The sequence below is a fragment of the Sphaerisporangium cinnabarinum genome, from assembly GCF_055567015.1.
On record NZ_JBVHRG010000001.1, the window covers coordinates 455,034 to 511,604 of the forward strand.

50 protein-coding genes (2 of these 50 running past the window's edge) are annotated in these 56,571 nt (G+C 75.8%); 23 read left to right on the forward strand and 27 right to left on the reverse strand.

Going from position 1 to position 56,571, the window contains the following annotated elements:
• Positions 1 to 821 carry the 5' portion of an alpha/beta hydrolase gene (locus tag ACZ4MO_RS02010; RefSeq protein WP_209828164.1) on the reverse strand. The gene continues 157 nt to the left of window position 1, outside the view, so only the first 821 of its 978 coding nucleotides appear in the window; its start codon is at positions 819 to 821; its stop codon lies off the left edge, out of view.
• Between the two features lie 106 nt (positions 822 to 927).
• On the opposite strand from ACZ4MO_RS02010, the gene ACZ4MO_RS02015 reads away from it, so the two are divergent.
• Entirely contained in the window at positions 928 to 2,259 is a 1,332-nt protein-coding gene (locus ACZ4MO_RS02015; protein ID WP_222592328.1) for an enoyl-CoA hydratase/isomerase family protein, read from the forward strand.
• Between the two features lie 73 nt (positions 2,260 to 2,332).
• Here the strand turns inward: ACZ4MO_RS02015 and ACZ4MO_RS02020 are convergent, their stop codons facing one another.
• Positions 2,333 to 3,637 carry an LppM family (lipo)protein gene (locus tag ACZ4MO_RS02020; RefSeq protein WP_186810315.1) on the reverse strand — a complete coding sequence of 435 codons (1,305 nt, stop codon included), beginning with the start codon at positions 3,635 to 3,637 and terminating at the stop codon, positions 2,333 to 2,335.
• 295 nt (positions 3,638 to 3,932) lie between these two features.
• Between ACZ4MO_RS02020 and clpB the strand changes: the two genes are divergently transcribed.
• From clpB to ACZ4MO_RS02040, 4 genes are all read left to right on the forward strand, one after another.
• On the forward strand, positions 3,933 to 6,554 hold the full coding sequence (gene clpB / locus ACZ4MO_RS02025; RefSeq protein ID WP_085386655.1) for an ATP-dependent chaperone ClpB: 2,622 nt from the start codon (positions 3,933 to 3,935) through the stop codon (positions 6,552 to 6,554).
• Between the two features lie 124 nt (positions 6,555 to 6,678).
• Positions 6,679 to 7,662 carry a diacylglycerol kinase family protein gene (locus ACZ4MO_RS02030; protein WP_175007491.1) on the forward strand — a complete coding sequence of 328 codons (984 nt, stop codon included), beginning with the start codon at positions 6,679 to 6,681 and terminating at the stop codon, positions 7,660 to 7,662.
• 170 nt (positions 7,663 to 7,832) lie between these two features.
• The gene (locus tag ACZ4MO_RS02035) at positions 7,833 to 8,219 is read left to right on the forward strand and encodes a hypothetical protein (protein WP_175007492.1); all 387 of its coding nucleotides are present in this window, start codon (positions 7,833 to 7,835) and stop codon (positions 8,217 to 8,219) included.
• A gap of 63 nt (positions 8,220 to 8,282) precedes the next feature.
• Positions 8,283 to 9,080 carry a DUF2071 domain-containing protein gene (locus tag ACZ4MO_RS02040; protein ID WP_175007493.1) on the forward strand — a complete coding sequence of 266 codons (798 nt, stop codon included), beginning with the start codon at positions 8,283 to 8,285 and terminating at the stop codon, positions 9,078 to 9,080.
• A 2-nt stretch (positions 9,081 to 9,082) separates the two neighbouring features.
• On the opposite strand, the gene ACZ4MO_RS02045 is transcribed toward ACZ4MO_RS02040, so the two are convergent.
• From ACZ4MO_RS02045 to ACZ4MO_RS02060, 4 genes are all read right to left on the reverse strand, one after another.
• Positions 9,083 to 9,742, reverse strand: coding sequence for a response regulator (locus tag ACZ4MO_RS02045; RefSeq protein WP_108050948.1), 660 nt, complete (start codon positions 9,740 to 9,742; stop codon positions 9,083 to 9,085).
• Positions 9,739 to 11,046, reverse strand: a complete 1,308-nt coding sequence (locus ACZ4MO_RS02050; RefSeq protein ID WP_175007494.1) for a histidine kinase — start codon at positions 11,044 to 11,046, stop codon at positions 9,739 to 9,741. The genes ACZ4MO_RS02045 and ACZ4MO_RS02050 overlap by 4 nt, the downstream gene beginning before the upstream one ends.
• A gap of 145 nt (positions 11,047 to 11,191) precedes the next feature.
• Positions 11,192 to 12,085, reverse strand: coding sequence for a hypothetical protein (locus ACZ4MO_RS02055; RefSeq protein ID WP_175007495.1), 894 nt, complete (start codon positions 12,083 to 12,085; stop codon positions 11,192 to 11,194).
• Positions 12,085 to 12,798, reverse strand: coding sequence for an ATP-binding cassette domain-containing protein (locus ACZ4MO_RS02060; RefSeq protein WP_175007496.1), 714 nt, complete (start codon positions 12,796 to 12,798; stop codon positions 12,085 to 12,087). The genes ACZ4MO_RS02055 and ACZ4MO_RS02060 overlap by 1 nt, the downstream gene beginning before the upstream one ends.
• A gap of 292 nt (positions 12,799 to 13,090) precedes the next feature.
• Between ACZ4MO_RS02060 and ACZ4MO_RS02065 the strand changes: the two genes are divergently transcribed.
• Together ACZ4MO_RS02065 and ACZ4MO_RS02070 are read left to right on the forward strand one after the other, a co-directional pair.
• Positions 13,091 to 13,900, forward strand: a complete 810-nt coding sequence (locus ACZ4MO_RS02065; RefSeq protein WP_175007497.1) for a peptidoglycan-binding protein — start codon at positions 13,091 to 13,093, stop codon at positions 13,898 to 13,900.
• An 88-nt stretch (positions 13,901 to 13,988) separates the two neighbouring features.
• Positions 13,989 to 14,660 carry a TetR/AcrR family transcriptional regulator gene (locus tag ACZ4MO_RS02070; protein ID WP_074805324.1) on the forward strand — a complete coding sequence of 224 codons (672 nt, stop codon included), beginning with the start codon at positions 13,989 to 13,991 and terminating at the stop codon, positions 14,658 to 14,660.
• A 34-nt stretch (positions 14,661 to 14,694) separates the two neighbouring features.
• Here the strand turns inward: ACZ4MO_RS02070 and ACZ4MO_RS02075 are convergent, their stop codons facing one another.
• The 3 genes from ACZ4MO_RS02075 to ACZ4MO_RS02085 form a co-directional block, all read right to left on the reverse strand.
• Positions 14,695 to 15,531 (reverse strand): DUF4190 domain-containing protein, encoded by an 837-nt coding sequence (locus ACZ4MO_RS02075; RefSeq protein ID WP_255436929.1) that lies wholly within the window; start codon positions 15,529 to 15,531, stop codon positions 14,695 to 14,697.
• Positions 15,528 to 16,160, reverse strand: coding sequence for a DUF4190 domain-containing protein (locus tag ACZ4MO_RS02080; RefSeq protein ID WP_175007498.1), 633 nt, complete (start codon positions 16,158 to 16,160; stop codon positions 15,528 to 15,530). The genes ACZ4MO_RS02075 and ACZ4MO_RS02080 overlap by 4 nt, the downstream gene beginning before the upstream one ends.
• A 91-nt stretch (positions 16,161 to 16,251) precedes the next feature.
• Positions 16,252 to 17,037, reverse strand: coding sequence for an exodeoxyribonuclease III (locus ACZ4MO_RS02085; RefSeq protein WP_175007499.1), 786 nt, complete (start codon positions 17,035 to 17,037; stop codon positions 16,252 to 16,254).
• 157 nt (positions 17,038 to 17,194) lie between these two features.
• Here ACZ4MO_RS02085 and ACZ4MO_RS02090 point away from each other — a divergent pair, with 157 nt between their 5' ends.
• The 3 genes from ACZ4MO_RS02090 (at position 17,195) to ACZ4MO_RS02100 (ending at position 23,181) form a co-directional block, all read left to right on the forward strand.
• Positions 17,195 to 17,959: an SDR family NAD(P)-dependent oxidoreductase gene (locus ACZ4MO_RS02090; protein ID WP_061267145.1), complete on the forward strand. Its 765-nt coding sequence runs from the start codon at positions 17,195 to 17,197 to the stop codon at positions 17,957 to 17,959.
• Positions 17,960 to 17,989: 30 nt separating this feature from the next.
• Entirely contained in the window at positions 17,990 to 18,577 is a 588-nt protein-coding gene (gene pyrE, locus ACZ4MO_RS02095; RefSeq protein ID WP_021483023.1) for an orotate phosphoribosyltransferase, read from the forward strand.
• 227 nt (positions 18,578 to 18,804) lie between these two features.
• Positions 18,805 to 23,181, forward strand: coding sequence for an HtaA domain-containing protein (locus tag ACZ4MO_RS02100; protein WP_175007500.1), 4,377 nt, complete (start codon positions 18,805 to 18,807; stop codon positions 23,179 to 23,181).
• Positions 23,182 to 23,285: 104 nt separating this feature from the next.
• Here the strand turns inward: ACZ4MO_RS02100 and ACZ4MO_RS02105 are convergent, their stop codons facing one another.
• Together ACZ4MO_RS02105 and ACZ4MO_RS02110 are read right to left on the reverse strand one after the other, a co-directional pair.
• Positions 23,286 to 24,059: an HAD-IIA family hydrolase gene (locus tag ACZ4MO_RS02105; protein WP_021482670.1), complete on the reverse strand. Its 774-nt coding sequence runs from the start codon at positions 24,057 to 24,059 to the stop codon at positions 23,286 to 23,288.
• Between the two features lies 1 nt (position 24,060).
• Positions 24,061 to 24,864: a VTT domain-containing protein gene (locus ACZ4MO_RS02110; protein ID WP_499278583.1), complete on the reverse strand. Its 804-nt coding sequence runs from the start codon at positions 24,862 to 24,864 to the stop codon at positions 24,061 to 24,063.
• A gap of 105 nt (positions 24,865 to 24,969) precedes the next feature.
• Here ACZ4MO_RS02110 and ACZ4MO_RS02115 point away from each other — a divergent pair, with 105 nt between their 5' ends.
• Positions 24,970 to 25,686, forward strand: a complete 717-nt coding sequence (locus ACZ4MO_RS02115; RefSeq protein WP_499278584.1) for a TrmH family RNA methyltransferase — start codon at positions 24,970 to 24,972, stop codon at positions 25,684 to 25,686.
• A gap of 109 nt (positions 25,687 to 25,795) precedes the next feature.
• Positions 25,796 to 26,818, forward strand: coding sequence for a class II fructose-bisphosphate aldolase (gene fbaA / locus ACZ4MO_RS02120; protein WP_074805350.1), 1,023 nt, complete (start codon positions 25,796 to 25,798; stop codon positions 26,816 to 26,818).
• A gap of 109 nt (positions 26,819 to 26,927) precedes the next feature.
• Here fbaA and ACZ4MO_RS02125 read toward each other — a convergent pair whose 3' ends face one another.
• Positions 26,928 to 27,353, reverse strand: coding sequence for an STAS domain-containing protein (locus tag ACZ4MO_RS02125; RefSeq protein WP_425457988.1), 426 nt, complete (start codon positions 27,351 to 27,353; stop codon positions 26,928 to 26,930).
• A 139-nt stretch (positions 27,354 to 27,492) separates the two neighbouring features.
• Here ACZ4MO_RS02125 and ACZ4MO_RS02130 point away from each other — a divergent pair, with 139 nt between their 5' ends.
• Positions 27,493 to 29,712 (forward strand): SpoIIE family protein phosphatase, encoded by a 2,220-nt coding sequence (locus ACZ4MO_RS02130; protein ID WP_175007501.1) that lies wholly within the window; start codon positions 27,493 to 27,495, stop codon positions 29,710 to 29,712.
• A 15-nt stretch (positions 29,713 to 29,727) separates the two neighbouring features.
• Here the strand turns inward: ACZ4MO_RS02130 and ACZ4MO_RS02135 are convergent, their stop codons facing one another.
• Positions 29,728 to 30,090, reverse strand: coding sequence for an STAS domain-containing protein (locus tag ACZ4MO_RS02135; RefSeq protein ID WP_043653881.1), 363 nt, complete (start codon positions 30,088 to 30,090; stop codon positions 29,728 to 29,730).
• A gap of 72 nt (positions 30,091 to 30,162) precedes the next feature.
• Positions 30,163 to 30,597, reverse strand: coding sequence for a DUF3151 family protein (locus ACZ4MO_RS02140; protein ID WP_175007502.1), 435 nt, complete (start codon positions 30,595 to 30,597; stop codon positions 30,163 to 30,165).
• A 235-nt stretch (positions 30,598 to 30,832) separates the two neighbouring features.
• Between ACZ4MO_RS02140 and ACZ4MO_RS02145 the strand changes: the two genes are divergently transcribed.
• Positions 30,833 to 32,119, forward strand: a complete 1,287-nt coding sequence (locus ACZ4MO_RS02145) for an adenylosuccinate synthase (protein WP_021482868.1) — start codon at positions 30,833 to 30,835, stop codon at positions 32,117 to 32,119.
• A gap of 73 nt (positions 32,120 to 32,192) precedes the next feature.
• Entirely contained in the window at positions 32,193 to 33,515 is a 1,323-nt protein-coding gene (gene purD / locus ACZ4MO_RS02150; protein ID WP_175007503.1) for a phosphoribosylamine--glycine ligase, read from the forward strand.
• 21 nt (positions 33,516 to 33,536) lie between these two features.
• Here the strand turns inward: purD and ACZ4MO_RS02155 are convergent, their stop codons facing one another.
• Both ACZ4MO_RS02155 and ACZ4MO_RS02160 read right to left on the reverse strand, forming a co-directional pair.
• Positions 33,537 to 34,673 carry an alpha-lytic protease prodomain-containing protein gene (locus ACZ4MO_RS02155; RefSeq protein WP_175007504.1) on the reverse strand — a complete coding sequence of 379 codons (1,137 nt, stop codon included), beginning with the start codon at positions 34,671 to 34,673 and terminating at the stop codon, positions 33,537 to 33,539.
• A 346-nt stretch (positions 34,674 to 35,019) separates the two neighbouring features.
• On the reverse strand, positions 35,020 to 36,525 hold the full coding sequence (locus tag ACZ4MO_RS02160; protein ID WP_175007505.1) for an AAA family ATPase: 1,506 nt from the start codon (positions 36,523 to 36,525) through the stop codon (positions 35,020 to 35,022).
• Between the two features lie 18 nt (positions 36,526 to 36,543).
• Here ACZ4MO_RS02160 and ACZ4MO_RS02165 point away from each other — a divergent pair, with 18 nt between their 5' ends.
• The gene (locus tag ACZ4MO_RS02165; protein WP_175007506.1) at positions 36,544 to 37,536 is read left to right on the forward strand and encodes a phosphoribosylaminoimidazolesuccinocarboxamide synthase; all 993 of its coding nucleotides are present in this window, start codon (positions 36,544 to 36,546) and stop codon (positions 37,534 to 37,536) included.
• A gap of 18 nt (positions 37,537 to 37,554) precedes the next feature.
• Here the strand turns inward: ACZ4MO_RS02165 and ACZ4MO_RS02170 are convergent, their stop codons facing one another.
• Positions 37,555 to 37,914 carry an HNH endonuclease signature motif containing protein gene (locus ACZ4MO_RS02170; protein ID WP_222592330.1) on the reverse strand — a complete coding sequence of 120 codons (360 nt, stop codon included), beginning with the start codon at positions 37,912 to 37,914 and terminating at the stop codon, positions 37,555 to 37,557.
• 174 nt (positions 37,915 to 38,088) lie between these two features.
• Here ACZ4MO_RS02170 and ACZ4MO_RS02175 point away from each other — a divergent pair, with 174 nt between their 5' ends.
• The 5 genes from ACZ4MO_RS02175 to ACZ4MO_RS02195 all read left to right on the forward strand — a co-directional run bounded on the left by ACZ4MO_RS02175 (position 38,089) and on the right by ACZ4MO_RS02195 (position 41,365).
• Positions 38,089 to 38,460 (forward strand): PadR family transcriptional regulator, encoded by a 372-nt coding sequence (locus ACZ4MO_RS02175; RefSeq protein WP_255436932.1) that lies wholly within the window; start codon positions 38,089 to 38,091, stop codon positions 38,458 to 38,460.
• Positions 38,457 to 39,077 (forward strand): hypothetical protein, encoded by a 621-nt coding sequence (locus ACZ4MO_RS02180; protein ID WP_175007507.1) that lies wholly within the window; start codon positions 38,457 to 38,459, stop codon positions 39,075 to 39,077. Before ACZ4MO_RS02175 ends, ACZ4MO_RS02180 begins: the two co-directional genes overlap by 4 nt.
• Positions 39,078 to 39,255: 178 nt before the next feature.
• Positions 39,256 to 39,543, forward strand: a complete 288-nt coding sequence (purS, locus tag ACZ4MO_RS02185) for a phosphoribosylformylglycinamidine synthase subunit PurS (RefSeq protein WP_021483374.1) — start codon at positions 39,256 to 39,258, stop codon at positions 39,541 to 39,543.
• Positions 39,543 to 40,262, forward strand: coding sequence for a phosphoribosylformylglycinamidine synthase subunit PurQ (purQ, locus tag ACZ4MO_RS02190; protein WP_074805369.1), 720 nt, complete (start codon positions 39,543 to 39,545; stop codon positions 40,260 to 40,262). Before purS ends, purQ begins: the two co-directional genes overlap by 1 nt.
• Positions 40,259 to 41,365: a GNAT family N-acetyltransferase gene (locus tag ACZ4MO_RS02195; RefSeq protein WP_255436933.1), complete on the forward strand. Its 1,107-nt coding sequence runs from the start codon at positions 40,259 to 40,261 to the stop codon at positions 41,363 to 41,365. The genes purQ and ACZ4MO_RS02195 overlap by 4 nt, the downstream gene beginning before the upstream one ends.
• Positions 41,366 to 41,376: 11 nt before the next feature.
• Here ACZ4MO_RS02195 and ACZ4MO_RS02200 read toward each other — a convergent pair whose 3' ends face one another.
• On the reverse strand, positions 41,377 to 42,033 hold the full coding sequence (locus ACZ4MO_RS02200) for a DUF1345 domain-containing protein (protein ID WP_255436934.1): 657 nt from the start codon (positions 42,031 to 42,033) through the stop codon (positions 41,377 to 41,379).
• Between the two features lie 115 nt (positions 42,034 to 42,148).
• Between ACZ4MO_RS02200 and ACZ4MO_RS02205 the strand changes: the two genes are divergently transcribed.
• Positions 42,149 to 42,463, forward strand: a complete 315-nt coding sequence (locus ACZ4MO_RS02205; RefSeq protein WP_175007508.1) for a hypothetical protein — start codon at positions 42,149 to 42,151, stop codon at positions 42,461 to 42,463.
• Here ACZ4MO_RS02205 and ACZ4MO_RS02210 read toward each other — a convergent pair.
• From ACZ4MO_RS02210 to ACZ4MO_RS02225, 4 genes are all read right to left on the reverse strand, one after another.
• The gene (locus ACZ4MO_RS02210; protein ID WP_175007509.1) at positions 42,450 to 43,322 is read right to left on the reverse strand and encodes an LLM class flavin-dependent oxidoreductase; all 873 of its coding nucleotides are present in this window, start codon (positions 43,320 to 43,322) and stop codon (positions 42,450 to 42,452) included. The two genes, ACZ4MO_RS02205 and ACZ4MO_RS02210, sit on opposite strands and share 14 nt — an antisense overlap.
• Positions 43,323 to 43,351: 29 nt before the next feature.
• On the reverse strand, positions 43,352 to 44,272 hold the full coding sequence (locus ACZ4MO_RS02215) for an MBL fold metallo-hydrolase (protein WP_175007510.1): 921 nt from the start codon (positions 44,270 to 44,272) through the stop codon (positions 43,352 to 43,354).
• 1 nt (position 44,273) lies between these two features.
• Positions 44,274 to 44,753: a DUF7832 domain-containing protein gene (locus ACZ4MO_RS02220; protein WP_175007511.1), complete on the reverse strand. Its 480-nt coding sequence runs from the start codon at positions 44,751 to 44,753 to the stop codon at positions 44,274 to 44,276.
• 146 nt (positions 44,754 to 44,899) lie between these two features.
• On the reverse strand, positions 44,900 to 45,952 hold the full coding sequence (locus ACZ4MO_RS02225) for an MsnO8 family LLM class oxidoreductase (protein WP_175007512.1): 1,053 nt from the start codon (positions 45,950 to 45,952) through the stop codon (positions 44,900 to 44,902).
• Positions 45,953 to 46,023: 71 nt separating this feature from the next.
• Here ACZ4MO_RS02225 and ACZ4MO_RS02230 point away from each other — a divergent pair, with 71 nt between their 5' ends.
• The gene (locus ACZ4MO_RS02230; RefSeq protein ID WP_255436935.1) at positions 46,024 to 46,146 is read left to right on the forward strand and encodes a hypothetical protein; all 123 of its coding nucleotides are present in this window, start codon (positions 46,024 to 46,026) and stop codon (positions 46,144 to 46,146) included.
• Here the strand turns inward: ACZ4MO_RS02230 and recD are convergent.
• The 5 genes from recD to ACZ4MO_RS02255 form a co-directional block, all read right to left on the reverse strand.
• A complete protein-coding gene (gene recD, locus ACZ4MO_RS02235; protein ID WP_175007513.1) occupies positions 46,122 to 48,194 on the reverse strand; it encodes an exodeoxyribonuclease V subunit alpha in 2,073 nt (690 codons plus the stop codon). The genes ACZ4MO_RS02230 and recD overlap by 25 nt on opposite strands.
• Positions 48,191 to 51,739, reverse strand: coding sequence for a UvrD-helicase domain-containing protein (locus ACZ4MO_RS02240; protein WP_175007514.1), 3,549 nt, complete (start codon positions 51,737 to 51,739; stop codon positions 48,191 to 48,193). Before ACZ4MO_RS02240 ends, recD begins: the two co-directional genes overlap by 4 nt.
• A complete protein-coding gene (gene recC / locus ACZ4MO_RS02245) occupies positions 51,736 to 55,194 on the reverse strand; it encodes an exodeoxyribonuclease V subunit gamma (RefSeq protein ID WP_255436977.1) in 3,459 nt (1,152 codons plus the stop codon). Before recC ends, ACZ4MO_RS02240 begins: the two co-directional genes overlap by 4 nt.
• 173 nt (positions 55,195 to 55,367) lie before the next feature.
• On the reverse strand, positions 55,368 to 55,688 hold the full coding sequence (locus tag ACZ4MO_RS02250) for a hypothetical protein (protein WP_175007516.1): 321 nt from the start codon (positions 55,686 to 55,688) through the stop codon (positions 55,368 to 55,370).
• Positions 55,689 to 55,819: 131 nt separating this feature from the next.
• On the reverse strand, positions 55,820 to 56,571 hold the 3' portion of the coding sequence (locus tag ACZ4MO_RS02255) for an O-succinylhomoserine sulfhydrylase (RefSeq protein WP_186810316.1). 499 nt of this gene lie beyond the right edge of the window; the window shows 752 of its 1,251 coding nt (coding positions 500-1,251); its start codon lies beyond the right edge, outside the window — the gene reads right to left on this strand; it ends in the stop codon at positions 55,820 to 55,822.

A 56,571-nucleotide genomic window follows, 5' to 3' on the forward strand; every position in this document is an offset into this window, starting at 1 on the left:
AGCACGCTGTCGGTCGTGAGCAGGGCGTCGTGCCAGCCCGACGCCGGGCCGCTGCGCGCGGAGGCGAGCACGAGCACCGGGCAGTCGACGTGGAGCCCGCGCGCGACGCGGGCGTGGCCGCGGCGCACCGCCCGCAGGAACCCGGCGCGCACGGGGAACCCCTCGATCGGCTTCCACGCGAGGTCGAAGTCCCACTCGCCGCCGGTGCTCGCGTGCAGCGCCTCCGCCCAGTGCGGGTCGAGCGCGCCCACGACGAGCCGCGGCGCGACCCGCCCGACGACGTCGACCACCCACGTCACCGGGCCCCGGAACACCCACGGCTTGTTGAGGTCGAACCACGGGCTGTTGAGCACGAGCGCCGCGAGCCGGCCGGGCCGCGCGTCGGCCCACAGGCTCGCGAGGAGGCCCCCGGTCGAGTGCCCCAGCACCACGATCCGGTCGTGGCCCTCGGCGCGCACCGCGCGCGCCGCCGCGTCGAGGTCCTGCGCGTAGACGGCGAGGTCGGTGACGAAGTTCGGGTCGTCGTCGGGCCGCGACGGCGCGCCCGTGCCGCGGCCGATCGAGCGCCCGTAGCCGCGCAGGTCGACGGCGTAGAACCGGTATCCGCGCGCCTCGACGGCCTCCGCGACGTGCGTCTGGAAGAAGTAGTCGATGAACCCGTGCACGTACAGCACCGCGGGCCGGTCGCCCGCGGGCGCCGCGGCGTCGCGCCGCACCAGGGTCGCCACCGCACCGTCCGGGAGGTCGAGGTCGCGCGCGACCCAGTCCCCGCCCAGCACGTCGGGCCGCCAGGTCCCGTCCGTCCGCGTCGCCTCGTCCACCGCCGCCTCCTCGCTGCTCCCGGCACCGCCGGCCCGACCCCTCTGCCGTGCCAGGGTCCCACGTCGTGCGCACCCGCGGCCGCCGACGGGCGGTAGCGTGACGCGGATGACGAGCGAGATCCTCGCCCGCGTCGACGACGGCGTCGGGCACCTCACCCTGGACCGGCCCCGCGCGCTCAACGCGCTCGGGTACTCGATGCTCGGCGAGATCGCCGACGTGCTGGACGAGTGGCGCGTCGACCCGACCGTGCGTCTCGTGCTGCTCGACGGCGCGGGCGACCGCGGCCTGTGCGCGGGCGGCGACATCCGCGAGCTGCACGCGTCGGTCGTCGCCGGGCAGCAGGCCGACGCGCGCCGGTACTTCCGGCGCGAGTACGCGGTCGACGCGGCGCTCGCGGAGCTGCCCGTGCCCGTCGTGACGATCATGGACGGCATCACGATGGGCGGCGGCGTCGGCCTCGCGGCCCACGCGCCGGTCCGCGTCGTCACCGAGCGCTCGCGCGTCGCGATGCCCGAGACGCGGATCGGCTTCACGCCCGACGTCGGTGGGTCGTGGCTCCTCGCCCGCGCGCCCGGGCGGCTGGGGGAGATGCTCGCCCTCGGCGCGGTGACGATGGACGCCGCCGACGCGATCCACGCCGGGCTCGCCGACCACTACGTGCCGAGCGAGCGGCTGCCCGTGCTCGGCGCGGACCTCGCCGCGCTCGCGGGCGCGGGCGTCGACCCGCTCGACGTCGAGGCCGTGCGCGACGTCGTGCGGCGGCACGCCCTCCCGGCGCCGGTGTCCGGGCTCGTCGCGCGCCGCGCCGCGATCGACGCCGCGTACGCGGCGGACACGGCGCCGGAGATCGTGGCCCGCCTGCGCGCGGCCGCCGCGGACGGCGACGAGCGTGCGGGCGCCGAGGCGGACGAGCTCGAACGGCTCTCGCCCACGGCGGTCACCGTCGCGCTCGCGGCCGTCCGCAGCGCGCGCGGCCTGCCCGACCTCCGCGCGGCGCTCGCCCAGGAGTACGGGCTCGTCTGCTGGTTCGTCGACACGCAGCCCGACCTTGTCGAGGGGATCCGCGCGCAGGTGGTCGACAAGGACCGCGACCCGTCGTGGCGCCCCGCGACGCTCGAGGAGGTCGACCCCGCGCTCGGCGCCGAGGCGCTCGCCTACGTGCCCGCGGAGGCGCTGTGGGACGACGCCCTCAGCCCGCGGCTCGCGCGTCGCGCGGTCGAGGCCGTCGTGCGCCGGTTCGGCGAGGGGGAGCCGACGCCCGACGAGCTCGCCGAGGCGCACGACGACCTCGTCGTCGAGCTCGTGGAACGGCACGCGGACGGGAGCACCGTGGTGCACCTCGCCGACACGTGCGGCGAGCACTTCCTCGACGGCTACTGGCCCGCCGTGCGGCTCGACGCCGTCGGTGACGTCGTCGAGGTCACCGTCGAGTCCTGAGCGGTCCTGGACGCACGACGGCCCGCCCCGGTGCTCCGGGGCGGGCCGTCGTGTCGTGCGGGGTGCGGGCCGCTCAGTCGGTCGGCGGGCGCAGCCGCGTCGCGTCGTCGATCTCGTCGTCGGGACCGGCCTGCGTGCCCGAGCCGTCCTGGCCGGCGCCCGGCTGCGGCGGGAGCGGCTGGGTCGGTGCCGGCGGCTGGTGCGGCGGCAGCGGCTGGGTCGCGCCCGGCGCGACGGGCGGCTGCGCGGGCAGCGGCGTCGTCGGGGACGACTGCGGGTGCGGCGCGCCGGGGGGCGCGAACGGCGCGGCGCCCGGGTAGCCGCCCTGCTGCGGCGGTGCCGGCGGCTGGCCGCCGTACGGGCCACCCTGCTGGCCCGGGCCGGACGGCGTCCCGTAGCCCTGCGGCTGGCCGGGCTGACCCGGGTACTGGCCCTGCTGGCCGGGCTGACCCGGGTACTGACCCGGCTGGCCCGGGGCTCCGGGGTACTGGCCCTGCTGGCCGGGGTGCGCGCCGGGCTGGCCGTACTGACCCGGGTACTGGCCCTGCTGGCCCTGACCGGGGTACTGGCCCTGCTGGCCGGGCTGACCCGGGTACTGCCCCGGGGCGCCGTAGACGCCCTGCTGGCCGGGCTGGCCGGGGTACCCGCCCTGCGGGAAGCCGGTGCCCTGCCCGTCCTGCGTGCCGGGCTTGGAGCGGAGCACGAGCCACAGCACGAGGCCGATGATGCCGAGCAGCACGAGGCCGCCGACCAGGAACCAGATCCACGCCGACGAGCCGGACCCGTCGGAGCTGTCGGCGTCGGGCGCGGTCGCGCCGTCGTCGGTCCCCTCGTCCGTGCCCTCGTCCGTCCCCGAGCCCGCGGAGCCGCCGCGCACGGCCGAGCCGCGCGCCGTCATCTCGTTGACCTCGCCGACCACCGGGGTCCACGTCACGGTGTTGCCGTCGACCTCGCCGTTGGACTCGGCCACCTCGCCGGGGAACGTGATGGCGATCTTGATGTCGAGACCCTCCATCATCTGCCGCGACATCTCGTCGGTCGCCGCGTCCCCCGTGTCCGGGTTGAACTCCTCGCCCGTCATGTCCATCGAGCCGCTCACGACGTAGTCGTCGCCCTCGCGGGTGACGGAGATCGAGTCGGCGGCGCCGGTGTCGAGCTGCGCGATCGGCTGGTCGGCGTAGGTGATCTTGGTGCCGGTGTAGCCGTCCTGCGCGTACGGCTCCTGCGTCGCGCCCTCCGGCATCTCGGACTCCATCTCGGAGCCCATCTGGTCCCAGAGCTCCTGGGGGTCCGAGCCCATCGACTCGGCGACCTCGTCCGAGAACGCCATGACGACGCTGCCGTCGAACGTGTCGTCCTCGTTGAGGGTGATGGCCATGTCCATCCTCATGCACCCCGTGAGGAACAGTGCGAGGGTGGCGAGGAGGGCACCGAGGCCGAGTCGTCTGCGCAAGGGTGAGGAGTTCACCCGCCCAGCATGTCGCGGATCGTCGCCCGGGGCGAGGGTCGATGCCGTTTTGAGACGGAATGCGGCCGGACTTCATCCGCTCCGGGGACGCGGGCGGGCGAGGAGAGGCCGCACGGGGGTGCCGATCGAAGTTGAGCGGAATACACTCAACTTAGGAGTCGTTCCACTGGTCAGACCATCTTTTCGAGCAGCACACGGAGCACCTATGGAAACGAAGTTCACCACGATGTCGCAGCAGGCGATCGGCGAGGCGATCCAGACCGCGTCGGCCGCCGGCAACCCCCAGCTCGAGCCGACCCACCTCCTGGCCGCGCTGCTCACGCAGGAGGGCGGCGTCGCCGTCGGGCTCCTCGACGCCGTCGGCGCGGACAAGCAGGCCGTGGGGCAGAAGGTTCGCGCCGCGCTCGTCGCGCTGCCCACCGCGAGCGGCTCGGCCGTCGCGCAGCCGACGCCGTCGCGCGCCACGTCCGCGGCGCTCGACGCCGCCGCGAAGGAGGCCCAGGCGCTCGGCGACGAGTACGTCTCGACGGAGCACCTGCTCCTCGGCATCGCGGCCGGGTCGTCGCAGGCCGCGACGATCCTCCAGCAGGCCGGTGCGACCGCCGAGGCCCTGCGCTCCGCGCTGCCCGCCGTCCGCGGGAGCGCGCGCGTGACGAGCCCCAACCCCGAGGGCACGTACAAGGCGCTCGAGCAGTACGGGACCGACCTTACGGCGCGCGCCGCCGAGGGCAAGCTCGACCCCGTCATCGGGCGCGACTCCGAGATTCGGCGCGTCGTGCAGGTGCTCAGCCGCCGCACCAAGAACAACCCGGTGCTCATCGGCGAGCCGGGCGTCGGCAAGACCGCCGTCGTCGAGGGCCTCGCCCAGCGCATCGTCGCGGGCGACGTCCCGACCTCGCTCCAGGGCAAGCGCCTCGTGTCGCTCGACCTCGCGAGCATGGTCGCGGGCGCGAAGTACCGCGGCGAGTTCGAGGAGCGCCTCAAGGCCGTCCTGGAGGAGATCAAGTCCTCCGACGGCGAGGTCGTCACGTTCATCGACGAGCTGCACACGGTCGTCGGGGCGGGCGCGGGCGGCGAGGGCGCCATGGACGCGGGCAACATGCTCAAGCCGATGCTCGCGCGCGGCGAGCTGCGCCTCGTCGGCGCGACCACGCTCGACGAGTACCGCGAGTACATCGAGAAGGACCCGGCGCTCGAGCGCCGGTTCCAGCAGGTGTTCGTCGGCGAGCCCTCGGTGGAGGACACGGTCGCGATCCTGCGCGGGCTCAAGGAGCGGTACGAGGCGCACCACAAGGTGACCATCGCCGACTCCGCGCTCGTCGCGGCGGCCTCGCTCTCCGACCGGTACATCACCGGGCGCCAGCTCCCGGACAAGGCGATCGACCTCGTCGACGAGGCGGCGTCGCGCCTGCGCATGGAGCTCGACTCCTCGCCGATCGAGATCGACGAGCTGCAGCGCGCCGTCACGCGCCTCGAGATGGAGGAGGTCGTGCTGTCCGAGTCGACCGACCCCGCGTCGCTCGAACGCCTCGAGAAGCTGCGCGCCGACCTCGCGGACCGTCGCGAGGAGCTCGCGGCCCTCACCGCGCGGTGGGAGGCCGAGAAGGCGGGCCACAACCGCGTCGGCGACCTGCGCGCGAAGCTCGACGAGCTGCGCGTCCAGGTCGAGCGCGCGATCCGCGAGGGCGACCTCGAGACCGCGGGCCGCCTGCAGTACGGCGAGATCCCGCAGGTGCAGCGCGAGCTCGACGAGGCCGAGGCGGCCGAGCAGGCCGACGACGCGTTCGCCGCGTCCGGCCCCGAGGCCGCGCCGATGATCGCGGACAAGGTCGGCGCCGACGAGATCGCGGAGGTTGTGTCCGCGTGGACGGGCATCCCCGCCGGCCGCATGCTCCAGGGCGAGAGCGAGAAGCTCCTGCACATGGAGGAGGTCATCGGGGAGCGCCTCATCGGCCAGCAGGCCGCCGTCCGCTCGGTGTCCGACGCCGTCCGCCGCTCGCGCGCGGGCGTCGCCGACCCGGACCGCCCCACGGGCTCGTTCCTCTTCCTCGGCCCCACGGGCGTCGGCAAGACGGAGCTCGCGAAGTCGCTCGCCGACTTCCTCTTCGACGACGAGCGCGCCATGGTGCGCATCGACATGTCCGAGTACTCCGAGAAGCACTCGGTCGCCCGGCTCGTCGGGGCGCCCCCGGGGTACGTCGGCTACGAGGAGGGCGGCCAGCTCACCGAGGCCGTCCGGCGTCGGCCGTACTCGGTCGTGCTGCTCGACGAGGTCGAGAAGGCGCACCCCGAGGTCTTCGACATCCTGCTGCAGGTGCTCGACGACGGCCGTCTCACCGACGGCCAGGGCCGCACGGTCGACTTCCGCAACGTCATCCTCGTGCTGACGTCGAACCTCGGCTCGCAGTTCCTCGTGGACCCGATGCTCGACGACGCGGAGAAGCGCGAGGCCGTGATGAGCACGGTGCGGGCGTCCTTCAAGCCCGAGTTCCTCAACCGGCTCGACGACGTCATCGTGTTCGAGCCGCTGACGATCGAGGAGCTCGGCCGGATCGTCGACATCCAGGTCGCCGCGCTCGGCCGGCGCCTCGCGGACCGGCGCATCACGCTCGACGTGACGACGGCCGCCCGCGAGTGGCTCGCGCTCGAGGGCTTCGACCCGGCGTACGGGGCGCGCCCGCTGCGCCGCCTCGTGCAGCGCGAGATCGGCGACCGCCTCGCGCGGATGCTGCTCTCGGGCGACGTCGCCGACGGCGACGTCGTGCGGGTCGACCGCGACCCCGAGGGCGACGGCCTCGCACTCGGCACGGAGATCCTCACGGCCTGACCCGACCGCCGGCCCGTGCCACGTCCTGCCCCCGCGGGCAGGTGCGGCACGGGCCGCGGTGTCGTCCGGCACGGTCGGCCCTCCCGGCCGCGCGTCGTCGCGGCGACCGGGACATACTCGGTCCGTGCCGACCGACGAGACGACCTCTTCCGCGACCACCGCCCCGCAGCGGCGGCCCGACGACGTCCCGCGCCGCTCCGCGGTCATCGTCAACCCGAACCGTGTCGAAGGGCTGGACGCGCTGCGCGAGCTGATCGTCACGCGACTCACGGACGCCGGGTGGCCCGAGCCCGCGTGGCTCGAGACGACGGCCGAGGACCCGGGGACGGGGCAGGCGCGTCAGGCCGTCGAGGACGGCGCCGAGGTGGTCTTCGTGAGCGGCGGCGACGGCACGGTCCGCGCCGTCGTGGAGGGGCTCGCGGGCACCGACGCCGCGCTCGCGATCCTGCCCGGCGGCACGGGCAACCTGCTCGCGGTGAACCTCGGTGTCCCGTCGGACGCCGAGGAGGGCATCCGGCTCGTGCTGCGCGGCGGCAGGCGCACCATCGACGTCGGGGTGGCCGACGGCCAGACGTTCGCGATCATGGCCGGCATGGGCCTCGACGCCGCGATGATGCAGGACGCGCCGACGGCGCTCAAGGCCCGCGCCGGGTCGGTCGCGTACGTCTTCTCCGCGCTCAAGCACCTGGCCGACGACGAGATGCACGTCGAGGTCACCGTCGACGGGCGCACGCGCCGGCGCCGCGCGCGCACCGTCGTGGTCGGGAACGTCGGGCGGCTCCAGGCGGGGACGAACCTCCTCCCGGACGCCGAGCCCGACAACGGCCGGCTCGAGGTCGCGATCATCGCGCCGCGCAACGTGCGGCACTGGTTCCAGCTCCTGTGGGGCGTGGTGCGCGGCAAGAGCCGGGTGCCGAGCCGCGAGGTCGTGCGGGGGCGCGAGGTGTCCGTCGTGTCCGACCGGCCGCAGCCCCGCCAGCTCGACGGCGACGTCATCGAGCCGGACGAGCGCCTCGACATCAGCGTGCGGCCCCGAGCCCTGCACGTGTGCGTCTACCACCCGGAGGAGTCCCAGGACCTCCGGCGCGGCGCGCCGGGCCACCGCTGAGCGCCGGTTCCGGCGGCGCGGCCCCCGGACGACCCTGTCGCCGGTGCCGCTCCTCGGACACGATGTGCGCATGAGCGCTGGCGCGCCGGGCCACCGCTGAGCGCCGGTTCCGGCGGCGCGGCCCCCGGACGACCCTGTCGCCGGTGCCGCTCCTCGGGCACGATGTGCGCATGAGCGCTCCCCAGCCCGGCCCCGAGACGTGGTCGCCGACCGCCGCGTACGGCACCTCGTCCCCCGTCCCCGCGCGCCGCTCCCCGCTGACGGTCACGGCGTTCGTCGCCGGTGTCGTGACCGTGCTCGTCGGCGGGGTGGCGTCGCTGGCGCTCCCGCTCGTGCTGTCGTCGGGGTACGACCCCACGGCGGTCGGCCTGCTCCAGCTCGCGCGCGGCACGCTGACGGGCCTGCTCGCGCTCGTCGCGACCGTCACCGGCACCGTCGCGCTCGTGCGGCGTCAGCCGGGCACCGGGCTCGCGGCGGCCGGCACGGCGCTCGGCGCGTCGGCCCTGTTCGGCATCGTGAGCGGGCTCGTCCAGGGTGCGCTGTACCAGGTGTTCTGACCGGCGCGCCGACCGGTGAGCCGACCTCGTGCGAGGGTCCGCCCGGGGGAGCACCGTAGGGCCATGACCCCACGACCGCCCGAGCCTCCGGGCGCGCGCGCACCCGGCGCGTCGCCGCGCGGGCGGCCACGAGTCGTGGTGAACGCCCAGCGCTGGGAGGCCCTGACGTTCCTGCACTGGCCCGTCGACCCGGCCGTCGTGCAGGGCTGGCTCCCGCCCGGCCTCACCGTGCAGCAGGTGGACGGGACGACGTGGCTCGGGGTGGTCCCGTTCCGGATGGCCGGCGTCCGTGTCCCGCCGCTGCCCGCCCTGGGCGCGTGGTCGACGTTCCCCGAGCTCAACGTCCGCGTGTACGTGCGCGACCGCGCGGGCGTCGAGGGCGTGTGGTTCCTCGGCCTGTGGGCGACGTCGCGTGCGTTCGTCGCCGCGACGCGCGCGGCAGGCGTCCCGTACCACCCGGCCCGCGCGGCGGTGCACGCACGCGACGACCGGGCGGGGCCGCCGTCGGCAGTGCGCTATGGGTTCCGCTCCGTGGGCCGCGGGCCCCTGCGCGTGCCGCACGAGCACGCGGGCCTGCGCGGTCTCTCCCTGCACGCCGAGGTGCGCTCCCACGAGGAGGTGGACGCGGCGTCGGGCCTCGTGCGGTGGCTCACCGCTCGGTGGTCCGCGTACGGCGTGCGTGCCGGGCGGCTGTGGCGGTTCCCCGTGGTGCACGAGCCGTGGACCCTGCGGCGCGGCACGCTCGACGCCCTCGACACCGACCTGCTCGATCTCCTCGGGCTGCCGCCCGCGGCCCCGCCGCTCGTGCACGTCGCCGCGCCGGTGCACGCGCGGTTCGGCCTCCCGCGGCCCGTGCGCTGAGGTCAGGCCGCGGGGTCCACGATCCCGTGCCGGAACGCCCACACGACGAGCTGCACGCGGTCGCGCGCGCCCGTCTTCGTCATGGCCCGGCTGAGGTGCGACTTCACGGTGCTCGGCTCGAGGAACAGCGCCGTCGCGATCTCCGCGTTCGACGACCCCCGGCACAGCAGCGCCACGATGTCGAGCTCGCGGGGCGTGAGGAGCGCGGCCGCGTCGTCGTCCCGCGACACCGGGGCACGGCGCCGCGCGAACTCGCCGAGCACGCGCCGGGTGAGCGACTGGTCCACGAGGCCGTCGCCCGACGCGACGCGCCGGACGGCGTCCACGAGCACCTCCGGCTCGGCGTCCTTGAGCAGGAACCCGCTCGCCCCGGCCTCCAGCGCCCCGAACACGTAGTCGTCGAGGTCGAACGTGCTCACCACGAGCACCGGCACCGGGTCCGCGACGTCGGGCCCGGCGAGCGCGCGCGTCGCCGTGATGCCGTCGCCGCCGGGCATGCGCACGTCCATGCACACGACGTCGGGGCGCTCGCGGCGCGCGACCCGCACGGCGTCCGCGCCGTTCGACGCCTCGCCCACGACCTCCAGGCCCTCGCTCTCGAGGATGACGGTGAACCCGGCGCGGACGACCGCCTGGTCGTCCACCAGCACGACGCGTGTCACGAGGCCTCCTGGGCGGGGGTGCGAGGGTCGCGCGCGGGGGCGCGGGGGACGGTCAGCCGGACGAGCCACGCGCCGTCGGGCGTGCGCCGCGCGTCGAGCGTGCCGCCGAGCACGGCGGCGCGCTCGCGCATCCCCACGAGGCCGTGGCCCGGGCGGGCGTCCTGCGGGGGAGCGGTACGACCGGCGGGGTTGCGCGCGGTGACGACGACGGCCGTCGGGCTCCACGCGAGCCGCACCGCGACCGGCCGGCCGGGCGCGTGCCGCCGCGCGTTGGCCAGCGCCTCCTGCAGCACGCGGTAGACGGCGATCTGGGCGGTCGGTGCGGGGTCCCAGGGCTCACCCTCGGTCTCGACGGTGACCGTCGTGCCCGCGGCGCGGGCGGTCTCGAGGAGCGCGGGGAGGTCGGCGAGCGTGGGCTGCGGGGCCTCGCGCGCGTCGCCCTCGTCGTCGCGCCCGCGCAGGATGCCGACCACGAGGCGCAGGTCGTCGAGGGTCTCGCGACCCTGCGACCGGATCCAGCGGACCGACTCCTTGGCGCGCTCCGGGTCGGCGTCGACGAGCCGTTCCGCCGCGGACGCCTGCACGACGATGCCCGAGAGGTGGTGCGCCGCGACGTCGTGCAGCTCGCGGGCCATGCGGGCGCGCTCCTCGAGCACGGCCTGCGCGGCGAGCGCCTCGCGCTCCCGCTCGGCGCGCACCACGCGGTCGCGCAGCTCGGCGACGAGCTCGCGCCGCGTCGCGACGTAGGAGCCGACGAGCGCCGCGCCCACGAACGTGAGCACCGCCGAGAGGAGGGCGCCCCCCACCTGGAGGGTGTGCTGCGCGGGCCCGGCCCCGGCGGGGACGCCGAACCCGCCGAGCGCGAAGACGAGCAGGACCTGCGCGACCGCCGCGAGCGCCGGCGCCCCGAGCCGCGTGCGGCGGGGGGCGTAGGCCCCCGCGGAGTAGGCGGCGACGAGCGTCGCCGGGGCCTGGAACCCGACGTAGGGGGGCAGGAGCGCGGTGATCGCAACCTGCGCGACGACCGTCAGCGCGAGGCAGACGAGCGGTGCCCGACGGCGGAGCACGAGCGCCGCGGCCTGACCGACGACGAGCGCGAGCACGGCTGCGCGCACGCCCGGGCCGATCACGCTCTCGCCCGGTCCCGCGCCGAACGTGGCCCCGACCTCCGTCGCGAGGACGCGCTCGATGCCGAGGAACAGCGCGACCGTCGCGAGGGCGACGACACCGGCCAGCACGGCGTCGCGGCCGGTGTCGGTGCGGACGCCCGCCCGGTCGAGCGCGCGGCGCAGGGTCTCGGTCACGGTCCTCCTCCAACGGGCGACGGGTGCGGGGACGGGGTGCGCCGTCGGGCCCGCCCACCCTACGGGGCGGGCGGGCCGACGGCGCCGCGCGGCTCCCGGCCTGTGGACGACCGGGTCGTCGCGTCGGGAGCCGGACGGGCTGTGGTCAGACGAGGTCGCGTCGCCGCAGGCTGACGGCGCCCCCGCCGAGCAGGAGCGCGGCCCACGCCGCGAGCCCGGCGAGAGCGGCGAGCGCGCCGAGCGGTGCCGCGCCGCCGAGGAGCGTCGCGGCGGACCCGCCGGTCGACGCGAGCGCACCCAGCCCGAGCGGGAGCCACTCGGCCGCGGCCGAGTCACCGCCGGACAGGAGCGTCACCGCGCCGCGGACGATCGGCTCGGCGAGCGCGAGCGCCGCGACCGTGACGACGCCCGCCACCTGGCCGCGCACGAGCGTCCCGATGCCGAGCCCGAGCCACGCGAGCAGGACGAGCACCGCGAGCCCGCGGGCCCAGACGCCGAGGACGTCGCCGGGGCCGAGCGCGAGCCCGGCACCCGGCGTCGTGACGATCGCGACGAGCAGCCCCAGGGCGCCCAGGAGGGCGAGGACGACGCCGACGCCGAGCGCGACGGTCGCGGTCGCGCCCGCCTTCGCGCCGAGGATGCGCAGGCGCGACGGCTGGACGAGCGCCGTGGGCACGATGCCGCCCGTGCGGAAGTCGGTCGTCACGGCGAGCACGCCGAGCAGGAGCATGCACACGGTCGCGACGCCGACGGACCCGGAGCCGCCGAGACCGGTGCCGAGCAGGTCGAGCATCGAGCGCTGGAACGCGGGCTGCGAGACGTCGGCGAGCGCGCCGAGGTCCGGCGCGAGCTCGGCCACCACCTCGGGCGGGGCCTGGAGCCCGACGGTCGTGCCGCCGCCGACCGTGTCGACGCCGCGCAGGATCGTGGGGAGCAGCAGGGTGAAGGCCTGGACGACGAGCATCCCGGCGACGGCGACGGCCGCGACGACCCACGTCGCGCGGGTCGTGCGGAGCTTGAGCATCTCGGCGCGGTACATCAGCGCACCCCTTCGGTCGTGGCGGTCAGGTCGAGGTAGAAGTCCTCCAGGGACTCCCCGCGCAGCAGCTCGTCGAGCGGTCCCTCGGCGACGACGCGCCCCTGCCCCACGACGACGAGGTCGTCCGCGACCTGGCGCACCTCGGACAGCACGTGGCTCGCGAGGAGCACGGTGCCGCCGTCGTCGGCGAACGCGCGGACGAGGTCGCGCAGCCAGCGCATCCCGGCGGGGTCGAGACCGTTGGCGGGCTCGTCGAGGACGAGGACCTCCGGGTCGCCGAGCAGCGCCGCCGCGATCCCGACGCGCTGCCGCATCCCCAGCGAGTACGTCCGCACGCGGCGGTCGGCGGCGGGGGTCATGCCGACGAGCGCGAGCACCTCGTCGACGCGCCGCGCCGGGATCCGGCCGGCGGAGGCGAGCACGCGCAGGTGGTCGCGCCCCGTCCGCCCCGGGTGCAGGCCGCCCGCGTCGAGCAGCGCGCCGACGGTGCGGGCCGGGTGCGTCAGGTCCGCGAACGCGCGGCCGTCGAACGTCGCGGTGCCCGCGGTCGCCGCCGCGAGCCCGAGCAGGACGTGGAGCGTGGTCGTCTTGCCGGCGCCGTTCGGGCCGAGCAGCCCGACGACGCGGCCCGGCGCGGCGGTGAACGTCACGTCGTGCACGGCGTCGAACCCCCCGTACGCCTTGCGCAGCCCGGAGACGTGGATGGTGGTCATGCCGGTCCCTCCCTCGTGCGTGCCGCACGGGCCTCCCGTGCGGTGCCCCACCAGGCTGTCGCGCGGGCCCCCGCCGGGTCTTGCGGCGCAGGGCGGAACCTGCGTTGCGACCTCCGTCGGAGGCGCGGCGCCGCCCTGCTGGACCGGGGGAGCCGTGGCGGGTATCGCCGCAGGTGAGGGCGTCGGGCGTGACACACGAGCCGGGATGGGGCAGGGTGGACGTCCACCCGACCGCCCCGGCGGGCAGCGTGTCGCGCCGTCCGCCCCCTCGACAGCCCCGGAAGGAGGCGACGTGCGCCGACGCCACGACCGGTCCGGACCCGCCGAGCGGGACCGCACCGCCCCCCTCCCGCGGCCTGCGCGCCGCACCGCCACGCCGTGGGTCACGGTCGCCGCCGGCGCGGGCGCGGTGACGCTCGTCGTCGCCGTCGCGGGCATGGTCGGTGCCGCGACGGGCGGTGGCGAGGCGGTCGTCGTCGGCGGGGTCTCCGCCGAGGGCGGCCCGAACGGCGAGGACACGGTCCCCGCGGTCACGCCGCGCCCCGACACCCCGCGCCCCGAGGTGACCCGCATCCCTCCGCCCGACGCGTCGGACGAGACGTCCGACGACACGGGCTCGACGCCGGCCCCGCGCCCGTCTGCGAGCGGCACCGGGGAGCAGGCCGCGCCCAGCGCGCCCTCGCCCTCCGCCGAGCCCGCGCCCGGTCCCACCGCGTCCGAGCCGACACCGGCGCCGACCGCGCCCACCCCCACGCCGTCCCCGACGACCGACCCGGGCACGGCGTCCGTGTCCTGGGTCCAGGAGCGGCTGCGGGTGCACGGTGCCGACGTCGCCGTCACGGGGACGATGGACGACGCGACGCGCACCGCGCTGCGAGCGTTCCAGAAGGCGCACGGCCTCGCCCCTGACGGCACGGTCACCGCGGCGACCGCCGAGGCCCTGCGCGCCGCACCGCCCGAGGTCGAGGAGCCGACCGAGCCCGGCACCCCGCCCCCGACCGAGCCCGCGCCGACGCCCTCCACCGACCGGCCGTCGGTCGCCGTGCCCGGGCCGTCGTCGAGCACCGACGAGCCCGCCCCGACGCTCGCCCCCGCGTCCTGAACCGCGCCCGCCCGGGCGCGGGCACCCCGCGGGGCCGCAGCGCGGTCGGTAGGGTGTGCCCTCGTCGGACGACGGACGGAGCAGTGCCATGACGAGCGCGGCCATCGGCGCCGGGCAGGACCGGGCAGGCTCACGCCGCGCCACGGCGCCCGACCCCGCCCGCGGGTACGCCAAGGGGCGGGCCAAGCGCGAGGAGATCCTCCAGGCGGCCGTCGTGCTCTTCGGCGAGGTCGGCTTCCACGCCGCGTCCCTGCGCGAGCTCGCGTCCCGCGTGGGCATGTCCCACCCCGGGCTGCTCCACCACTTCCCGACGAAGGCGGCGCTCCTCGAGGCGGTGCTCGACCACCGGGAGACCGTCGACCGCGCCGACCTCGAGGAGGACCTCGCGCGGGGGACCGACTTCTTCGACGCGCTCGTGCGGCTCGTCGAGCGCAACGCGCTGCGCCGGCCGATCGTCGAGCTGTTCACGGCGCTCGCGGCCGAGGCGACGTCGCCCGACCACCCGGCGCACGCGTACTTCGTCGAGCGCTACGAGTCCACGGTCGCGCGCATCGGCGAGCAGCTCTCCCGGCGCGCCCGGGAGGGCGGCCTGCGCGACGGCGTCGAGCCGGACGTCGCGGCCCGCCAGCTCGTCGCGCTCATGGACGGCCTCCAGGTCCAGTGGCTGCTGTCCCTCGACCGTCCGCGGCCCGAGCGCGTCGACATGGCCGCCGACCTGCGCGCGTACCTGCGCCTCGTGCTGTCCGACGCCGCGCGCTGACGCCGCGCGCTGACGCCGCGCGGGGTCGACCTCGTCAGCCGATCAGGTCGGCCGGGAGCGGGTCCTCGCTGCTCGCCAGGCACAGCCCGGTGCGGTCGCCGTCGCGCCAGGACGTCTCGGTCGGTGCCCACACCACGAGCCGCACGTCCTCCGGGGCGTCCGGACCCAGGGCGTCGGGCGTGCACACGCGCGCGACGCGGCGGTCTGCGGCGTCCTGGCCGGGCCACACCTCGTCCGCGCCGAGGTCGGTGCGGCCGACGACCTGCGCGCGGTGCTCGTCCGCGCACGGGACGGCGCGCACGCGCGACACCTCGCCGTCGGGCGGCAGCTCGTCGAGGCACGTGCCGAGCACGAGCTGCACGGCGCTCACGGTGCGCGGTGCGTCCACGTCGCCCGCGAGGGGCGTGCGTGCCTGCTCGCCCTGCCACCACACGATCCCGCCCGCCACCCAGGCGAGCGTGGCGACCGCACCGAGCACCGTCCCGGCGACCGCGAGTCCGCGCCCGCGGGTGCCGCGCGAGCGGACGCGCGACAGGGCGGCGGCCCCGAGGCCCACGCCGACCGGCCCGAGCACGACCCCCGCCGGCACGCTCGCCACGGCGAGCGGCTCGACGCGGGGCGCCGCGGGCTGCCACCCGGGCGCGTAGTACGTGTCCGGGGCGAAGCCCGGCCGGTCGTCGGGCCCGGGCGGCGGCACGGGCGCCTGCGCACCGGAGGGGCCGTGCGGCGTCGGGCCGGGCGGGGGCGTGCCGACGTCCGCGCCGCGGGGCCCCGAGGCCCCGGGCACTCCGGCGGGAGGCGGGACGGGCGGTCTTCCCGCGGGCCCGGACGTGCTGCCGCCGGGCGGGGCGAAGAGGTCGTCGTCGGTCACGGTGCCGAGTCCCCGAGCGTCCCGGCGAGGACCACGAGCATCGCGAACGCCGTGCCGACCGCGCCGACGACGATCCCGGTCACGGCGAACCCGCGCCCGCGCGTGCCGTCGCGCATCACCTGGTTGAGCGCCACGATGCCCAGCACGAGGCCGACGAGGCCGGGGAAGCCCGCGCAGAGCACGAGGCTCGCGATCGACACGATCATCGAGGCGAGCGCGAGCCCGTTCGTCCGCGGCGGGGGCGCGTAGGGCGCGCCGTACGGCGGCGGGTAGCCGCCGTAGCCCGGTGCCGGGTACGCCGCGGGTCCGGGTGGCGCCGCGTACCCGGGCGCCGCGCCGTACGACGGCGTCGCTCCGGGGGCGTAGGGGGAGCCGGGGCCGTAGGGCGAGCCCGGCCCGGCGGGCGCCGCCGGCCCGCCGTACGGGGCGCCGACGCCCGGCGCGCTCCCGTACCCGCCCCCGCCCCCGGAGCCCGACGGCGCCACGAACCCGCCGTCGTCGGGCGCGGAGGGTGCGTCGTCAGTCGGGGGGTGGTACGGCGTGAGCGGCGGCTGGTGCGGCCGCCGCGGGGCGTACGGGTCGGCGGTCTCGTCGGGGGACCCGTACGGAGGGACGGGTGGCGTCGTCATGGACACACCGTAGCGAGGGGACGCGCCCCACCCGGCCCCGGACCCGCGGCGCGGACCCGGGGCCCGAGCCCGACGGCGGTCGTCCCGGAGGTCAGTCCGTCAGGTCGACGACGACCGGCACATGGTCCGACGCGCCCTTGCCCTTGCGCTCGTCGCGGTCGATCGTCACGCCCGTGACGCGCGCGCGGGCGGCGGGCGACAGGTACGCGAAGTCGATGCGCATGCCCTCGTTCCGTGGGAACCGCAGCCGCTGGTAGTCCCAGTACGTGTAGGTGCGCTCGGCCGGGATCGCCTCGCGCGTGACCTCGGTGTACCCGGCGGCGCCGAACGCGGCGAAGGCGTCCCGCTCGGCGGGCGTGACGTGCGTCTTCCCGGCGAAGTACGCGACGTCCCACACGTCGGCGTCGAGCGGTGCGACGTTCCAGTCCCCGACGAGCGCGACCTGCGCCGCCGGGTCGGCGGCGAGCCAGCCGGCGGCCTGCGCGCGCAGCTCGTCGAGCCAGCGCAGCTTGTAGGCGTAGTGCGGGTCGCCGACCTCGCGCCCGTGCGGCACGTAGAGGCTCCACACGCGCACGCCCCCGCACGTCGCGCCGAGCGCGCGCGCCTCGACCCGGTCGCCGAAGGCGGGCTGGCCGGGGAACGACGTCTCGACGTCGGCGAGGCCCACGCGCGAGACGACGGCGACGCCGTTCCACTGGTTCACGCCGACGTGCGCGACCTCGTACCCGGCCGCCTCGAACGGCGCGACGGGGAACTGCGCGTCCGTGCACTTGGTCTCCTGGAGCGCGAGGACGTCGGTCCCCGTCCGCTCGAGGAACGCGACCGCGCGGTCGACGCGGGCACGGACGGAGTTGATGTTCCAGGTCGCGAGGCGCACGGGCCCCACCGTACGGCGTCGGGGGTGCGACCGGCCCCGGGAACGGTCCTGCTGGGCGCCGCGTGCCCCGTGCTCGCCGTGAAGCCGTCGGCCCGGTGACACGACTCCACCCCGCCTGCGGGCGCCCGGGTCACCCGGGCGCCCGTAGGCTGTGACCATGGCGACAGCACTCATCACCGGCGCGAGCGCCGGCCTGGGTTTGGAGTTCGCGTGGCAGCTCGCCACGGCGCGGCACGACCTCGTCCTCGTGGCGCGCGACGAGGCGCGACTCGAGGAGACCGCGCGGCAGATCCGCGCCGCGGCCGGGGTGCGCGTCCAGGTGCTGCGCGCCGACCTCTCGGTGCCCGACGACGTCGCGCGCGTCGCGGAGCGCCTCGCCACGACCGGCGGGCCGGACGAGCGCCCGGTCGGGCTGCTCGTCAACAACGCGGGCTTCGCGACGCACCAGCACTTCGTCGGGGGCGACCTCGACGTCGAGCTCGAGGCGCTCGACGTCATGGTCCGCGCCGTCATGGTGCTGTCCCACGCGGCCGCGGGCCAGATGACCGAGCGCGGGCGCGGTGCGATCCTCAACGTCGCGTCGGTCGCGGCCCTCACCGCGGGCGGCACGTACGCGGCGGCGAAGGCGTGGGTGCGGTCCTTCACGGAAGGCCTCGCCGTCGAGCTGCACGGCACGGGCGTCACCGCGACCGTGCTGTGCCCCGGCTTCACGCACACCGAGTTCCACGACCGCGCGGGCATCGACAAGTCCGTGCTCCCCGACCTCGCGTGGCTCGACGCGGACCGGGTCGTCGCGGAGGCGCTCGCGGACGTGCGGCGGGGTGTCGTCATCTCCACGCCGTCGGTGCGGTACCGGGTCGCCTCGGCGGCCCTGCGCGCGATGCCGCGCTCGGCCGTCCGCGCGATCGGCAAGTACCGCTAGGCACGGGGCGGGCCCGATACCCTGGCGGTCGTGACTACCGACCCCGCCTCGACGCTCGCCTCGACCCCCCGCGAGCAGCTGCTCGGCCTCATCCGCGAGCTCGCCGTCGTGCACGGCCGCGTGACGCTCTCCTCGGGCAAGGAGGCGGACTACTACGTGGACCTGCGCCGCGTCACGCTGCACCACCGCGCCGCGCCGCTCATCGGCCACCAGCTCCTCGACCTCCTCGAGGAGCAGGGGCTCGGCACGGCGGAGATCGACGCGGTGGGCGGGCTGACGCTCGGCGCCGACCCCATCGCGACCGCCCTCCTGCACGCCGCCGCGTCCCGTGGCCAGGACCTCGACGCGTTCGTGGTGCGCAAGGCGGCCAAGGCGCACGGGATGCAGCGCCAGATCGAGGGCCCCGACGTCGCGGGCCGGCGGGTCGTCGTGGTCGAGGACACGACGACGACGGGCGGCTCGCCGATCACGGCGATCGAGGCCGTGCGCGCGGCCGGGGGCGAGGTCGCGGGCGTCGCGACGATCGTCGACCGGGCCACGGGTGCGGGCGCCAAGATCGAGGCGCTCGGCGTCCCGTACCACTACCTGTTCAGCCTGGAGGACCTGGGTCTCGCCTGAGCTCCTCCGCTCCGTCTCCCTCCGCTCGACGCGGCGCACCGCCCCGCGGCCTCCTGGGCCGCGGGGCGTCGTCGTGCGACGAGGCGCGCGTCACATCACGATAGGTCAGGCTTACCTTGCTTTGGTGAGGCGACCCTTATATGGTCCGTCACGACGGAGCGTGAGCACGCTCCCTTCTCGGTCCCGCTCCCCGCCGGGACCTCGCCCGGACCAGCACGGGAGACCTTGTGCGCACTTCATCGTCGAGACGCGTCCGACGCGCCCTCGCCTCGTTCCTTGCCGCGGCGCTCGCCGCCGGCCTCACCGTCGCCGGCACCGGCGCCCCGGCCCAGGCGGCCGCGGCCGACGTGACCGGCGGGTCGGCCACCTGGAACTTCGTCGACTCGTGGACGTCGTACGTCACGGGCGGCATCGCCCAGGGCACGATCACCCCGCCGCTCCAGGGCGGCCAGGCGTCCTACGGCCCCGCGTCCGGCAGCTACGACGACGCGTCCGGGACGGGCTCCGTCCGTCTCGGCGGCTCGACCCGGTACGAGGGCCACCACGGCGCGCTCGACGTGACGATCTCCGACGTGCGGCTCGACCTCACCGGCCCCACGACGGGCGCGGTCTACGCGGACTTCGCGGGCACCGTCAACCCTGGGGCGGGGGACGACGTGAAGGTCGCCGACGTCACCGTGTCCGCGACGCGTGCCGGTGACGAGGTCACGTTCGTGGCGGACGGGAGCGTCGTCGGGACGCTCGGGAACGTCTCGCCGTACTTCTCGTCGTACGCGGGCAAGCCCCTGTCGACCCTGACCGCCCGCGTCGTGTCGCCCGAGCCGGTGGCGCCCGCGCAGGCGACGACGACCACGCTCGTCGCAGCGCCCGCGGGCACGTCCGCGGCCGGGGCGTCGGTGACGCTCACCGCGACCGTCGCGCCCGCCGCCGCGGGCACGGTCGAGTTCCGCGACGGCGGCACCGCCCTCGGCACCGCTGCCGCGGCCGACGGCGTCGCGCGCCTCGAGACCACGGCCCTGGCCGCGGGCAGCCACCAGCTGAGCGCCGCCTTCACGCCCGCGGACCCGGCCGCGTTCGTCGCCTCGACCTCCGTGGCCGTCGCGCACACGGTGACCGCCAAGGAGCCCGAGCCGGAGCCCGCCGTCGACCCCGCCGTCACGGTGTCGCCGACGACGCCCGTCGACCCGGCGGTGGAGAACACCTTCACGATCTCGGGCACCGGGTTCGTCGGCGCGGGCGCCGCGAACGGCGCGTACGTGCTCCTCGGCGACGCCGCGATCTGGGACGGCAGCGGCCCGCTCGTCGCGAGCGGCTGGCTCGCCCAGGGCTGGGTCATGCCGCAGCAGGTGCGCGACGGCGCGTTCACCACGACGCTGACCGTCCCGGCCGGAAAGCTCGACCCGGCGAAGCAGTACGTGGTGGCGACCTCCGCCGCGCACGGCCTGTCGGTGACCGACCGCAGCCTCGACACGTTCACGCCCGTCGCGGTCCAGGGCAGCACGGCGCCCGAGCCGGTCTGGGAGCCGCAGATCACCCTCTACGCCGCCGACGGCACGACCCCGCTCGGGGACGCGCCCGTCCGCCCGGACGACAGGATCGTCGTCAAGGGCTCGGGCTTCGACCCGGCCGCGAACGTCGCACCGGCCGGCAACCGTCCGCCCATCTCCGGGGGCATCCCCGCGGGCACCTACGTGGTCTTCGGCAGCTTCGCGGCCGACTGGCGTCCGTCGGAGGGTGCCCCGTCGAGCGCGCGCACGGCCGGTTCGCAGCAGTGGGCCCTCTCGTCCGCAGCGCTCGACCAGGTGGACCCGCGCTACCAGCCCGCGATCCGCGGGCAGTGGGCCGAGCTCGCGCCGGACGGCACGTTCACCGCCGAGCTCGTCGCGGGCGAGCTCGAGCGCGAGGACGGCCGGTACGGCGTGTACACGTACGCCGCGGGCGGCACGGTCAACGCCGCGCAGGAGCTGTACGCGCCCGTCGCGTTCACGACCGAGCCCGAGGCGCCCGTCTGGGAGCCCGAGATCGCCGTGCTCGCCGCGGACGGCACGACGCCGCTCGGCGACACCCCGGTCGCGGTCGGGGACACGATCGTCGTCCGGGGCACCGGCTTCGACCCGGCGGCGAACGTCGGCGGCCGCGGCGTCCCGATCCTGGCGACGCTCCCGCAGGGCACCTACGTCGTGTTCGGGAGCTTCGCCGAGCAGTGGCGGCCGTCCGAGGGCGCCGCGTCGTCGACCCGCAAGGTCGGCTCGCAGGCGTGGGCCCTCGCCGAGCCCGTGCTCGACCAGGTCCCCGCGCAGTACCAGTCGGTGGTCCGGGCGCAGTGGACGGACATCACGCCGGACGGCACGTTCGAGGCGCGTCTCGTGGTGAAGAACCCCGCCGCGCTCGAGGGCGGGCGCTACGGCGTCTACACCTACGGCGCGGGCGGCGTGAGCAACGCCGCGCAGGAGCTCTTCGTCCCCGTCGCGTACGACGCGCCGGGCATGCTCACCGTCACGCCCGCGTCGACCACGGTGGAGGCCGGATCGACGGTCCGCGTCACGGTGCGCGGTCTCGGCGCGGACGACGCGGTCAAGGCCGTGACGTTCGGCGGCGCCCCGGCGTCGTACTCCCGCGACGGCGCGACGCTCGTGCTCACGGTCCCCGCCGGCACCCCCGCCGGGTCCGTCCCCGTGGTCGTCACGTCGGAGCTCGGCCTGACCGGTAGCACCACGCTGACCGTGACCGCCCCGGTCCCCGGCGGCGAGGCGAAGGCGACCACGACGACGCTCGCGTCGTCGGCGACGTCGGTCGTCGAGGGCACGGCGGTGACGCTGACCGCGACGGTCGCGCCGAAGGCGGCCGGCACGGTCCGGTTCGTCGCAGGCGGCACGACCCTGGGCACCGCGACCGTCACGGACGGTGCCGCGACGTTCCGGACGGCCCCGCTCGCCGTCGGCTCGCACGCCCTGAGCGCGACCTTCGTCCCCACGGACGCCACCGCCTACCGCGGTTCGACGTCCGCGCCGGTGACGGTCGCGGTGACCGCCACGCCGGTGACGCCGGCGCCGACGACGGCCGGCAGCCTCACGTGGGGCGTCAAGGAGTCGTTCCGCAGCTACATCGTGGGCCCGGTCGCGAAGGGCGGCGCGACGGCGACGAGCGGCGCGAGCGTCGTCGACGGCGTCTTCCGCTTCGGCCAGGCGGACGGCGGCACCTGGACCGCGGCGAGCGGTCGGGGGACGGCCCGGTACACCGGGACGGTCCGCTTCACCGGCCACGCGGGCGCGCTCGACCTCACCCTGTCGAACCCGGTGGTCGAGACCACCGGCCCCGGCACGGGTCGCCTGCTCGCGGACGCGCGCTCCACAGGGCTGGACGGCTCGACGTTCGACCGCAGGGGCGTCGCCGTCGCGACGCTCGTGCTCGGCACGCCGACGACGGGCGCGGACGGGGCCGTGACGTTCCGGGACGCGGCCGCGACGCTCACGGCGGACGGCTCGCTCGCGTTCGTCGGCTTCTACCCGGCCGGGACCGCGCTCGACCCCGTGACGTTCACGATCGGCGCGAAGGCGACCGCGCCCGGGGGCGGCGGCACCATCGGCGCCCCGGGTGACGGCTCGACGGGCGGGTCGGTGGACCCGGCGAGGGCGACGCTCTCGGTGTCGCAGGCACGGCCGGGCGACGAGGTGACGATCAGCGGCGTCGGGTTCGGCGCGCGCGAGTCCGGCATCCGTACGGAGCTCCGCTCGACGCCGCGCACGCTCGCGACGGGCACGACCGCGAACGCGGGCGGCGCCGCGACCTCGACCGTGACGATCCCGAAGGACGTCGCGCCGGGCGAGCACACGCTGCTCCTCATCGGTGCGGGCCACACGGCGTCCGCGCCCCTCACGATCGTCGGTGCCGGCACGACCGGCACCGGCACCGGGTCGGGCAGCGCGGCGGAGCAGTGCTTCGCCCAGGGCGTCCACGGCGCGACCCTCTCGTGGGGCGTGAGCGACCGGTTCCGGTCGTACGTCACCGGCCCGATCGCGAAGGGCTCGGTCTCGACGGACGGCGTGCGGGACGGCGGCTCGGCGTTCACGTGGAGCGGCGGCAAGGGCTCGTTCAACACGGACCTCGGCAAGGGCCGCGCGAGCTTCGGCGGGTCGGTGTCGTTCTCCGGGCACGAGGGCATCCTCGACCTGCGGATCAGCAACCCGCGGGTGGTCGTGGACGGGTCGTCGGGCACGCTCGTGGTCGACGTGCAGAGCAGCGACATGGAGGGCAACAAGTCGTCGTCGACCGGCGTCGCGTTCGCCAGCCTGGACCTGTCGGGGAAGAAGGCGACGTCGGGCTCCACGATCACGTGGAGCGGCGCCCCCGCGACCCTCACGGCCGCTGGCGCGAAGGCGTTCGCCGGGTTCTACGAGGCCGGCACCGCGCTCGCGCCGGTGACGGTCAGCTTCCCCGTCGGCGGCGACGTCGAGTGCGACGCCTACTCGGGTGCGCTCGCCACCACCGGCTCCGACGCCGGGAGCCTCGCGCTCCTGGCCGGGACGCTGCTGCTCACCGGTGCGGCCCTCCTGGCTGTCCGACGCCGCCGCGCAGGCCGCGCGGAGATGGCCGCGGCCGCCTGACCCGGCTCCCCGCACGACGACGCCCGGTCACCTCGTGGTGACCGGGCGTCGTCGTGCGTGCGGGGCTCCCGGGGGCGGACCGGTCGGACCGGCCCGGCGTGCCCTCAGACGAGGTCGACGAGGTCCGCGACGGAGTCGACGACCTTGCTCGGCCGGAACGGGTAGCGGTCGACGTCGGACATCGTGGTGGACCCGGTCATGACGAGGTAGGTGTACAGGCCCGCCTCGATGCCCGCGACGACGTCGGTGTCCATCCGGTCGCCGATCATCGCGGTCGTCTCGGAGTGGGCGTCGATGCGGTTGAGCGCCGAGCGGAACATCATCGGGTTCGGCTTGCCGACGAAGTACGGCTTGCGGCCCGTCGCGGAGGTGATCATCGCCGCGACGGCGCCCGTGGCGGGCAGCGGGCCCTCCTGCGAGGGCCCGGTCGTGTCGGGGTTGGTGCAGATGAACCGCGACCCGCCCAGCACGAGGCGGATCGCCTTGGTGATCGCCTCGAACGAGTACGTGCGGGTCTCGCCCAGCACCACGTAGTCCGGGTCGGACTCGGTGAGCGTGTAGCCGGCCTCGTAGAGCGCCGTCGTCAGCCCGGCCTCGCCCACGGCGTACGCGCTGCCCTGGGGGATCTGGTCGGTGAGGAACTGCGCGGTCGCGAGCGCCGACGTCCAGATCGACTCCTCCGGCACGTCGATGCCCGACGTCGCGAGGCGCGCCCGCAGGTCGCGCGCCGTGAAGATCGAGTTGTTCGTGAGGATGAGGAACGGTCGGCCCTTGTCGCGCAGCGCGCGCACGAACTCCGGGGCGCCGGGGATCGCGTGGCCCTCGTGGACGAGCACGCCGTCCATGTCGGTGAGCCAGCTCGTGATCTCTCGTGTCATGTCAGGCGTCCTTCCCGTCCGTGTCGGCCTGGCCGACGGCGGTCGCGTCCTCCGCGACCCCGTTCTGGTGGGCGTCGGCGGCGACCCGCGCCTCCAGCGCCGCCGCCCGCTTCTCCGCCCGCCGACCGCGCCAGACCTCGATGACCATGGGCAGCACGGACAGGAGGACGATGAGGAGGACGAGCGCCTCGATGTTCTCCTTGACGAACGTGATGTTCCCCAGGAGGTAGCCGAGCCACGTGAGGCCGACGGCCCAGAGCAGGGCGCCGAGCGCGTTGAACCCGACGAAGTGCCGGTAGTGCATCTTGCCGACGCCCGCGGCGACGGGGGCGTACGTGCGCACGATGGGCACGAACCGCGCGATGACGATCGTCCGGCCGCCGTACTTCTCGAAGTAGGCGTTCGTCTGGTCGATGTACTTGCGCTTGAAGAACCGGGAGTCGGGCCGGTCGAACACCTTGGGCCCGACGGTGCGTCCGATGAGGTACGCCGTCTGGTCGCCGAGGAACGCCGCGGCGAACAGCAGGACGAGCAGGACCGGCAGGCTGATCTGCAGCGACTCCTGCGCGACGAGCGCGCCCGCGGTGAAGAGCAACGAGTCGCCGGGCAGGATCGGGAAGAGCAGGCCCGTCTCGATGAAGATGACGACGACGATCCCGACGAGCGCGGCGTCGCCGAAACGCTCGATGAGCGTCATCGGGTCCATCCAGTCCGGACCCAGGGCGGCGACCGGTCCGGCGGCGCCGAGGCTCGCGGCGTGCGCGGCCCCCGGGAGGGCGGAGGCGAGCTCGGCGAGGGTGTTCACGGGTCACCAGCGTAGCCGGGTGGGACCGCGCGGCCCGGCCGTCGTGTGCACCCGCCGTGGAGGTCCGGCGACGGCGGACCGGCAGGTCCCGGCAGAATGTGCGCCATGGCGAGCAGCGCGGGCATGGCGGATCCGGGCGCGACGGGCGAGCGCGAGGTCGGCGTCGGCCCGTGGACCGGGGGGCCGGAGGCGTGGCCCCGCGTCCCGGACCCCGCCGGACCGCCCGGGGCGACGCGCCTCGACCCCCGGTACGACCCTGAGCTGCTCGCGCACGGCGACCGCCGCAACGTCGTCGACGCCTACCGCTACTGGACGGTCGAGGCCGTCGTCGCCGACCTCGACGCGCGCCGCGACCCGGCCCGTCGGCTCCACGTCGCGATCGAGAACTGGGCGCACGACCTCAACATCGGCTCCGTCGTCCGCACCGCCAACGCGTTCAACGCGGCCGGGGTGCACGTCGTGGGGCGGCGGCGCTGGAACCGCCGCGGCGCCATGGTCACGGACCGCTACCTGCACGTGCACCACCACGCGTCGGTGGAGGAGCTCGCGGGCTGGGCTGCGGGGGAGGGCCTGCCGCTCCTCGGGGTCGACAACGTCCCGGGGTCGGTGCCGATCGAGGGCTACGTGCTGCCCGCGTCGTGCGTGCTGCTCCTCGGCCAGGAGTCGGCCGGGCTGACGCCCGAGGCGGTCGCGGCGTGCCGCGCGGTGCTCCACATCACGCAGCACGGCTCGACCCGCTCGATCAACGCCGGTGCCGCCGGTGCGATCGCCCTGCACGCGTGGGCGGCGCAGCACCTGGGGCCGGCGGAGCCGCCGAGGTAGAGGCGTGGTCATCGGGGGACCACAGGTCGAACGGCCCTGACCTCGCGCTGTCATCCATGCCAGACTTTGACCTGACAGTCCACCCCGCACGACTCCACAGGAGCTCCGCATGCCCATCGCAACCCCCGAGGTCTACGCCGAGATGATCGACCGGGCGAAGGCAGGCTCGTTCGCCTACCCGGCCGTCAACATCACCTCGTCGCAGACCATCACCGCCGCGCTCCAGGGCTTTGCCGAGGCCGAGTCCGACGGCATCATCCAGGTCTCCGTGGGCGGCGCCGAGTACGGCTCGGGTTCGACGGTCAAGGACCGCATCGCCGGTTCGCTCGCCCTCGCGGCGTACGCGCGCGAGGTCGCGAAGAACTACCCGGTGCAGATCGCGATCCACACCGACCACTGCGTCAAGAAGAACCTCGACTCCTGGGTCCGCCCGCTCCTCGCCATCGAGGCCGAGCAGGTGAAGAACGGCGGCCTGCCGACGTTCCAGTCGCACATGTACGACGGCTCGGACGTCCCGCTGGACGAGAACCTCACCATCGCGGCCGAGCTGCTCGAGCTCTCGCAGGCGGCGCGCACGATCCTCGAGATCGAGGTCGGCGTCGTCGGTGGCGAGGAGGACGGCCACGAGGCCGAGATCAACGAGAAGCTCTACACGACGGTCGAGGACGGCCTCGCGACGATCGAGGCGCTCGGCACGGGCGAGAAGGGCCGCTACCTGACGGCTCTCACGTTCGGCAACGTGCACGGCGTGTACAAGCCGGGTGCGGTCAAGCTCCGCCCGGAGATCCTCAAGGAGATCCAGGAGGCCGTCGGCGCGAAGGTCGGCAAGGAGAACCCGTTCGACCTGGTCTTCCACGGCGGGTCCGGCTCGACGGCCGAGGAGATCTCGGCGGCGGTCGACTTCGGTGTCATCAAGATGAACATCGACACCGACACGCAGTACGCGTTCACGCGCCCCGTCGTCGGCCACATGTTCTCGAACTACGACGGCGTCCTGAAGGTCGACGGCGAGGTCGGCAACAAGAAGGCCTACGACCCGCGCGCCTGGGGCAAGCTGGCCGAGGCCGGCATGGCCGCGCGCATCATCGAGGCGTCGCAGCAGCTGCGCTCGGCGGGCAACAAGATCCGCTGACGCCGCACGGCCCGGCGCCCGCTCCGGGCCCGCGTCGCACGAAGGCCCCCGGTCCGTGAGGACCGGGGGCCTTCGTCGTGCTGCGGCCGCGGGCGAGCGCGGCCACCCGTCAGTCGGTGCTGCCCGCGCCGTTGCCGGGGGGCTCGTCGAGGTCGAAGCCGGGGTCCACGTCGACGATGTCGAGCAGCTCCCCGATCCGGGTCACCTCGAGCAGGAACCGCACCGTGGGCGGGGCGCGGAGGACGCGCACGCGGTGCGGGCCGCGTGACGCGAGGCGGGCGAGGAACGCCACGCCCGACGAGTCCATGAAGGTCACGTGGTGGGCGTCGATCTCGACGGGCAGGCCGGAGTCCTCCGCCGCGGCGGTCGCCTCCTGGAGGTCGGCGCCGAGGTCGGCGTCGATCTCGCCCGAGAGCACGATGCGTGCTCGCGTCGTGCCCACGATGACGTGCACGCTCGCGGGGTCGCCCGCTCCTGCGGGGTCGCCGGCGACGCCGACCGGGCGGTCTGCGGCCGGGGGTGTACCTTCGCGCACCGGCGCTCCTCTCTGGCGTGGTCCGGACCGGTTCCGGTCTCGGGAAGCACCAATCTACGGTTGAATGTCCAGTCGGGACAGTAACGCGACCGTGGCGTCCGTTTCCAGACGATCGACGCTCGGACCGTCGGAGGTGACGATGGGCAGCTCGCCGGGGCTCGGCACCGACCTGCCCGCGCACGTCCAGGAGCTGTGCACGCGCGCGATGGACGCGACCGGGGTCGCGATGTTCGTCACGGGCCCGCGATCGGCGGAGATGCCGATCGTCTGGGTCAACCGCGCGTTCGAGCGACAGACCGGGTTCACCGCCGCCGAGGTCCTCGGCCGCAGCCCCCAGGTCCTCGAGTCGCTCCTCGCGAACCCCGTCGACGCGCAGCAGCTCCGCTCCGCCGTGGCCGACGAGCGCGAGCTCACCTACACGGTGCGCACCTTCCGTCGCGACGGGGTGGCGGTGTGGACGCAGCTGTCGCTCGCGCCCCTCACCGGACCGGACGGCGCGGTGACCCACTGGGTCGGTGCGCAGGTCGACGTCTCCGAGCACCTCGACCGGTACGCCGCCCAGGTCGCGTCGCTCGCGCTCGAGCGGCGCGAGCGCGCGGTGCTCGACGTCGTCTCCCGCAGCTCCGACCTCCTCGCCGACCTCGACCAGCCGTACGCGCTGCGCGACATCACGGCGCTGCTCGCGGGGTACGTCGTCGACTGGGCGGGCTTCTACCTCAACGACGATGGCCTGCGGTACGCGGAGGGCGTCGACACGGCGGCGCCGCCGAGCGGGCGCGGCCAGCGGCACGGCCGCTACACGCCCGGCGTCCTGCCCCTGGCCTCGGGCGTGCACACGACCGACGCGCTCGGCGACTCGGCGGCCGTCACCGGCTCGGTGCCGCGCGTCCGCGTGGACGTGCCCGACCGTGTCCAGGACGTGCTCGACGGGCGCATCGAGGGCCCGGTGACGCTCGACCTGTCCGCCACCTACCCGCAGTGGTCGGCCTCGGGCTGGCTCCAGCGCGACCTCCACCACCGGCTCTCCGGGCTCGCGCGGCCGCCGGGTTCCGTGACGGTGTCCGCCGTCCCGGGGCGGCGGCGCATCCTCGGCCTGCTCGTCACGGGTGACCTTCCGGACACCCCGCCGCAGGGGTTCGGCACGGACGCGGAGGCCCGCGAGGGCGTGCGCACGCTGCTGCAGGTCATCGCCCGCCGGGCCGGCACCGCGATCGACAACGTGCGCCTCTACGCGCGCGAGCACCGGCTCGCCGAGACCCTCCAGCGCGCGATGCTCCCCGAGCAGGCCGACGTCACGGGCCTCGACGTGTGGACGTACTACGCGCCGAACTCCGAGCACGCCCAGGTGGGCGGCGACTGGTACGACGTCCTGCAGATCGCGCCGGACGTCGTCGGCCTCGTCATCGGCGACGTCGTGGGGCACGACGTCGAGGCCGCGGCCGCCATGGGCCAGCTCCGCTCGGTGGTGCGCTCGTACGCGTACGAGCTCACGACGCCGGGCCCCGTGCTCGAGCGCGTCGACCAGCTCGTCCAGGGCATGCGGATCCCGCGGTCCGCGAGCCTCGTGTACGCGGCGCTCACGCAGCCGGACGCCGCGCAGCCCGAGGACGCGTGGCGGATCGAGTACTCGCGCGCCGGCCACCTGCCGCCGCTCCTGCTGCGCGACGGCACCGTGACACAGCTCGACGACGCCGGGGGAGCGCTCGTCGGCTTCGGCGGCCGCAGCCGCTCGACGGGCGTCGCGACGCTCGTGCCGGGCGACACGCTCGTGTTCTACACCGACGGCCTCATCGAGCGCCGCGACCGCGCGCTGCGGGTCGGCCTGGAGGCGCTCGTGGCGGCGTCCGAGGCCGTCACGGCCGTCGACGCCGCGGGCGTGGGCGAGGAGCTCCTGTCGCGCCTGGCGGACGCCCCCGAGGACGACGTCGCGCTCGTCGTCGTGCGCATCCCCGACCCGCAGCGGGACGCGTCCGCGGTCGTGCTGAGCCCGCGCAGCCGTCGCTGGCTCCTGCCGAGCGAGCCTGCGTCCATCGGGCGCGCGCGGCACGCCGTCGTGCGCACGTGCCAGGCGTGGGGCGTGCGGGAGAGCGCGAACGCGGAGCTCGTCGTCTCCGAGCTCGTCGCGAACGGCGTGCTGCACGGGTGGGGCCACCTCGCGCTGCGCCTGTTCGACACGGGCGACGGCATCCGCGTCGAGGTCGAGGACTCCAACCCGGCGCCGCCCGTCCCGACGGACGGCCACCCGAACCGCATGGGCGGCTTCGGCATGCAGATCGTCGAGCGGCTCGCCGACTGGGGATGGCGCCCGACGGCGTCGGGCAAGCTCGTGTGGGCGACCCTGCGGCCCTCGGGGCGGTAGCGCGGCCCGACGGCGTCAGGCCGGGGGCTCGACCTTGGCGAAGCCGGACGGCGGTGTCGCGGGCTCGCAGCGGTGGTCGTTGTCGATGCGGAACAGCTCGAGCGCTCCGCACACCTCGAGGACGAACAGGTCCCGGTCGTCGCAGCCGCGCAGCACCGTCGCACCGCCGCGCTTGCGACCGGCGTCGGCGAGCGAGATGAGGAACGCCGCGCCGGTGGAGTCCATGAACGTCACGCGGCACATGTCGATGACGAGGAGCTGACGGCGCAGCCCGACGACGCGTGCCGCGATCTCCGGGAACTGGTCGCGCTCGGCGAGATCGAGGTCTCCGGCGATGACGAGGGTCGTCGTCGCGGGGGACGTGGCGATCTCGATCATGTCCACGACTCTAGACGCCGCCCGGGTGCGTCGCGCGCCCACCCGGTGCTCGCCGGGCGGACGCGCGGCCGGTCAGCGCAGCGCACGCACCTCGTCGGCCGAGGTCCCGGCGTCGCGCAGGAACTGCTCGCAGCGCTCCGCCTCCTCGATCTCGCCGAGGTACGCGGCGCACTCGGCGAGGGCCAGGAGAGCCCGCAGGAAGCCCTGGTTCGGCACGTGGTCGGCCGGGATCGGGCCCTGGCCGCGCCAGCCGGCGCGCCGCAGGGAGTCCAGCCCGCGGTGGTAGCCGGTGCGCGCGAACGCGTAGGCCGTCACCGCGCCGCGCGAGCCGTTCTCGTGGAGGAAGTCCTCGGCGAGGTAGGCCCACGCGAGCGAGCTCGCGGGCGAGCGGCCCGCGATCTCGTACGGGTCGCCGTCGGCCGCGATGGCGTCGCGGACGTGCGCGTAGTCGTCGGGGAGGCGGACCGGTGCGGGGCCGCCGAGGAGGTTCGCGTGCGTGTCGCTCATGAGGCCATTCTGCCCATCCCGGGCGTGACGCGGTCGATCCACGCCTCCAAGGTCAATTTCCGTCATCCGACCGGTAAACTCGGCGCCGGTCCCCGGGTCTCTGCCGCCCGGGAGACGCCTCGGGCCCGCGGGCCCGGCGCCGTCGGGCACCCCGTGCCCGCTCCGCTCCGGACGCCGGTGCGCGCCCACGACCATGACCGGCCCGAGGAACAGGCAGTGCGAAAGTGGGGATTCCATGCCAGGCGTGGTGCTCGTCGGTGCCCAGTGGGGCGATGAGGGCAAGGGCAAGGCGACCGACCTCCTCGGGTCCCGGGTCGACTACGTGGTCAAGTTCAACGGCGGCAACAACGCCGGCCACACGGTCGTCATCGGGGACGAGAAGTACGCGCTCCACCTGCTGCCGTCGGGCATCCTGTCCCCGGGGGTCACGCCGGTCATCGCGAACGGCGTCGTCGTCGACATCGAGGTGCTGTTCCAGGAGCTCGACGACCTGATCTCGCGCGGCGTGGACGTCTCGCGCCTGCTCGTCTCGGGCTCCGCGCACGTCATCGCCGGCTACCACCGCACGATCGACAAGGTGAGCGAGCGGTTCCTCGGCAAGCGCCGCATCGGCACCACGGGCCGCGGCATCGGGCCGGCGTACGCGGACAAGATCAACCGCGTCGGCATCCGCATCTGGGACCTGTTCGACGAGAAGATCCTCGCGGAGAAGATCGAGGGCTCGCTCGACCAGAAGAACCACCTGCTGGTCAAGGTGTACAACCGTCGCGCCATCACGGTCGACGAGACGGTGGCCGAGCTGCTGCAGTACGCCGACCGGCTCAAGCCGATGGTCGCGGACACCGCGCTCGAGCTGAACAAGGCGCTCGACGCGGGCAAGAACGTCCTCTTCGAGGGCGGGCAGGCCACCATGCTCGACGTCGACCACGGGACGTACCCGTTCGTCACGTCGTCCAACGCGACCGCGGGCGGCGCGCTCACGGGCTCCGGCGTCGGGCCGACGCGCATCAGCTCCGTCATCGGCGTCATCAAGGCGTACACCACGCGCGTGGGCGAGGGCCCGTTCCCGACCGAGCTGTTCGACGCGAACGGCGAGTACCTGCTCAAGCAGGGCGGCGAGTACGGCGTCACGACGGGCCGCGCGCGCCGCTGCGGCTGGTACGACTCGGTGATCGCGCGCTACGCGACCCGCGTCAACGGCATCACCGACATGGTGCTCACCAAGCTCGACATCCTCACCGGCTTCGAGAAGGTGCCGGTGTGCGTCGCGTACGACGTGGACGGCGTCCGGTACGACGAGATGCCGCTCGACCAGACGGCGTTCCACCACGCGAAGCCGATCTACGAGGAGCTCGACGGCTGGTGGGAGGACATCTCCGGCGCCCGCACGTTCGACGACCTGCCGGTCAACGCGCAGCGCTACGTGCACGCGCTGGAGGAGATGTCGGGCACGCGGATCTCCGCGATCGGCGTCGGCCCGAGCCGTGACGCGATCATCCCGCGCCACGACCTCATCCACTGAGCCGACGACCCCCGCCGACCACGGCCCGGACGCCCCGCGGGGTGTCCGGGCCGTCTCGGTAGACTCGGCGCCCGTGAAGATCCTCGTCGTCGGGACCGGTGCCCGCGAGCACGCCATCGTCCACGCCCTCGCGCACGAGGCCGACCGCCCGGGCGCGGAGCGCCACGAGCTGCACGCCGCCCCGGGGAACCCGGGCATCGGGGACCTCGCGACGCTGCACGCGGTGGACCAGAACGACGGCGCCGCGGTGGCCGCGCTCGCGACGGACCTCGACGTCGACCTCGTCGTCGTCGGCCCGGAGGCGCCGCTCGTCGCGGGTGTCGGGGACGCGGTGCGCGAGGCCGGCGTCCCCGTGTTCGGGCCGAGCGCGGAGGCCGCGCGGCTCGAGGGCTCCAAGGCGTTCGCGAAGGACGTGATGGCCGCGGCGTCGGTCCCCACGGCGCTCGCGCACGTGTGCAGCGATGTCGACGAGGTCGCGGCCGCTGTCGACGCGTTCGGCGCGCCCTACGTCATCAAGGACGACGGCCTGGCCGCCGGCAAGGGCGTGGTCGTCACGGAGGACCGTCAGGCCGCGCTCGAGCACGCCGCCGCGTGCTTCGCGACGCCGCGCCGCGCCGCGGACGGCACGCCCGAGGACCCGTGCGTCGTCGTCGAGGAGTACCTCGACGGCCCCGAGGTCTCGCTCTTCTGCGTGAGCGACGGCGCGACCGTCGTGCCGCTCGCGCCCGCGCAGGACTTCAAGCGCGCGTTCGACGCCGACGCGGGGCCCAACACGGGCGGCATGGGCGCGTACAGCCCGCTGCCGTGGGCGCCCGAGGGCCTGGTCGAGGAGGTCGTCACGCGCGTCGCGCAGCCGACGATCGACGAGATGGCGCGGCGCGGCACCCCGTTCGTCGGCGTGCTCTACGTGGGCCTCGCGCTGACGAGCCGCGGCACGCGCGTCGTGGAGTTCAACGCGCGCTTCGGCGACCCGGAGACGCAGTCCGTGCTCACGCGCCTCGCGACGCCGCTGTCCGCGGTCATGCTCGCGGCGGCGCAGGGGCGGCTCGCCGAGATCGGCCCGCTGCGCTGGCACGACGACGCGTCGGTCACCGTCGTCGTCGCGGCGCACGGCTACCCGGGCGCCGTCCGCGGCGGCGACCCGATCACGGGGATCGAGGCGGCGGAGGACGTCGAGGGCGTCCACGTGCTGCACGCCGGGACCGCGCGCACGGACGACGGCGGCCTCGTCGCCGCGGGCGGGCGCGTGCTCTCGGTCGTGGCGCGCGGCGCGGACCTCGCCGAGGCCCGCCGTCGCGCGTACGCGGCGGTCGACCGCATCGTGCTCCCCGGCTCGCACCACCGCGACGACATCGCGGCCCGCGCTGCCGCGGGCGAGGTCACGCTCGCGGGCTGACGGCGCGTCCGGCGACCGTCGCTACCGGCGGAACCAGGGGTCTCGGTTCACCGCCCCCGCCAACCCCGCGAGGGCGCTGCCCGCCGTGCCCTTCGTCGTGACGAGCGACAGGCCGTAGGCGGACAGGATCGGGTTGACGGGCTGGTAGACGAACGAGCCGCCGTTGGAGCAGTCCTTGACGCGCCCCGACGTGACGCCCTGCGCCTGGTCGCCCGAGACGACCGAGCCGCCCGAGTCGCCACCCTCCGCGCACGCGCTGCCGCGCGCGAGGCCGGAGACGGTGCCGGTGCCGTAGTTGACGGTGATGTTCTTCTGCTCGATGACGCCGCAGCGCCAGCCGGTCGTGGCACCCGAGCGGCACACCGACGCTCCCACGGGCGCCTCGGTCGAGCCGGCGACGTCGACCGTGCCGCCCGCGTAGTCGTTCACCCGCGGGACGGGCGAGAACCTGGCGTCGACGCGCGCCCACGCGTAGTCGTGGCCGGGGAACGACGCGGCCTGGACCGTGCCCATCCGCGCCCAGCTCGCGGTGAGCACCTCCTTGCCCGCCGCGCCGCAGTGCCCCGCCGTGACGAACCCGCCCTGGACGGCGAAGCCGATCGAGCACGCCGACCCGGACCACCCGCCGGGGTCCCGGGAGATGTAGCGGTCCCCGCCCCGCACGTCGGCCGCCGGCTCGTACGGCGCGTCGACGACCTCGGTGCGCACGGCGGACCCGTCGGTCCCCGACGCCTCGACGAACGCCTCCGCGGCCGCGGGGTCGAGCGACTCGACGACGACCTCGTTCGTGGTGACGTCCACGTACCAGGCCTGGACGGCGTCGGGCGTCCTGGTCGTCTCGAGCTGCGCCGCGACGTCGTCGAGCTCGGCCCGGCTCCGGTCCACGACGAGGGCCGTGGCGCCGGCCGCCTCCACGTCCGCGACGGCTGCGGGGTCGGTCACGGCGACGACGGGCGTCCCTGCCTCGGCGTCGACCCACGTCCCGGCGTACACGGCGCCGAGCTCGCCGCTCAGCGTGCGTTCGACCGTGGCGGTCGCGGCGTCGAGCGCGAGCCGGTCGTCGACCTCCGCGGGGTCGAGCCCGAGGTCGAGCTCGAGCGCGCGCAGCTGCCCCGCCGGCAGGCCGCCGGAGCCGCGGTCCGTCGTCGGTGTGGTCACGCGTCCGGGGGCCGTGCCAGGCGCGGACAGGGAGACGCTCTCCGTCGGTGGCGCGCTCGCCCGCGCGGTCTCGGCGAGGCCCGCGCTCGCGACGAGCACCACCAGTCCTGCCGATAGCGCTGTCCTGGGGTGGTGCATCGGTGCGTCCTCCGTTCCGGTGACGGCCGCTGCCGTCGGCGCAGCCGGGACGAGACGTGCGCACGCGGGAGGCGGTCCTGAGCGGCGCCCTACGGCGGGGGAGCGTGCCCACGGTCGTTCTCTGGGGACAGTAGCCGCGGGCGGGAGGTTCGGCGCGGGCTGGCAGGTCCGCCCCGGCCCGACGGCCCCGGAGGACGGCCGTCGCCGGTCAGGGCTCGAGCGATCCGTCGTCGAGGAGATCCGGCGACGAGCCGAGCAGCGAGCGCGTGATGCGCTCGGCGTCGGCGGTCATCTCGTGCACGGCCGACCGGAGATCCTCGTCGCCCACGTCGTGCCCGGCCTCGACCGCGCGCAGCACGGCTCGCCGGACGACCTCCTTGACGAAGGAGGCGGTCACGCCGTCCGTGCGGTCGGCGGCGTCGGCGAGCGCTCCGGAGGTGAACGGCAGGTCGCCGCGGTAGAGCTCGAACAGCCGCAGCCGCGCCGACGCGTCCGGCAGCGGGATCTCGACCGCGAGGTCGACCCGGCCGGGCCGCTGCGCGAGCGCGCGCTCCAGGAGGTCGGCCCGGTTCGTCGTCAGGACGAACGCGACGTCGGAGTCGCTGCCGAGGCCGTCCATCGCGTCCAGCACCTCGAACAGCAGCGGCTGCGGGCCGTCGTGGAACGAGCGGTCCTCGGCGATGAGGTCGCAGTCCTCGAGCACGATGATCGCGGGCTGCAGCGCGCGAGCCGTCTCGGCGGCGAGCCGGACGAGCCGCAGCGCACCGCCCGCGAGGACGATGACTGTCGTGCCCGGGCTCTCCCCGACCAGGTGGCGGACGGTGTGCGTCTTGCCGGTCCCGGGCGGGCCGTAGAGCAGGACGCCGCGCTTGAGGTGCTGGCCCGCCGCGAGGAGCTCCGTGCGGTGCCGCGCGACGCCGAGCACCTGGCGCTCGATCCTGCTCAGCGTGCCGTCCGGGAGCACGACGTCCGTCGCCGGGACCCGGTCCCGGGGCAGGAACGTCATGCCGCCGGCCTGCGCGCCATAGTCCGACGCCGTGAAGGTCACGACCTGGCCGCGCAGCACGCTGTGCTCGACCATCGCGGCCCGGAGCTCCGCGAGGAGCGACAGGGCGGCGTCCTCCTCGGGGCACATGACCTCGACGCTGCCCTCGTTGCCGTGCCGCGGGTTCGCCGCGCGCTGCAGGAGCGCGACGGGCGTGCCCGCGTACGCGAAGAGGTGGAGCCCGAAGGAGACGGTGCGGCGCTCGCTCTCGGGGCCCGTCGCCGCGCGCGCGTAGTCGACCGCGCCGACGGGGAACTGACGCCACAGGGCGGAGTGCTCGACGATCTCGGAGAACGACGTGTGCATCCGCTGCTCGCCGCCGCCGACGCCCACGACGCGTCCTCCGCCGTGACGCGTGACGACGGCCTCGATCGCGACGTCCGCGTCGACGCTGCGCAGCGTCGACACCGTCTCGGTGACGACCGCGATCGCGCGCGGGTCGGAGCCCAGGTGCTCGCGCAGCACGTCCGCGACGGACGGCCCGGCGTCCACCCGCTGCTTCTGGGCCTGCTCGTTGGCCGTCTCCATGAAGGCCGAGAACGTCGCGAGGAAGTCGCGCACCCGCGGGTCGTCCGTCGCGCGCCCGGCGCGGTCGCCGTCCTCGGGCGGGGTGGGGTGCGCGCCGGAGTCGGTTCCGGAGGTGGACGCGGGGCCGGGTGCGAATCGCATGGTGCGACACTAGGGGCCGTGACCTCCACCCCGCAGGATCCCGGCTCGGCGCTCTCGCTCGGCGAGGCCGACGCCCTCGACACCGCCGCGCTCGACCTTCCCGGCTGGACGCACGCGTACTCGGGCAAGGTGCGCGACCTGTACGTCCCGGACCTGCCTGCCGTGGGGGGCGTGCACCCCCTGGGCGACGTCGTGCTCGTCGTCGCGAGCGACCGGGTCAGCGCCTACGACCACGTGCTGTCGCCCGGCATCCCGGACAAGGGCGTCGTGCTCACGCAGCTCAGCCTGTGGTGGTTCGAGCAGCTCGCGGACCTCGTGCCGAACCACGTCGTCTCGACCGCGGTCTCGGCGGTGCCGGGTGACGGCCTCGTGCCCGACGTCGTCGCCGGCCGCGCGATGATCTGCCGTCGCCTCGACATGTTCCCCGTCGAGTGCGTGGTGCGCGGGTACCTGACGGGCTCCGGCCTCGTGGAGTACCGCGCAGGCGGGGAGGTGTGCGGCGTGCCGCTGCCCGACGGCCTCGTCGACGGGTCGCGCCTGCCCGAGCCGATCTTCACGCCCGCGACGAAGGCGGCGGTGGGCGAGCACGACGAGAACGTCTCGTTCGACGTCGTGGCCGAGCAGATCGGCCTCGACGACGCCACGCGCCTGCGCGACCTCACGCTCGCCGTGTACGCGCGCGCCGAGGCGATCGCGCGCGATCGCGGTGTGATCCTCGCGGACACCAAGCTCGAGTTCGGCGTGGACCCGGCGACCGGGGAGACCGTGCTCGGCGACGAGGTGCTGACGCCCGACTCGTCGCGCTTCTGGCCGGCAGACCAGTGGGAGCCGGGCCGCGCGCAGCCGAGCTTCGACAAGCAGTTCGTGCGCGACTGGCTCACGTCGCCCGCCTCGGGCTGGGACCGCGCCGCGGACACCCCGCCGCCGTCGATCCCGGCCGACGTCGTCGCGCGCACCCGCGCGCGCTACCTCGAGGCGTACGAGCGGCTCACCGGCTCGACGCTGGCCTGACGCCTCGCTCCTGACGCCTCATGCGGTCCGGAGGGTGCCGGGCCGGAGGTAGGTGTGCCCGCTCGGCGCGGTCCACCGCACGGAACCGTCGGTGAGCAGCGCCGGGCGCCAGCCGTCGCGCGCGCGGACGACCCGGTGGTGGCGGCACAGCGCGACGAGGTTGCCGGCCTCGTGGGCGGACCCCGCGTCGTCGTCCGTGCCTGTGCCTGTGCCCGGCCGCGGGGCGACGACGTGGTCGAGGTCGCAGCGGAACGCCGGCACGCGACAGCCCGGGAAGACGCACGTCCCGTCGCGCGCGAGGACGCGCGCCACGGTGGCCGGCTCGGGCCGCGAACGGCCGCGCTCGATCGTCGGGACGGGTGCTGCCGGTGCGTCCATGGTGGGCCTCCGTGCGTCGTCGGGCGAGGGTCGTGCGAGGGCGGGGAAGGGGCAGGACCCCGCCCTCGCACCGTGCCCGAGCGTGCTTCTCGAACACGTGTTCGAGAGTAACGGCACCCTCTGACACGCGTCGAGCGCTTGCGCGCATAGGTCGTCGAGCGATATATATCGACCGTGACGCACTCGACCCCGTTCCGCATGACGGAGCAGGCGTACCTCGTGCTCCTCGTCCTCAGCGGCGAGGCGCTCCACGGGTACGCCGTCATCCGGTCGGTGCGCGAGCTCTCCGACGGGCGCACACGCCTCGGCGCGGGCACCCTCTACGGGAACCTCGACCGCCTCGTCGCGGCCGGGCTCGTCGAGCCGACGGGCGAGGAGGTCATCGACGGCCGGCTGCGTCGCTACTACCGCGCGACCGACGACGGGCGCCGCGCCGCCCGCGCCGAGACCCTCCGCCTCGCCGAGCTCGCCGAGCGCGCGCGCCGGTCGCTCTCCCGGGGCGCCGGCCGAGGTGCTGCCGACGGGCTCGCGGGGAGCGGCGCGTGAGCGGGCGACGGGCCGGCGCCGACGGCGCGCCTCCCGGCCGCCCCGCGCGCTGGTCGCGTGGCGCGGACCGGTACGAGCGGTCCGCGCGGTTCTGGCTGCGCGCCTACCCCCCGCGCTGGCGCGACCTGCACGCCGACGAGGCGCTCGCCGTCCTGCTCGACCTGGCCCCCGAGCCGGGCGACGGCGCCGCTCCCCGCGGCATCGGCGCGCGCGAGGCGTGGGGCCTCGTGCGCGCGGGGTGGGCGCTGCGGTGGCGCGAGCATCCGCCGCTCGGGCGCTGGCTGCTCTACCGGTCGCTCGACATGCGGCTCCCCGCGCGGTACTGGTGGTGGGTCGCCGACGACATCCACGGGGCGCTGTACCCCTGGCGCGTCACCCTGGGCAGCCTGGGGACCGCGCTGGCGGTGTTCTACGGGTGGCCTGTCCTGGGCCATGCGCTGTTCTCGTACGACGTCACCCGGCCGGGCCTCTGGATGGGCGTCCTGTGGTGCGCGGCTGCGCTCGTGAGCGGGTTCCTGTTCCGCCGGTCCCACGTCGACCGGGCCTGGCGCAAGCACGTGCTCGACGGCAACATCCCCGCCGACTCCCCGGATCGACGTCGCACCGCGGGCGGCTGAGCGCGCCCGCTCACCGTGCGGACGCCCGTCCGGACGCGTGCGTACGCCCGCTAGACTGGACGCGGAATCCCGCCGTCGGCTCCCGCTCGTCCCGTCCTCCCGGGCGTCCTCGACGCCCGTGACGTGGCCGGGATCCCGGAGCCCCGGCCCTCCCGAACACTCTCGCCAAGGAGCCCCCGTGGGACGCGTCGTCGTCGAGGTCATGCCCAAGCCCGAGATCCTGGACCCGCAGGGCAAGGCCGTCGTCGGGGCGCTGCCGCGCCTCGGCTTCACCCAGTTCACGTCCGTCCGCCAGGGCAAGCGGTTCGAGCTCGAGGTCGAGGGGCCGGTGACGCCGGAGGTCCTCGCCGCAGCCGAGGAGGCCGCGGTGAAGCTCCTGTCGAACCCCGTGATCGAGGACGTCGTGCGCGTCGCCGACATCGAGACGGACGCCGCCGCGACGATCACGTCGCAGGGTCTCGCCTGATGTCCACCGCGGCTCTCGCGACGGCCACGGTCGGCGTCGTCACCTTCCCCGGCACGCTCGACGACCGCGACGCCGCGCGCGCGGTGCGCCTCGCGGGTGGCGAGGCCGTGTCGCTCTGGCACGCGGACGCCGACCTGCACGGTGTGGACGCGGTCGTCCTGCCCGGCGGCTTCTCCTACGGCGACTACCTGCGCGCGGGCGCGATCAGCCGCTTCGCGCCGGTCATGGAGTCGGTCGTCGACGCCGCGAAGGGCGGCATGCCCGTGCTCGGCATCTGCAACGGCTTCCAGATCCTCACCGAGGCGCACCTGCTCCCGGGCTCGATGGTCAAGAACGACCACCTGCACTTCGTGTGCCGCGAGCAGGTCCTCGTGGTCGAGAACGCCGACACCGCCTGGACGCGCGACTACACGGCCGGCCAGCGCATCACGATCCCGCTGAAGAACCAGGACGGGCAGTTCGTCGCCGACGAGCGGACGCTCGACGAGCTCGAGGCCGAGGGGCGCGTCGTCTTCCGCTACGACGGCTGGAACCCCAACGGGTCGCGCCGCGGCATCGCGGGCATCACGAACGCGGCGGGCAACGTCGTCGGGCTCATGCCCCACCCCGAGCACGCCGTCGAGCCCGGCTTCGGCCCTGCCGCCGCGGCCGGCCCGCGCGCCGGCACCGACGGCCTCGGGTTCTTCACGTCGGTCCTGGGCGCGCTCGTCCGCGCGTGACGCTCCCGCGCGTCCTGCCCGACGGCGCCCGGCACCCCGGGGCCGGGGCCGTCACCGTGGCGACGGTCCCGGCGGACGACGCCGCGGCCGAACGGCTGCGGTCGCGACAGCAGGCGGAGCTGGCCGTGCGCTACGGCGAGCCCGACGCCGGGACGTTCACCCCTGAGGCGGCGCTCGCGAACGTCGTGGTCCGGGACCACGGCGAACCGGTCGCGTTCGTCGCGCTGCGCGACGTCTCCGGCACGCCGGACGGACGCGGCGGCGCGCACCCGGCGCGGACCGGCGAGGTGAAGCGCCTGTACGTCGAGCCCGCCCACCGGGGCCGCGGGCACGCCCGCACCGCGATGCGCGCGCTGCACGAGCGCGCGGTCGCCGCGGGCCTCGACCGGCTCGTGCTCGAGACGGGGACGCTCCAGCCGGAGTCCATCGACCTCTACCTCTCGCTCGGCTACGTGCCGATCGAGTCGTACGGCCACTACGCCGGGCAGCCGCTCTCGCGCTGCTTCGCGCTCGACCTGCGCACGGAGCGGGCCGCCGCGCCGGGATCGGCCGACCGGCAGGGTGCCGCGGGACCAGGTCCCGGCGCCGTAGCGGGAGCCCCGGTCGCCGGGGCTGTCGTGCTCCGTGCCGTCCCGTGGGAGGACCCCGACGCGACCGCGCTGCGCCGTGAGATGCAGGAGACGTCGTCGGCCGTGCTGTACCCCGAGCTCTTCGAGGGGCTCGACGCCGCCGGGGGCTTCGAGGCCGTGGACGCGCGCCTGGGCACGGACGTCGTCCTGACCCTCGTGGCGTACCGGGACGACGAGGCGCTCGGGTGCGCATCGCTGCGGCGTCCCGAGCCCGGCGCGCCGCAGGACGCGCTCGAGGTGAAGAAGGTCTTCGTGCGCGAGCGCGCCCGGCGCTCCGGGGCCGCGCGTCGGCTTCTCGACGGGCTGGAGGCGGCCGCGCGCGAGCGTGGGACGGTCACCCTCCTGCTGGAGACCGGGATCCGTCAGCCTGGTGCCGTCGCGCTGTACCGCGGGTCGGGCTACCGCGCGGTACAGCCCTTCCCTCCCTACGACGAGAACCCTGTGGCGCTCTGCTTCGCGAAGCGCCTCGGCTGACGCGCGTCCTCTCACATGCCCGCGACGAGGTTGACCAGCCCGGCCAGGACGACCGAGCCGAAGAGGTACGACAGGAGGGCGTGCCCTAGCGCGACCCGGCGCATCTCGGACGACTCGAGGTCCGTGTCGGAGATCGCGAAGCTCATGCCCACCGTGAAGCCGATGTAGAGGAAGTCCGTGTACCGGGGCGGCTCCGGCTGGTGGAAGTCGATCCCCCCGTCCACCCCGGTGTAGTACAGGCGGGCGTACGTCAGCCCGAAGATCGTGTGGACCGTCGCCCACGAGACGACCACGCCGAGGACCGCGATCCCGGCGGTGACAGCACGCCCGGACTGGCTCGACGTCACCAGCACGAGGCCGACGATGACCACGCTCGCGACCGCGGCCGCGAGGACGATGAGGTGCGTGACGGCACGCGTCGGTTCCTCGCGCGTCGCGTGGGTCGCGGTCTCCGTCGCCTCCATGGGCCACACCGTGCACCATGTCCACGCCGTGAACGTCGCCGCGGTCCCGGCCCACCCGAGGACGACCGCGACCGGCGGATGGGTCACGGTCCAGATACCGACGGCCACGGCGACCCCCAGCACCACCCCCACCAGCAACCGGATCGCAGGGGGCGCGTCGCGGAACCGGCCGCGGCCCGGTCGGGGCGTGGTGGTCGAGGGCACGGCACCAGTCAAGCATCGTCCGGGACGCCGCGCGGGACCGGGTCGAGACGCAGGAGAGTGCCCGCAGGGGCGTGCCGCATATGACCGCGCTGTCCGGTTCCGCTAGGGTGGCCCGGTGATCCCCCTCGCGTCCGGCGCCCACTCCGTGGCCTCCGTCGTCCTCGAGCTGCTCGGGTGGGTCTCCGCAGCCGTGGCGCGCGTGCCCGGACGGGTCGGCGCGCTCGCTGCCGAGGTGCGGGAGACCGCGGCGGGCTGGGGCCTCCCGGTCGGCGAGGTGACCGACCTCTACGCCGCCTTCCCCGCTCGTCTCGCCCTCGCAGTCGGCGCCGTCGCGCTGGTGTGCGCCGTCGTGGCGCTCGTCCACGGCCTGCGCCAGCGGCCCGACGCCGCGAGCCCTCAGGGCGACTCCGGGCGCGTCAGCGGGAGCTGAGCAGCGGCGCGACCTCGTGCCCGAGGAAGCGCACGAACGCCTCGACGTCGGGTTCGTCCGCGGTCGGCTGGACCGCCACGGCTGTCGCGCCCGCCTCCGCGAGGGCAAGGATCCCCGCCGCGACCGCCTGGGCGTCGCCTGCGGCGCCGATGCCTCGACCGGGCTCCGCGCCCCACACCGGCAGCTCGCGGTCGACCCGTGCCTGCGCGTCCGGCCCCGTCGCAGCGATGAGCGTCGCGTGGACGTCGAACCCCGCGCCCGCGCCGCCCTCGCGCGCGACGTCCGCGGCGCTCCGCACGTCCTCGGGGGTCAGCGCGTTCGTGAGGATGAGACCGTCGCCGAGCTCACCGGCCAGCGCGAGCGTCCGCGGTCCGGACCCGCCCAGCCACAGCGGGACGGGCTCCGTGGGCGGCCAGTCGAGACGGACGGCGTCGAGCGTGACGTACCGGCCGTCCGTCGTGACCTCCTCGCCCACGAGCAGGCGGCGCAGCGCCGTCGTGTGCTCGCGCAGGAGCGTCAGCGGTGACGCGACGCGCACCCCCGCCTGCCCCATCCACTCCTGGACGCCGTGCCCGACCCCCGCGACGAGCCGGCCGGGGAACATCCGCGCGAGCGTCGCCACCTCCATCGCCGTGATCGCCGTGCTGCGCAGCGGGGCGGGCATGAGCCCGATGCCGACGCGCACGCGGTCCGTCCACGAGAGGGCCGCGGCGGCCGAGGCGAGGCCCGACTGCTTGAAGCAGTCCTCCCACACCCAGAGGTCGTCGAGTCCGGCGTCCTCCGCGGTCGTCGCGAGCCGCCGAAGGCTCTCCGGCGCGTGGGTGGGTACGAACGCGATACCGAGCCGTGGTGTCGTCATCCCGTCATCGTGCCCGAGGCCACCGACAGTCAGCGGTCGTGGCTCGGGGCGCCCGGAGTGTCGTCGCCCGCGCCCGCGCCGGCGAGGAACGCGAGCTGCGCGGCGACGGACTGCCGGGCGGCTCCTCGCACCGCGGGGTCGACGTCGGCGTAGACCCGCGCGACCACCTGGTCGACCGCGTCCCGGGCGTCCGGGGCCAGGCCGAGCGTGGTCAGCACGTCCCGCACCTGGGCGAGGCGCTCGTGGCGGTGCTCCCGGTACGCGCGCACGCGCGCCGCGAGGTCGTCGACGACCGGTCCGTGGCCGGGGAGGCCGGTCACCGGGCCTGGACTGCCCGCTACGGCCCCGATCGCGTCGAGGCTCGCGAGATAGGCGCCGAGCGACCCGTCGGGTGCGGCGATCACCGTCGTCCCCGTCCCGAGCACCGTGTCGCCGGTGAGGACCGTCGTGCCCGACGGTGCCGGGTCCGGGTCCGGGTCCGGGTCCGGGTCGGCCGGGTCCGGGGTGCCGAAGGTGCGGTCGTCGGTCGGGGGGACCGGGCCGTCGTCGGGCAGGACGAGGCAGACCGAGTCGGCGGTGTGCCCGGGCGTGGCGAGGACCACGACCCGCAGGCCTGCGGCCTCGATCACCTCGCCGTCGCGCAGCGGTGCGCCGCCGTGGCAGCGGTCCGGGTCGGCCGCCCGCACCGGGGCGCCGGTGCGCGCGCGCAGCCCGGGGGAACCGGCCGTGTGGTCGGCGTGTCGGTGGGTCACGAGCACGAGCTCGACCGGCCCGGCGGCGGCGAGCGCGTCGAGGTGGGCCGCGTCGTCGGGCCCCGGGTCCACGACGACGCACGACGCCGAGCCCGGCGCGCGCAGCACGTACGACCGCGTGCCGTCGAGCGTCATGGGGCCGGGGTTGTCCGCGCGCAGGACGGCGGCGAGGCGCGTGACGGGCGTCGGGACGCTCATGTCACGCGCGGTGCCGCAGGACCGCGGGGCGGCCCTCGTCGTCCCACTGGGAGAACCGCGCGTCGATCAGCGGCGCGACGAGCTCGTACGTCTCCCACGTGTCCGGGACGCGGTACACGTCCTCGGGCTCCCCGTCGCCAGGGCTCACGGCGTCCACGTAGTCCTCGAGGTACAGGCCGCCGTCGTCCTCGTCGCCCGCGTAGTAGGCGCTCGCGAACGCGGCGCCGACGTCGTCGAGGTCGACGTCGACGAGCTTGCCGTCGCGCGACTCGTGCACGAACGCGCCCGGCGTGGTGGTGCGCTCGCGCAGCGCGGCGAGCTCGTCCGCGGAGTCGTCCTCGAGCTCCGCGGACACGTGCCCGGAGAGCGCCGCCCACGCGAGGAACATGCCGATGTGCGTCGCGCCCGCCTCGGGGCCGGCCTCGGGCGGGTAGCCCTCGCCGTCGAAGTGCCAGGACGCGTCGTCGTACTTCGTGGTCATGCGCGCGACGCTACCGCCTCCCACCGACGCCACCACGCCCCTGCCACCACGTCGACCTCGACCATGACCTCGCTCCGTGTCGAGCACGACCTTGCTGTCGTGAGGGGGCGCTCAGCGACAGCAAGGTCGTGCTCGGCGGTTCCGGGTCAGGCGGCGAGCGCTCCCGCGAGGAGCTCCAGGGTGCGCGCGCGGCCCGGCGTCGCGTCGAGAGCCTCGTCCGCGCGGGACGCGGCGACGGGCACGACCATGACCTCGTCCACGCCGTGGCGCTCGGCGAGCCGACGGACCTCGGCCGCCGCGTCGTCGGGCGTCCCGACGGCCCAGCGGCGCAGGCTGTCCTCGACCATCTGCCCGGCCGCGCCGTCCAGCGGCGCGGCCTGCGCCTCCTCGACGGTCTCCAGCGCGGTGAGCGCCTGGCCGGTGCGCAGGCGCGCCATCATGCGGGCCTGGGGGAGCGCCCGGGCGCGCGCCTCGTCGTCGGTCTCCGCGACGACGGCGTTGAGGGTGAGGAACGTGCGGGGCTCGGGGAAGGCCTCGCTCGGGCGGTAGCCCTCGCGGTAGAGGGCGAGGATCTCGTCGATGCCCTGGCCCGAGAAGTGGTTCGCGAACACGTACGGCAGGCCCAGCTCGGCGGCGAGGCGCGCGGAGTAGTCGCTCGACCCGAGCAGCCAGACCGTCGGGGTGCCGTCCGCGGCGGGCGTCGCGTGCACGTCGTAGACCTGCCCGCTCGTGAGGCGCAGCGTCGCGCCCTGCGGGCTCATGAGCGCGAGGATGTCCGTCACGTGCTGGGGGAAGCGGTCGACGTCGGCCGTGGGGCCGGTGATGCGCAGCAGCTGCGTGACGACCGGGTCCGAGCCGGGCGCACGGCCCAGGCCGAGGTCGACCCGTCCGGGGGCGATCGCCTCGAGCGCGGCGAACTGCTCGGCCACGACGAGCGGCGCGTGGTTGGGCAGCATGACGCCGCCCGAGCCGACGCGGATCCGGTCCGTCACCGACGCCGCCGCGGCGATCATGACGGGCGGGGTCGAGGCGGCGACCGCGGGCATGTTGTGGTGCTCGGCGAACCAGTAGCGCTCGTAGCCGAGCCGGTCGGCGAGGCGCACGAGGTCGAGCGACGCTCGCACCGCCTGGGTGCTGGACTGGCCCGACCGGACGGGCACGAGGTCGAGGACGGACAGGCGGGGGGTCTGGGTGCTCACCCTGGTGCCAACCGGCCACCCCCGTGCCTCATTCCCCGGGGCGACCGCGCACGCCTGCCAGGATGGTCGCCATGGACGTCCCCTCGATGATCATGGGCGCCGCCGTCGCGTCCGTCGCCTGGATCGTGCTCGTGCCCTGGGGCCGCTTGAAGGAGCTGCGCGAGCGCGATCAGGCGGAGCGCCCCGAGGACTGACCGCCGGGCAACGGAGTCCGCAGCCCGCTCGCGCGGTGGACCGGGCTCGTCACCGCGGTGCGCACGGCGTCCTCGGAGCCGACGACGCGCACGAACGACTGCGCGCGCGTCACCGCCGTGTACAGCAGCTCGCGCGTGAGCAGGGGAGAGGTCGCGGGCGGCAGGACGAGCGTGACGCGGTCGAACTGGCTGCCCTGCGCGCGGTGGACCGTCATGGCGTGCACGGCCTCCACGGGCGGCAACCGGTGCGTGCGCACGCGCAGCGGCGCTCGCGGGTCCCCGAACACGGCGACGACCCCGCCCGCGGGCTCCGCGACGAGCACGCCGGTGTCGCCGTTGTAGAGGCCGACCTCGGCGTCGTTCGTCGTGACGAGCAGCGGCCGCCCGGCGACCCACGGGGAGTCGGTCGCGTGGTGGCCGGTCGCCTCCTCGACCCACGCCTCGACCTGCGCCGCCCACCGGCCGCGCCCCGCCGGCCCGCGCCGGTGCGCCACCATGACGCGGTGCCGCGCGAGCGCGTCGAGCGCGGCGGCGGCGTCGCCGGCGCGCGCGGCCTCGACGAGCAGGGTCCCCGCCGCGACGGCGTCCGCGCGCACCGCGGCCAGCACCGCGTCGTCAGGCTCGTCGTCGGGCGTCTCGAGGAACTCCACGGACCCGTGCCCCGCGCGCAGCAGGGCGAGCGTCGCCTCCGCGTCCTCGGCCCGGATCGCGGCGGCGAGCGGCAGGATCTCCGAGTCGCGGTCCTGACGGTGGACGGTGCGCAGCCGGACGACGCCGTTGCCGAGCACCGCCCGGTCGTCGACCTCGCCGTCGGTGGGCGGCGGCGCGTCGGCCAGGGCGGTCTCGGCCGCCGCGAGCACGACCGGCGCGGTGGCCGGTGGCGTCACGGGCTCGCGGTGCACGAGGTCGCCGAGCACGGCGCCGGCCTCCACCGAGGCGAGCTGGTCCGGGTCCCCGACGAGCACGAGCCGCGCGTCGGGTCGCAGCGCCTCGAGCAGCCGCGCCATGAGCGGCAGCGCGACCATCGACGTCTCGTCGACGACGACGACGTCGTGCGGCAGGTGGTGGTGCGCGTCGTGGCGGAACCGCGTGCTGCTGCCCGGCCGGTACCCGAGCAGGCGGTGCAGCGTCGTCGCGACGGGCGTCCCGACGCGCGCGCGGTCCGCCGCGTCCTCGAACCCGGCGACGACCTCGCGCACCGCCTCCTGGAGCCGTGCGGCGGCCTTCCCGGTCGGGGCGGCGAGCGCGACGCGCAGCGTCGTGTCCTGCCCGGTCGGGGCGGGCGACGACGCCTGCGCCGGAGCGGGCACCACGGCGGTCGCGGGTCGGGTGGTGTCGTGCGGGACGGCGTCGTGCAGGACGGCGTCGTGCAGGACGGCGAGCAGCCGCGCGACCGTCGTCGTCTTGCCCGTGCCGGGGCCACCCGTGAGGACGGTGAGCCGTCGGGTGGCGGCGTGCGCGGCGGCGAGCCGCTGGCGCGTGTCCTCCGCCGCGGGGAAGAGGCGGGCCAGCGCGGCGTCGAGACGGCCAGCGTCGACCGGGAGGTCGGGCGCCGCGAGCCGACCGTCGACGTCGTGCCGGACCGCGAGCTCGTCGCGCCAGTACCGGTCGAGGTACAGCGCGCCCCCGACCCAGCGCGCGGGGCGGTCGGGCGCGCCGTCGACCCCGACGGCGACGAGCGGGCTGCGCGCGACGGCGTCGGCCCACGCGGTGCGGTCCGGCCACGGCAGGTCGGCGGCGTCGGTCCGGGCGGCCTCCTCGTCCTCGGGCAGCGCCAGGGAGCCGAGGTCGTCGAGGCGCACGCACACGGAGCCGCTGCGCACGGCACGGACCGCGAGCGCGACGGCGAGCAGCACCCGGTCGTCGTGCTCGCCCGTGAGGCGACCGAGCCGCAGCGCGACGCGCACGTCGGCGGCCGAGACGACGCGTGCGACGTTGAACGGCGCGAGGCCGGCGGGAACGCCGACCGCGAGCCGGGGGTCGCCCTCGTCGACCGGGACGGGGGCAGCGGTGGGCCGGGTCGCCGCCCCGGGGGTGGCCGTGGTCATGCGCGACCTCCGTCGAGCAGGGCGGACAGGGCGACGACGAGCCCGGGCGGCGGGCTCCAGGCGACGACGCCGTACGGGGTGCCGTCGGGGCCGCGGGGCGTGTCCGGCCCGGCCATGCCGCGCACGAAGAGGTACGCCCCGCCGGCGAGGTCGCGGTCCGGGTCGTAGTCGCGCACGCGCCACCGCAGGTAGCGGTGGAGCGCGACGAGGTAGAGCACGAGCTGCAGCGGGTAGTGCGAGGCGAGCATCGCGTCGCGCGTGGCGTCGGGGTGGTAGTCGCCCACCGTGAGCGGGACCCCGGGCGGCCCGACGCGGTTCGTCTTGTAGTCGACGACGAGGTACCGGCGGCGGCCACCCGGAGCCCCGCCCGGAGCGCCGTCGGGGCTCGGGGCGGGCACGCGCAGCACGGCGTCGATCGAGCCCGTGAGATAGCCGCGCAGCGGGACGCCGCCGGTGCCCGTGCCGGTCTCGGACTCGTCGGCCAGCGCCGTGAGCAGGTCGGGGTAGCGGGCGAACGCGTCGTCGGCGGGCAGGTGCACCCGCAGGACGTCCGCGAGGTCGCGCAGCGTCGCGGGACGCACGCCCTCCGTCTCGTCGCCCCCGGCGAGCGGGAGCTCGAACTCGAGCTCGGGCAGCCGGTCGCGCGGGTCGACGTCGGCGAGCGTGAGCCCGCCCGCGATCGGACCGAGCGGCGTGCGCAGCGACAGGCCCAGCGCCGTCGCGAGCGCGACGGGCTCGACGCCCGGAACACGGACCGTCGCCGCGTGCGCGCAGCGAGCGCGCACCTCGGCGTCCAGGTCGTCGGCCGCGGTGTCGACGTACTCGAGGATCTCGTGCACGAGCGTGCCGAACGCGGTGCCGCCCGGCTGCCCCTCGTACGGGGACGGCACGTCCGCGCCGGGGCGCGGGGCCGGGGTCGAGGACACCGGCGCGGCGGTCTCGTCGTCCGTGGTCTCCTCCGGCTCGTCCTGCACACCCGGGTCCTCGGGCTCGCTCTCGATCCCCCCGACCGGGCCGTGGTGCGCGGCCGCGGTCAGCGCCGAGTACGAGGCGCGCCGCCAGTCGCGGTCCGGGAGGTGGACGGCGGTCGCGAGCGCGAGGTCCGTGCCCGCCCGGGTACCGGGCGACCAGCGCTCGCCCTTCGGCCGGGCGTCGACCTGCTCGACGACGACCGTCCCGCCCGACCGCGCCGCGACGGCCTCGAACGCGGACCGGACGGCGTCGTCGCGCATCGCGTCGGGCCGCGCGTGGCGCCCGGGCTCGCCGCCGAGCATGCGGTCGGCGAGCAGGAGGCGCGTGAGCGGTCCTGATCCCGTGCTGCGCTTGGTGGGCGTCCAGTGCACGACGACCTGGTGCCGCGCCCGGGTGAGCGCCACGTACAGCAGGCGCAGGTCCTCGCCCAGCTCCTCGTCGCGCCAGCGCCCCTTGGCGTCCACGAACCCGGGGGAGCCGACCCCGCCGAGGTGCAGCACGCGCTGCCCGTGATCGTCGTGGAACGCGAACAGCTCCTGGTCGTCGGGCTCGAACCGCTCCCACCCGAACGGGACGTAGACGACGCCGAACTCGAGGCCCTTCGCGGCGTGCACGGTGACGACCTGCACGGCGGCGGCGTCGGTCTCGAGACGGCGGGTGCGCTCGTCGGTGAAGACCGACCCGACCTCCGCGATCCGGGTTCGGAGCCACGCGGTGAGCGCGGCCGTGCCGAGCCCCTCGGTCGTCGCGGCCTCGTGCAGCGCCTGCGTGACGTGGCGCAGGTCGGTGAGGTAGCGCTCGCCGTCGGCCCGCGCCATGACGCGCGCGGTGGCGCCACGCCGTGCGGCCACCTCCGCGACCGCGGCCACGCCCCGGTCAGCGAGGAGGCGCGCCCAGGCCCGGACCGTGTCGCCGAGCTCGTCGTGGTCCGCGTCGCCTGCGGTCGCGAGACGCTGTGCGTCCCAGCCGACGAACGGCGTGAGGGCGAGCGCCGTCGCGCGCCGGTGGAGGCCCGGCTGCTCCAGCGCCGCGAGGAGCGTGAGCCAGTCCTGCGCCGCGGCCGACCCGAACACGCTCGACGGTCCCGACACGACCGCCGGCACGCCCAGCGCGACGAGCGCCGAGCGCACCGCCTCGGCCTGGGCGTTCGTGCGGGTCAGCACGGCGACGTCGCGCGGCTCGAGCGGGCGCCAGCGCGCTGCGTCGACCGCCGCGCCGCCGACGTCGTCGCGCACGCGGTCGCCCCCGCCGGACGCGGTGCCGAGGCGGCCCGCGACGTCGGCCGCGACGTCCTTCGCGAGCAGGCCGCGCGCGTCCGGGGCCGACGGCGCCGACGACGCACCCAACCGGTACGCGCGGCGCGTCACCTGCCGCAGCCGCACCGGTGCGCCGCCGGAGATCCGCGCCTCGGGGTGCGCCGCGTCGACCGGTCGCACGACGATCCGCGGGTCGCCGAGCGCCGTCTCGCCGAGCAGCGCGTGCAGGCCCGCGAGGAGCGGGCCGTCGCTGCGCCAGCTCGTGCTGAGCGTCGCGGTGTCCGTCGCGTCCTCGACGGCCTGCAGGTACGTCACGACGTCCGCGCCGCGGAACGCGTAGATCGCCTGCTTGGGGTCCCCGATGAGGACGAGCGCGCTGTGCTCGTCGGACCGCCCGTGGAACGCGGTGCGCAGGATCGCCCACTGCTCGGGGTCGGTGTCCTGGAACTCGTCCACCATGACGACGCGGAACCTGGACCGGACGCGCTGCGTCGCGGTCTCGCCGTGCTCCGGGTCCGTGAGCGCGCGGCGCAGCAGGACGAGGAGGTCGTCGTAGTCGAGCAGGTGCATCGCGCGCTTGCGCGCCTCCACCTCCCGACGTGCGGCGACGGCGACCTCGTACCGCGCCGCGGCGACCGAGCCCTCGGCCGCGTCCGACGGCGCGACCACCGCCCCGTGGTCGCTCACCGCCGCGCGGGCGACCTCGCGCACGTCGCGCGGCGAGAGGATCGGTTCGCTCTGGTCGGCGAACCGCCGCACGTACAGGTCGTCCGTGACCTCCTCGACGAGGTCGGCCACGTCGGGCAGGAAGCTCGTCGCGAGGTCGACGTCGGCCGCCGTCCCCAGCGCGGTGAGCATCTGCTGGCAGAAGCCGTGCGTGGTCGTGATGGTCGCGGCGTCGAGCTGGGACAGCGCGACACGCAGGCGCTCGCGACGGCGGGAGAGCTCGTCGGCGTCGACGGCGGCGAGGAACGCGACGAGCTCGTCGGTGCTGTGCGCCGGCTCGGGGCCGCGCAGCGCGCGCTCGGTCGCGACGAGGCGCTCGCGCACGCGATCGCGCAGCTCCGACGTCGCCGCCCGGCCGAACGTCACGAGCATGATCTCCGGGAGCGCCGCGAGGCCCTCGGCGACGTAGCGCGTCGTGAGGGTCGCGATGGTGTGCGTCTTGCCCGTCCCGGCGCTCGCCTCGAGCACGACCGTCCCGCGCGGCAGGTCGCCGAACGGGTCGAAGCGCCGCGGGCTCCCCGCGGACGATCCGGGCACCGCCGGTCCGGACGCCGCGGCGGGCGTGGTCGGTGCGGACGTCGGGCCGCTCATCGCGCACCTCGCAGCTCGTGCTCCAGCAGGGGGTCCCACACGCGCCGCGCGAGCGCGCCGAGGCGGGTCGGGTCGTCGGGGAGGCGACCCAGGTCGGCCGTCGTCGCGTGGCCTGCGAGGTCGGGCAGCGCCGGGTCCCGGCCCCACGCGAGCACGACGTACGGGTCCTTGCGCTCGAAGCCCTTGTTCCACGCCCACCCGGCGCGCATCAGGGCGTCGCGAGCGTCGGTGGTGCGGCGCTCCTCGGCGTAGCGGAGCGCGACCTCGGGGAGCAGCGGCAGGGGCTCGCGAGCGGCCTCGTCGCGCAGGGCCACGAGGTCGGCCAGCAACGCGGCCGCCGTGTCGCGGTCCGGCGGCGTGAGCGTCGACCACGCGACGCCCGGGCCGCGGGGTGACCGGCCGATCGCGACGGCGTCCCACGGACGGTCCGGGTCGCTCACGCGCAGCGCGAGCGCCTGCACCCAGGCGCGCAGCCGGTGCTTCGGCCCGAGTCGCGAGTACTCCGTGCGCACCACGCGGGCGCCGTGCACGCCCGGGACGCTGCCGACGAGCGTGCCCCCGTCCGGGAGGGTGGCCCGCACGTCGACCGTCTCGGCCGAGCTCAGCACGTCCTGGCTCACGGGACGACCGGCCGCGACGTCGGCCTCGCGCGCGGCCTCGACGGACGCGACCCGGAGCGGTCCCACGGCCCGGACGACCTCCTGGAGCGCCGACCGGCCGAGCTCGCGCGGCGGGACCTGGCCCCGGCGCCACTCGGCCTGCATCGCGCGGTTCGGGTCGACGCCCGCGAGCGCGGCCCGCAGCACGCGGTCGCCCACGCCCCAGCCTGCGAGCCCCGTGAGGGAGAGGGGCAGCCGGTCCTCGACGTCCTCCTCCTCCAGCACGAGACCCACGTCGAGCGTGTGCTGCGCGAACCAGCGGGGTGCGTTCTCGAGCAGGCGGACCAGGTCGTCGAGCTCGACGTCGGCGGGACCCCCCGCCGCCGGGGGCGACCCCGGCGCTTCCGCCGGGCCGACGGCGGCACCGGTCGGCAGCGAGAGCGGTGCGCCGACGAGCGCCCCGACCGGCTCGCGCTTCTCGCGCGCCTGGCGGGCCCCGGCGAACGCGGCGTCGTCGTGGCTGAACGGCCCCGGGACTCCGAGCGCGCCCGGCGTGAAGTTCCGCTCGTCGACCGTCTGGAGCGGGTGCTGCACGACGACGTGCTCGCGCGCGGGGCGCCCGTCGGCCGTGGTGGCCACCCGGTCCAGCGCGTCGAGCAGCTCCGCCACGGGGACCGCGGGCGGGCGCGGCGCCCCGGTGCGCTCGTCCGCACCGGTGTGCACGACGACGAGGTGGTCGCCCGCTGCGGCGACGGCGTCGAGGAAGATCTGCCGGTCCTCGCTGCGCGCGTCGCGCTCGCCGATCTCGGGGTGCCGGGCGAGCAGGTCGTCGCCCGCGGGCGCGGCGGTGCGGGGGAACACGCCGTCGTCGAGCCCGAGGAGGCACACGACCCGGTGCGGCACGGAGCGCATCGGCTCGAGCGAGCAGACGGTGAGCGCGCCCGTGCGGAACCCGGCGCGCGTCGGGCGCCCGGCGAGGTGGTCGTCGAGCAGCGCCCGCACGTCCGCGAGCCGCAGCGCGACCCCGCCGTGCGCGGCACCCGCCGCCCGGACGTCGCCCAGCACGCGGCGCGCGGAGCCGATCTGCCACGCCTCCGTCGGCGGTGCCTCCGCCAGGAGCGTCAGCGCGCGGTCGAGGGTGTCGAGCCAGTGCGCGAGCGGGTGCACGCCGTCGAGACCGCGTAGGATCTCCGTGAGCCGCGCGACGAGCTCCGCGAGCCGGCCGGCGAGGTCCACGTCCGTCGAGCCGACGTCGTCCAGCGGGAGCGCGGGCCCGACGAACCGCGCGTCCTCGTCGGCCATCGCCGCGCCGAGCAGGATGCGGTCGAGCGCCGCGTCCCACGTGCCCTGCCGCACGTGCTCGTCGATGCCGAAGCGGGCGCGACGCTCGCCGTCCTCGCCCCAGTGCACCCCCGCCTCGACGGCCCACTGCCGCAGGCGGTCGACGTCGTCGTCGGAGAAGCGGAACCGGCGGCGGACCGGGCCGCTCGCCGCGAGGTCGAGCACCTCGGACGCGGTGACGCGGCCGTCGGCGAGGCGCAGCAGCGTGGCGAGCAGCGCGAGCACCGGGTTGGTGGTCCCGGCGCCACGGTCCGCGAGGCTGACCCGCAGCCGCTGACCGGGGTGCGCGTCGTCGCCGAGCTCGGGGACGGCAGCGAAGGTCGCGGTGACGAGCGGCGCGAACGTCTCGACGTCGGGGCACAGCACGATGACGTCGCGCGCCTGGAGCGTCGGGTCGGCGGAGAACAGGCCGACGAGCGTCTCGCGCAGCACCTCGACCTGACGGGCCCGGCCGTGGCACGCGAGCACCTGCACGGAGCGGTCCGCCGGGTCCAGCACGTGGGCGCCGTCCGGTGCGTCGGCCCGCAGCGCGGACTGCAGCGCGCCGAGCAGGGTCGGTGGCGGGGGCGCGGCCTCGTGGTGGGTCTCGCGCACGTCGCCCGCGGCGAGGCGGAGCTGCAGCTCGACCGTGTCCCGGCCGGTGGACGCGAGGAACGGGTGGCGCGCGAACGTCGGCAGGTCGGCGCGACGCCGGACGGACGCACCCGCGTGGTCTGCGCTCGGGCTCGCGCCGCCCGTGGCCGGGCCGCCGTCGGACGCGGCGACCGTCGCCCACAGCGCCGGCGAGGGGTGCACGAGCCACAGGTGGACGTCGCGGTGCTCGGCGAGCGCGCGCAGGACCCGGAGCTCGTCCTCGGGCAGCCGCGTGGGTCCGAACACGGACAGCCGTGGCGGCAGGTCGACGGCCGCCGGGTCCGCACGCAGCGCCGCGATCGCCTCCGTCACGCGCCGCGCCGGGTCCGTCGCCGGGACGCGCTCCACCAGGCGACGCCACAGCTCGGGCTGCCACGCGAGGTCGTCCGGCGCGACGGCTGTCCCCGTGACCGGGGCCGACCACGCGAGCACGACCTCGGGCCGCTGGCGGGCGTAGTCGACCAGGAGGTCCGCGAGCCGTCGTGCGAGCGTGAGCCGCCGGCCCCGCCGCACCTCGTCGCCCGGGTCGCCGACGTAGCGCGCGAGCGGCGCCGCCCACGGCTCGGCGAGGTGCGCGTCGAGCACCTCGAGCACCGACCACGCGAGCCGCTCGGGCCGCCACGGGTCGTCGTCGGGGTCGAGGTCCGTGAGGTCGGCCACGACCTGCTCGACGAGCCGCCGCGGGCCCCGGAAGTCCACGTTCGCGCAGATCCCCGCCGTCTCGCCCGCGCCCAGGTGGTGCGAGAGCCGCTGCGCGAGCCACCGCTCCACCCCGCGCGTCGGGACCGCCACGACGTCCGGCGTGAACGGGTCCGCCGGGACCTCCGCGAGCACGGCGGCGAGCGGCGCCACGAGCGCCTCGGCACGCTCGGAGCGGTGCACGTGCAGCAAGAGGACCCCTGTCGGTGGTGGTGGCGTGATCACGCGCCCGGCCCGTGGCCGCGCGCTACGAGGAATCTACGAGGTGCGACCCACACCGTCGAACCGCCGTCCACAGGTTCCGGGCGCCTGCGGCCGAGCACACGGCACCCGTGTGGGAACTGGGCGTCTTCCTCTCAGGCGCGCTGCGCGACGAACACCCACTCGCGACCCGGGCGGTCGGGCGCGTCCCGGACGTCCATGACCTCGAACCCGCACGCCACGAGCAACGTCTCGACCTCGTCGCGCTCCCGGAAGCGCAGCGTCGAGTCGGAGTGGAGCGTGGTGCCGTCGGGCAGCATGGTCGTGTCGTGGAAGGACACGAAGGGGAGCGACACCTCGGTGAGTTCGGTCCAGGACTCGACCGGGCCGACGTCGGGCACGTCCACGCGCGTGGTCGTCGCCTCGCGGACCCACCCCTCCCAGGCCCGGCGGGCGGGGACGCGCGTCTCGAGCACCAGCCACCCGCTCGGTCCACCCGATTCCGGAAAGCGGTGCCGGCCCGCGTCCGGTGCCCGTCGAGCAGGTGGTTGTGGCCCGTCCCGACGCCGGGACGGGCCACAACCACATGTTCGGCGGGAGGCTGGGGTCAGGAGTTCAGGGCCTGCTCGACGTCCTCGATGATGTCTTGCGGGTCCTCCAGGCCCACCGACAGGCGGACGGTCGTCTCCGCGATACCGACCGCGGCGCGACCCTCGGGGCCGAGCTTGCGGTGGGTCGTCGTGGCCGGGTGCGTGACGAGGGACTTCGCGTCGCCGAGGTTGTTCGAGATGTCGACGACCTGGAGCGCGTCGAGGAACGTGAACGCGCGCTTCTTCGCCGTCTCGGGGTCGGTGCCCTCGGGCACGGCGAGGTCGAACGTCACGACGGTCCCGCCGCCGCTCTGCTGCGACCGCGCGAGCTCGCGCTGCGGGTGCGACGCGAGGAACGGGTACCGCACGCGGCCGATCCCGGGGAGCTGCTCGAGCGCCTCCGCGACCTGCGCCGCGGCGGCGTTCTGCGCGGCGACGCGCACGGGCAGCGTCTCGAGGCCCTTGAGCAGCACCCACGCGTTGAACGCCGAGAGCGACGGCCCGGTGTTGCGGATGAACGTCTGCACCGGGCCCGTGACGAACTCCTCGGTCCCGAGGATCGCGCCGCCGAGCACGCGGCCCTGCCCGTCGATGTGCTTGGTCGCCGAGTAGACGACGACGTCGGCCCCGAGCTCGAGCGGCCGCTGCAGCAGCGGGGTCGCGAACACGTTGTCGAGCACGACGACCGCGCCCGCGGTGTGCGCGAGCTCGCTCACGCGCCGCGCGTCGACGATGTCCTGCATGGGGTTGGACGGCGTCTCGAAGAAGA

Bases quoted from the DNA above. Each gene is read 5' to 3' on its own strand.
- ACZ4MO_RS02105 (WP_021482670.1), bottom strand. From the start codon at position 24,059: ATGACACGAGAGATCACGAGCTGGCTCACCGACATGGACGGCGTGCTC.
- ACZ4MO_RS02060 (WP_175007496.1), bottom strand. From the start codon at position 12,798: ATGACCACCATCCACGTCTCCGGGCTGCGCAAGGCGTACGGGGGGTTC.
- ACZ4MO_RS02220 (WP_175007511.1), bottom strand. From the start codon at position 44,753: ATGACCACGAAGTACGACGACGCGTCCTGGCACTTCGACGGCGAGGGC.
- ACZ4MO_RS02170 (WP_222592330.1), bottom strand. From the start codon at position 37,914: ATGGACGCACCGGCAGCACCCGTCCCGACGATCGAGCGCGGCCGTTCG.
- ACZ4MO_RS02230 (WP_255436935.1), top strand. From the start codon at position 46,024: ATGGACGTCCCCTCGATGATCATGGGCGCCGCCGTCGCGTCCGTCGCC.
- ACZ4MO_RS02115 (WP_499278584.1), top strand. From the start codon at position 24,970: ATGGCGAGCAGCGCGGGCATGGCGGATCCGGGCGCGACGGGCGAGCGC.
- ACZ4MO_RS02055 (WP_175007495.1), bottom strand. From the start codon at position 12,085: ATGTACCGCGCCGAGATGCTCAAGCTCCGCACGACCCGCGCGACGTGG.
- ACZ4MO_RS02240 (WP_175007514.1), bottom strand. From the start codon at position 51,739: ATGAGCGGCCCGACGTCCGCACCGACCACGCCCGCCGCGGCGTCCGGA.
- ACZ4MO_RS02210 (WP_175007509.1), bottom strand. From the start codon at position 43,322: ATGACGACACCACGGCTCGGTATCGCGTTCGTACCCACCCACGCGCCG.
- ACZ4MO_RS02160 (WP_175007505.1), bottom strand. From the start codon at position 36,525: ATGCGATTCGCACCCGGCCCCGCGTCCACCTCCGGAACCGACTCCGGC.
- clpB (WP_085386655.1), top strand. From the start codon at position 3,933: ATGGAAACGAAGTTCACCACGATGTCGCAGCAGGCGATCGGCGAGGCG.
- ACZ4MO_RS02130 (WP_175007501.1), top strand. From the start codon at position 27,493: ATGGGCAGCTCGCCGGGGCTCGGCACCGACCTGCCCGCGCACGTCCAG.
- ACZ4MO_RS02080 (WP_175007498.1), bottom strand. From the start codon at position 16,160: ATGACGACGCCACCCGTCCCTCCGTACGGGTCCCCCGACGAGACCGCC.
- ACZ4MO_RS02145 (WP_021482868.1), top strand. From the start codon at position 30,833: ATGCCAGGCGTGGTGCTCGTCGGTGCCCAGTGGGGCGATGAGGGCAAG.
- recD (WP_175007513.1), bottom strand. From the start codon at position 48,194: ATGACCACGGCCACCCCCGGGGCGGCGACCCGGCCCACCGCTGCCCCC.
- ACZ4MO_RS02040 (WP_175007493.1), top strand. From the start codon at position 8,283: ATGACCCCACGACCGCCCGAGCCTCCGGGCGCGCGCGCACCCGGCGCG.
- fbaA (WP_074805350.1), top strand. From the start codon at position 25,796: ATGCCCATCGCAACCCCCGAGGTCTACGCCGAGATGATCGACCGGGCG.
- ACZ4MO_RS02015 (WP_222592328.1), top strand. From the start codon at position 928: ATGACGAGCGAGATCCTCGCCCGCGTCGACGACGGCGTCGGGCACCTC.
- ACZ4MO_RS02035 (WP_175007492.1), top strand. From the start codon at position 7,833: ATGAGCGCTCCCCAGCCCGGCCCCGAGACGTGGTCGCCGACCGCCGCG.
- purQ (WP_074805369.1), top strand. From the start codon at position 39,543: ATGTCCACCGCGGCTCTCGCGACGGCCACGGTCGGCGTCGTCACCTTC.
- ACZ4MO_RS02020 (WP_186810315.1), bottom strand. From the start codon at position 3,637: ATGGCCATCACCCTCAACGAGGACGACACGTTCGACGGCAGCGTCGTC.
- ACZ4MO_RS02215 (WP_175007510.1), bottom strand. From the start codon at position 44,272: ATGAGCGTCCCGACGCCCGTCACGCGCCTCGCCGCCGTCCTGCGCGCG.
- ACZ4MO_RS02070 (WP_074805324.1), top strand. From the start codon at position 13,989: ATGACGAGCGCGGCCATCGGCGCCGGGCAGGACCGGGCAGGCTCACGC.
- ACZ4MO_RS02140 (WP_175007502.1), bottom strand. From the start codon at position 30,597: ATGAGCGACACGCACGCGAACCTCCTCGGCGGCCCCGCACCGGTCCGC.
- ACZ4MO_RS02090 (WP_061267145.1), top strand. From the start codon at position 17,195: ATGGCGACAGCACTCATCACCGGCGCGAGCGCCGGCCTGGGTTTGGAG.
- ACZ4MO_RS02135 (WP_043653881.1), bottom strand. From the start codon at position 30,090: ATGATCGAGATCGCCACGTCCCCCGCGACGACGACCCTCGTCATCGCC.